Below are 57,671 nucleotides of genomic sequence, written 5' to 3' on the forward strand. Positions count from 1 at the left end.
ATTCGTGGCGCTCGCCGTGCTCGGCGTGGTCCTGCCAGGTCTTCTCGAGGAAGGCGCGGGCGGCGGCCACCTGGTGGGTGGACTCGGCCAGGCGCATCAGCGCCGGGGTGGCGGTGCCGACGCTGGCACCGGTGTAGGCGCGCACGCGGTTGCGCGTCTTCTCCTTGAAGGCTTCCAGCATGCGCTCGGCGATGCCCAGGCCGATGGAGGCGAAGCCGCTGGCGAAGTACGGGCGGTACGGGGTGTAGAAAATCTTGCTGTAGGGGTACAGGCCGAAGCCGGCGGAGCGGCCTTCCATCATGTCCTTGGCCGCCTGGATGCGGTGGTTGGGCACGAAGGCGTCCTTCACCACCAGGGTCTTGGTGCCGCTGCCCTTCATGCCGGCGGCGTACCAGTCGTCGCGGATCTCGTAGTCGCTGCGCGGCAGCACGGCGAAGCAGTAGACCTGCTCGCCCTCGGCGTTCTGCCGGCGGCAGCCGAGGATGGCCCATTCGGCGTGGTCGCTGCCGCTGCTCCAGCCCATCTCGCCGTTGAACAGGATGCCGCCCTCGACCTCCTGGATGCGCCCGAACGGCGCGATGCTGCTGGCGGTGGCCTCGGGGTTCTCGGCCCAGACCTCGTCCTGCAGTTGCCTGGAGAACATCGCCAGCTGGTGGCTGTGGGTGCACAGCAGGCTGAAGGCCCAGGCGGTGCTGGCGCAGGCGCCGGCCAGGGCGACCACGCAGTCGGCGAACTCGGGCAGGGAGATTTCCATGCCGCCGTAGCACTTGGGCTGGAAGGCGCGGTGCATGCCGATGCCCTTGAGCAGGGCGATGTTCTCGGCGTGCTGCTGGTCAACCTCACCGCCTCCAGCTACGCGGCGCTGCTGCCGGTGTTCGCCCGCGACGTCTTCGCCGGCGATGCGCGCACCCTCGGCTGGCTGTGGGGCGCGGCCGGCTTCGGTTCGCTGCTGTCGAGCCTGTTCCTGGCCCAGCACCAGGACCCGGCGCACTTGCCGCGGATCATCCTGCTCTCCGCCCTGGCCAGCGCCGGCGCGCTGCTGGCGTTCGCCCTCAGCCGCGATCTGCCGCTGTCGCTGGCGGCCATGGCGGTGCTGGGTTTCGGCGTCACGGTGAACAACGTCGGCACCAACATCGTCATCCAGAGCAGCGCGCCGGAAGCGCTGCGCGGCCGCGTGGTATCGATCTACACCGCCACCCGCTTCGGCTTCGACGCCATCGGCGGCCTGCTCGCCGGGCTGCTGGCGGCGCGCTACGGCGGGCCCTGGGCGATGGCCGCGGCCGGCGCCCTGCTGCTGGCCTACTGCGCCTGGCAGGGCCTGCGCCGCACCGCGCGGACGGAGCAACAGCCGGCCTAGCTCAGGCCGCTTCCGCCAAGAGTTGCGGAGCGTGCCGGCGGGCCAGGAGGAAGGCCAGCAGGCAGCCGATGCCGGCGCCGCCGACCACCAGGCACATCGGCCAGGGGCTGCCATCGGAAAGCGCGCCGACCAGCGCGCTGCACGCCGTGCCCAGGGCGAACTGCCCGGTCACCGCCAGCCCGGCGGCGGCCCCGGCCTCGCTCGGGAACAGCGCCAGCAGGCTGGCCACGCAGTTGGCGCCGAGCAGGCCGGTGACGCTGACGTAGAGCAGCACGCCCAGCACCAGCGCCGGCAACCCGCCCCAGCCGGTGAAGCCGCAGACCAGCAGAAACAGCCCCGCCAACGCGGCCACCACGGCGCCGCAGGCGAGCATCCGCTGCGGCCCGAGCCGCCCCACCAGGCGCGCATTGAGGCTGGTGGCCAGGATGATGCCGGCGATGTTCAGGCTGAACAGCCAGGCATAGGCCTGCGGGGGACACGCCGAAATGCTCGATGTAGACGAAGGGCGAGGCGGTGATGAAGGCGAACATGCCGCCGAACGAAAGGCCCATGCACAGCATGTAGCCCAGCGCCCTGGGCTGCAGGAGGATGCGCCCGTAGGCGCGGAACACCTGCGCCACCGACTGCCCGCGGCGTTCCACCGGCAGGCTCTCGGGAATCCGCCACAGCGCCGTGAGCAGGCACAGCGCGGCGAAGGCGAAGAGCACGGCGAACACCGCGCGCCAACCGGCGGCCTGGGCCAGCAGGCTGCCCAGCAGCGGCGCCACCAGGGTCGCGAGCATGGTCACCAGGTGCATCAGCAAAAGCACCCGCGCCAACTGCTGCAGAGGGAACAGGTCGCGCACTATGGCCCGCGCCAGCACCGAGGCCGCCGCCCCGCCGAGGGCCTGGAAGAAACGCCAGGCGATCAGCGCCGAAGCCGTGCCGGCGAACAGGCAGCCGAGGGTGGCCAGCAGATAAAGACAGATGCCGCCCAGCAGCAGGCGCCGACGGCCGAAACGGTCCGACAACGGCCCGTAGAACAGCATGCCCAGGCACAGGCCGGCGAGGAACAGGCTGATGGTCAGTTGCACCTCGCTGGCACCGGCGGACAGGTCGCTGGCGATCAGCGGCAGGCTGGGGAGGGAGGTGTCGATGGACAGGGGCGCGAAGGCGACCAGCGCGGCCAGGGGCAGGATCAGGCGCTGGGGTGGGCTGGCGTGGGCATGGGCGGGTCCGGGTGGGGGCGGAGCACAAAGTTAACCAAAAGACCGGAAGCCGCGGGTTTTCTGTCGGGAAAACAGCGTTGCGCCGGGGTGCTTTTCGTGGAGCGAGTTGCTCGTGAATAGAGTTTCCCGGCAGTTCCGTATTCCCGGTGAGGAAGGCATGGGGGATGGTCGGCGGAGTGAGGAAGAACAGCGGACCCTAGTAACGGTACAACTGCTCGTCTAGGTAGACACGCACCGAGCCGCTCTTCACATAGTGCACCTGGAAGAAGCGGTCGTGGCGGTGCACCGGCATGTTGCGGCTGAAGAAGTCAGCCAGCTTGCCCAGTTCCTCGTAGTGCACCTCGGCCTCGGTGTAGCGCAGGTCGTAGACCTGGCCGATATCGATGTTGGGGATGGGTGCGAGCGCCATAGTCTTTCTTACCGGCAGGAACGGTTATGAACCGCTTCGACCTCATAGGATGGGGGCGCGGAGTCAGGGCTTGATCTTCTTCAGCTCCTCGAGCAATCCCAGCAATTGCTGCAGCTTGTCGTCGCCGCACTGTTCGAGAATACGCCGGTAGTTGTTCTCCATATCGTCGCTCATGGCCACGAAGCACTGCTGGCCCTTCTCGCTCAGGCACACCAGCACGCGGCGCAGGTCATTCTCGGACTTCCAGCGGCGCACCAGGCCGTCGCGCTCCATACGAGCCAGCACACCAGTCATGCTCGGCTTGAGGATGCAGGCCTGCCGCGCCAGTTGGTAGGTCTCCATCTCACCCTGCTGGCGGAGGATGCGCACGATGCGCCACTGCTGCTCGGTCAGGTCGTGCTGGTTGAGCGAGGGGCGGAAGAAGGCCATGGCAGCCTCGCGGGCCTGCAGCAGAATGAGGGTCAGGGACGGGGGCGGAGTGGACATGTAGATGGGCTACTCGACTGAAAATAAGACAGTTTTTAACCAGCACAGCCCCTACCATAGGCAAACCGTGCGACGTCCCACAAAGCGCCCTGGCAGCGCCGGTAAAGACCATCGCAACGCTAGGCAAGCCCCCTATTTCGGGACACTTTTTATTAATACACCGAACTGCCTACCGGAACCGTGGGTCCCGATTGACTCTTGTAGCGTGTCACCAGGGCTCGCAAGGAGCGCATCAACAAGCTAGTGTCGACGCCCACGGCGACGAACTTCGCGCCCAGCTCCAGGTAGCGCCGCGCCAGCTTCTCGTCGGCGCTGAGGATGCCGGCGGCCTTGCCGGCGCGCTGGATGCGGGCGATGGCGTCCTCGATGGCGGCCTGCACCTCCGGGTGCCCGGGGTTGCCGCGCTGGCCCATGGCCGCGCTGAGGTCGGCCGGGCCGATGAACACGCCGTCGACGCCGTCCACCGCGGCGATGGCGTCGAGGTTGGCCAGGCCTTCGAGGTTCTCCACCTGCACCAGCAGGCACATCTGCGCGTCGGCCTCGTCGAGGTAGCCGGGGATGCTGTTCCAGCGCGAGGCGCGGGCCAGGGCGCTGCCCACACCGCGCACGCCGAACGGCGGGTAGCGCATGGCGCGGACCAGCTCACGGGCCTGCTCGGCGGAATCCACCATGGGCACCAGCAGTGTCTGCGCGCCTATGTCGAGCAGTTGCTTGATCAGCGCCGTGTCGCCGAGCACCGGGCGGATGATCGGCTGCGCCGGGTAGGGCGCCATCGCCTGCAGCTGGCCGAGCAGGCTGCGCAGGTCGTTGGGCGCGTGCTCGCCGTCGATCAGCAGCCAGTCGAAGCCGGCGTTGGCCGCCAGCTCGGCGCAGTAGGGATCGGCCAGGCCGAGCCAGAGGCCGATCTGGGCTTCGCCGGATTGCAGGCGTTGTTTGAACGTATTGAGGGGGATGTGCATGGAAGACTCCTCAGGAGTTGCTGCAAGCTCCAAGCCGTAAGCAAAGCTCTTTGCAGACTTACAGCAGGTCGTCAGACGAAGCGGCAGGAAATGCTGCCGAGCTGGTCGTAGTCGACGTGGAAGGTATCGCCGGGCGCTGCCGCCACCGGACGAGTGAAGGAGCCGCCGAGGATCACCTGGCCGGGTTCGAGGGTGACGTCGTAGGGCGCCAGCTTGTTGGCCAGCCAGGCCACGCCCTTGGCCGGGTGGTTGAGCACCGCGGCGGAGACCCCGGATTCCTCGATCACGCCGTTGCGGTAGAGGATCGCCGGCACGCGGCGCAGGTCGATCTCGGTCGGGCGCACGGCGCGGCCGCCCATGACCACGCCGGCGTTGGCGGCATTGTCGGAGATGGTGTCGAAGACCTTGCGCGTGACTTTCGTTTCCGGGTCCACCTGCTGGATGCGTGCGTCGATGATCTCCAGCGCCGGGATCACCCATTCGGTGGCCTCCAGCACGTCGAACAGGGTGACGTTCGGCCCGCGCAACGGCTTGCCGAGGATGAACGCCAGCTCCACCTCCACGCGCGGGACGATGAAGCGCTCGAAGGGGATGTCGCTGCCTTCGTCGAAGAACATGTCGTCCAGCAGGGCGCCGTAGTCCGGCTCGGTGATGTTCGACGAGACCTGCATGGCGCGCGAGGTCAGGCCGATCTTGTGGCCCTTGAGCACGCGACCGTCGGCGATCTTTTTCTGCACCCAGGTGCGCTGGATGGCGTAAGCGTCCTCAATGGCGATGTCCGGGTAGTCGAGGGAGAACTGCCGCACCTGCTGGCGCGAACGCTCGGCGGCGTCGAGGCGGGCGGCGGCTTGCTGGATCAGTTGCGGGTCGAGCATGGGAACCTCAGGAAGTCTTCGCGAACAGGGGATGCAGGCTGCTGTGCTTGGCGTCGTAGACCTGCCCGGGGCTTTCGTCGATCTGCAGGGTGACGCCGATCGGGCGGCGTTCCAGCAGGGCGTCGAGCTGGCCGCGCAGCACCGCCAGCAGGCTGTCGCCGACTAGCTTGTGCACCGCCGCGCTGCGCCCGGCGCCCATGCGCAGGTTGGCGTAGAGGAAGCCGTAGTCGCCCTGGCCGTCGGCTATCGCGGCGTGCGCAGCGGGGTAGGCCAGCACGCGGGTGCCGCCCTTGGGGAACACCGCCTTGCCGGCTTCGTCGCGCTGTTCGAGCATGCAGTCGGCCAGTGCGCGGCAGAGGCCGCGCATGTCGGTTTCCGCTTCCAGGTCGAGGCTGTAGAGCAGGACCAGATGGGGCATGGCGAGGCTCCTACAGACGGCTGGCGAGGCTGCGGTTGGCCGGGTCGGAGGCTTGCACGGCGGGAATCGCCGAACCGTCCTGCGGGGTGACCGGGAACACCGCGTTGATCTGCCCGGTGCCGGAGGAGCCGAAGTAGGGCGTGACCACTTCCGCCTGGCCGTCGTAGGCCGACCAGCCGAGCGCGCCGAGGAGCATCGCGGTGTCGTGCATGAAGCCCTCGCCGTGGCCCTTGGCGGCGTATTCCGGGAGCATGCCGCAGAAGGTCCGCCAGTCGCCGCGCTGCCACATCCGCACCACTTCGTGGTCGAGGGTCTCGAGGAACGGGCTCCAGACCTTGTCGGCGAAGTCCGGGGCCTGGCCGTTCTGGGCGAAGCGGTGGGTCAGCGAGCCGCTGGCGAGGAAGGCCACGGTGCCGTCGTAGTGTTCTTCCACCGCCTTGCGCATGGCCCAGCCCAGGCGCGCGCTGTCGTTGAGGTAGTGCACGGTGCACAGCGCCGAGACCGAGATCACCTTGAAGTGGCGGTCCTGGTTCATGTAGCGCATCGGCACCAGGGTGCCGTATTCCGGGCCGAGGGTGGTGGCGTCGTGGGCCAGCACTTCCACGCCCAGGTCGTTGCAGCCCTTGGCGAGGATGCGGCCGAGCTCGGGGTTGCCGGGGAACTCGTACTCCATGTTGGCGATGAAGTGCGGCAGCTCGTTGCTGGTGTACAGGCCCTGGAAGTGTGGTGCGCAGTTGATGTGGTAGCCGGCGTTGACCAGCCAGTGGGTGTCGAACACCACTATGGTGTCCACCCCCAGTTCGCGGCAGCGGCGGCCGATCTCCTCGTGGCCGTCGATGGCGGCCTGGCGGCAGCCGTGGCGCGGGCCGGGCAGTTCGGAGAGGTACAGCGAGGGAACGTGGGTGATCTTGGCAGCCAGAGCGAGTTTGCCCATGGTGGTTCTCCTGGTGCGGGGCGCCTGCGCTGGGGCGCCCGGATTCTTGTGATTGTGGCTGCACGCCGGCGATGCAGGCGGCCTCGCGGGCCGCTCTCATCGGGCCGCGCCTCACACCCCCCAGCGGGGAATGTGGTGGCTGCCCATGGAAATGCACACGTTCTTGATCTCGGCGAACACCTCGAAGCTGTACTCGCCGCCCTCGCGGCCGGTGCCCGAGCCCTTCACCCCGCCGAACGGCTGGCGCAGGTCGCGCACGTTCTGGCTGTTGATGAATACCATGCCGGCCTCGATGCCGCGCGCCAGGCGGTGGGCCTTGCCGATGTCCTGGGTCCAGATGTAGGAGGCCAGGCCGTATTCGGTGTCGTTGGCGAGCTTGAGGGCTTCGGCCTCGTCCTTGAACTTCAGCAGGCAGACCACCGGGCCGAAGATTTCCTCCTGGGCGATGCGCATGCGGTTGTCCACGTCGGCGAACACCGTGGGCTGGATGAACTGCCCGCGGCTCAGGTGCGCCGGCAGGTTGGCCGGGCGCTCCAGGCCGCCGGCGAGCAGCCGCGCGCCTTCCTCGATGCCGATGCGGATGTAGCCTGTGACCTTGTCGTAGTGGGCCTGGGTGATCATCGAGCCAACCTGGGTCTTCGGGTCCTGCGGGTCGCCGACGATCAGGCGCTTGGCGCGGGCGGCGAATTCCTCGACGAAGCGCTCGTACACGCTTTCCTGGATGAAGATGCGGCTGCCGGCGGTGCAGCGCTCGCCGTTCAGCGAGAAGATGGTGAACAGCGCGGCGTCCAGGGCGCGGTCGAGGTCGGCGTCGTCGAAGATCAGCACCGGCGACTTGCCGCCCAGCTCCATGGAGTACTTCTTCAGCCCGGCGGTCTGCATGATCTTCCTGCCGGTGGCGGTGCCGCCGGTGAAGGAGATGGCGCGCACGTCCGGGTGGCGCACCAGGGCGTCGCCGGCGGTGGCGCCGTAGCCCTGCACCACGTTGAGCACGCCCGGCGGGATGCCGGCTTCCAGGGCCAGGCGGCCCAGTTCGTTGGCGGTCAGCGGCGACAGTTCGCTCATCTTCAGCACCGCGGTGTTGCCCAGCGCCAGGCAGGGCGCGGTCTTCCAGGTGGCGGTCATGAACGGCACGTTCCACGGCGAGACCAGGCCGCACACCCCCACCGGCTGGTACAGGGTGTAGTTGAGCATCTGGTCGTCCACCGGGTAGCTGTGGCCGTCCATGCGCGTGCAGACCTCGGCGAAGAACTCGAAGTTGTGCGAGGCGCGCGGGATCAGCACGTTGCGCGTCTGGTGGATCGGCAGGCCGGTGTCGAGGGTTTCCAGCTCGGCGAGGTTGGGCACGTTCGCATCGATCAGCTCGCCCAGCTTGCGCATCAGCTTCGCGCGTTCCTTGGCCGGGGTGTTGGCCCATTTCGGGAAGGCTTCCTTGGCCGCGGCCACGGCCATGGCGATTTCCTCGGCGCCGCCGCTGGCGACCTCGGCGATCACTTCGGTGGTGGCCGGGTTGATGGTCTGGAAGACTTCTTTGCTCTCGACCTCGCGGCCGTTGATCCAGTGCTTGATCATGCTTGTATCTCTATCTCGATTAGGGACGGGCGCGGTTCGCGAAGAACTCGGCCTCGCTGACGATGCGGTTGACCAGGCGGCCGACGCCTTCCACTTCCACCACCACTTCATCGCCCGGCACCACGTCGGCCAGGCCTTCCGGCGTGCCGGTGGCGATCATGTCGCCCGGCTGCAGGGTCATGAAGCTGGAGAAGTATTCGATCAGGTAGGGGATGTCGAAGATCATGTCGGAGGTCGAGCCTTCCTGCTTCAGCTCGCCGTTGACCCAGGTGCGCAGCTTCAGCTTCGACGGATCGGCCACGTCGGCGGCGTCGACGATCCAGGGGCCGACCGGGGTGGTGGCGTCGCGGTTCTTCACCCGCAGGTTGGGGCGGTAGTAGTTTTCCAGGTAGTCGCGGATGGCGTAGTCGTTGCACACGGTGTAGCCGGCCAGGTAGGCGAGGGCGTCCTCGCGCCTGACGTTGCGCGCCGGCTTGCCGATCACCGCCACCAGCTCGCACTCGTAGTGCATGTAGGCGACGTTGTCCGGGCGCCAGGTGACCTGGTTGTGGCCGGTGTAGGTGCCCCTGGACTTGATGAACGCCAGTGGCTCGGTGGGCGCCTTGAAGGCCAGTTCGGCGGCGTGGTCGGCGTAGTTCAGGCCGAGGGCGAACATGCTCCCTTCGGCCGGCGGCAGCCACTGCACCTCGTGCTCGCCGAGCAGGCGGCCATCGGCCAGGCGCACGGCGTTGTCGGCTTCCACGGTCACTGCGTGGACTTCGCCCTGGTAGCGGATGCGTGCGTGTTTCATCTCAGGCTTCCTCCGCCACGACGTGATTGACCAGGCGGCCGAGACCTTCGATCTCCACCACCACCTCGTCGCCCGGCTGCACGTCGACGCGGCCTTCGGGGGTGCCGGTGATGAGCACGTCGCCGGCGTGCAGGGTCATGAACTCGCTGATCTCGGCGATCAGCCTGGGAATGCTGCGCACCAGGTTGGCGGTGCTGTTCTGCTGGCGCACTTCGCCGTTGACCAGCAGGCGCAGCAGCAGGGCGTGCGGGTCGGCGATCTCGTCGCGGCCGACCACTTCGCTGCCCAGCGGGCAGAAGCCGTCGCGGCACTTGGCCTTGACCGCCGGGCGGTAGTAGCTGTCTTCCGGCAGGCTGAATTCGTTGACGATGACGTAGCCGGCCACGTAGTCCATGGCCTCGTCCTCGCTGACGCGGCTGGCGTCGCGGCCGAGCACCACGCCCAGGGCCGGGCCCGGCTGCAGGCGCTCGACGCCAGCGGGGAACACCACTGCCTGGCCGTCGCCGTTGCGGGTGTTCGGCGTCTTGATGAACAGCACCGGCTTGACCGGCGGCTTCTGGTAGGGCGGCTGCTGGAATTCCTCCAGCCGGCTGTGCAACAGGCCCTGGTAGTTCAGCGCGACGCCGAACAGGGTGCCCGTTGCGGCTTCGCTGATAGCGCGACGCATGGCTTCGTTCTCCTGCTTCACCCGGGCCTGTGGAGCCCCGAGAATCGTTAATGTGTTTGCGCCATAGTAAATATGTTAACCATTACCAGGCCTCGCCCATCGAGGCCTGGTTTAGCTGCAGGTATTGGAGCAGACGGGGGCCAGGGTTTTCTCAACAACACCAAGGACTACTGCATGAGACTCAAAGATCCAGAACTAGCCGTGGGGACTTACTACCGGAGCAACAGACAAACATTGTCTTGTTGCTCAAGCGCTCAGACTCACTGAGAATCGAGTCGCGATGATCTGGCGTACCCTCAAGCACCTGGACCTCACATGCACCACAGATCCCTTCGCGGCAAGAGTTCATCACTTCCACGCCAGCCTGATCCAGAGCATCCAAAACAGTCTGTCCTTCGACAACGCTGATGGTCTTGCCGGAACGAGCGAGATGGACTTCGAAGCCGCCTCCGGTGCTTGCGTCCTGTAGTGGGACGAAGCTCTCGTAATGGACTCGCTCCGAAGGAACTGCCTTCGATGCCTCAAGATACGAGTTCAACATCCCGGAAGGACCACAGCAGTAGAAATGGGTCCCGCCGTCACCAGCGACCAGAAGGGTCATGATCGTACTGACAGTCTCGTCCACGGATTTAGCGAAATGTATGTGTACCTCGCCATACTTGAACGAACCCTCGAGATGATCGAGGAGAGCGGCGCTTTCACGTCCTCGTGCGAAGTAATGAAGCTCCCAATTGATAGCCAGATCTTCCAGCCGCTGAGCCATCGACCAGATAGGGGTGATACCGATCCCGCCTGCTAGCAGAATCGCCTTGCCACCACCTTCATAGAGCTCGAAACAATTCTTGGGTGCACTGACTTTAATCCGATCACCGCAGTGCAGCTTCTCGTGAATCAGCCTGGATCCACCTCGACTATTGGGATCCTTGGCGACGGCGATCACGTAGCGGTTCTTGTCGCTTTGCGAGTTCAGAAGCGAATAGCTTCTGAGAGGTACGCCTTCAATGATCAGGTCGATATGCGCGCCCGCAGAGAATGGCGGCAGTTCGATCCTACCATCAGGCACAGGCAGAAACTCATAGGACAATATGTCGTGAGCTTCGTGGACGACAGACTTAACGTAAACAGAGAAGGAATTCTGGGAACTCATGACAGCAATCACCACGCTGCTGGATCTGACAAAGCATGGCGCCAGAAATCCCTAGCGCCCGCTCGTATGGGTAAGCTTTATTCGAAGCTCTCACTGCGCTCCCGCTGCTTCTGATTCGTGAAGTCCTGAATGTTCGCACCAACGGGAATCATCTCTGCGAGTGCGCGCAGAGCACGGTAATCACTGAGCTCAGCCTGTACGCAATCTTCTCCGGCGTCAGACTGACGAATTCGCTCCATCAGCTCGCGGCGCAGTCGAACAATCGCTAGGTCGCCGCTGCCCAGAAACTCGCGCGTACGATCAACAATCGGGATGCTCTCTGCCACTGCATAGTCTTCGAAAATCACGCCAGGGATCCCAGTCCAGGTTTTCCCGGCACGCATGGCTTCACGGTCCTGCCCGTAATTCGGCAGCCCCTGACGCGAAGCAGCGAAGTTGTCATCCGACTCGTCGGTACCGAGCAAAGCGAAGTCAGGCAGGTTGCTATCAATGTCCTGGCGCGCATCCCAATAGATGTACCACTGAAGGCTACGAGTGTTGTTCACAGGAACCACGATGATGAGGAAACCTGCTTCGGCATCGGTCGTACCGATGAAGGCCGAACCAGGGGCCACATACTCAGTAACTCGCAGGTAATCCTTCCCACCACCAGTAGTTCGCAGCGAATAGGAACGAAGTCCATAGGGACGTTGCTCGAGCGTGTATTTGGGGGTGTCGTTCCCGGTGACGAGTTGCAGCCCCGCCTGCGGCAGACTCGCATCGGCAGTCGTATCATGGTGCAGAAGGCCGATGTGTGCCGAGTCCATCAGCGTCTCTAGATTCTGCAGCCAATTGGCCTCGTTGTAAGAAGCACGCGGACGGGCATGCTTACGAGTCAGATAGGTGAACGCGAAGTCAGAGAATTTCGGCGGTTCCCCTTCCCCCAAATAAACCCAAACGATCCCTCCCCCCTCACGAACCGGGAACCCCTGCCCCTTCACCTTCTGGCAGAAGCTTTGGTCCTTCTCGGTAGGCATACGGGTGCAACTACCCTCTGCGTCAAAACTCCAGCCGTGGAAAATGCAGGTCAAACGGTTGTTTTCGTTCCGACCAAGCGCGAGAGACACGCCACGGTGTGGACAAGCCTCGTAGAGAAAACCCACCTTCCCATCGTGGCCACGGAATGCGACGTACTTTTCGCCAAGCAACTCAACGCGCTGCGGATCGCCTCCAGCAGCCAGAGCCTCGCTGCGCAGCGCTGGAATCCAATGGCGCTTCCAGTACCGGTTAAGCGACGTTCCCGGGCTGACGTCAGTCAGGAGGCGGTTCTGTTCTGCGGTAAGCATAGGATTTTTCCTTGTTTTTGTAGGCAGCAAATGACTGGTCAGGCTTATTTTAACTTAACAGCTAAAATTCTTAGCTTTTAAGATAAACTCAAGCTAACCAGCAAGCAACAAGCTGTCAAGGAGTTTTGTTAACATGCAAACCATAAATGATAGAACCAATTTGCCTTAGCAGGGCTCGTATCGGACTGCCTTAAGGTATGATCGAGCGATCCAAATCCTGGGATTGACCATGAACGAGCTGTTCTCCCCTACAGCAAGCCCCGAAGCCATCGCTCAAGCATGGATGAGGGAGCGACCGGACCTGGACCACACCGGCCTCTCGGTCGCTTTGCGTATCAGGAGCCTGGCAATGCTCATCGATCAGAGCCTCACCGAGATTGCTTCGGGTCTGGGGCTCGATCACAAAGAGCTGATTTTGCTCTTCGCCCTCAGGCGCAGTGGCAAGCCTTACTGCATGAGGCCCACTGACGTATTTAGACTGCTTAAGGTGACTTCAGGCGCCGCAACCTATCGCGTCGACAAGATGGTTGAGAAAGGAGTTGTTGATCGAGTAGCCGATCATCTCGATCGTCGGAGTCAACTGATTCGGCTCACGAAGAAGGGGAAAACAGCGATCGACACTGCAGCATCTCAACTGGCGACCACCAGCGCCGCAGGTCTCGGTGAGCTATTGGGTGATGCTGCGCATCTTGAACAACTAAACGAGCTGCTTCGATCCTTGGAAGACGGCTGGCTCAAGCTGACTCCGCCGGAGCAGAACCCATTGGTGCATCAGAAAGTTTCGGCTGATAACTCCGAGGATTGAGAGCTTGTTTATCGTCAATACAAGCCACATACGCTAATCGTTGTTAGCCCATGTATGAATGAAAACCAGCCTCATTAATGCGCGGAACCAAAGAGCCCCCGTAGTGGTACAGTGGACCCTCTTATGCCTCCGATCGGCTCGCCTCAAACAACCAGGCAATGATTTTGGATTTAATCAATGGCTGGACCTAATCTAGCAAGGAGTCAGCGCCGAGAGATTCAAGACAAACCCTACCCCGCTAGTACGGACACTTTCGAGTAAGCTCACGCCGAGCTGAAGGAGTGTTCATGTCCAAACGCAAGAGATACAGCCCCGAGTCCACACGGGAAGCCATCGAGCTAGTTCGTCACTCAGGGGCGAACTGCCGACAGGTGGCCTTGGAGATTGGTGTTGACCAGAAAATACAATTCACACTAACTCCATCTGCAATTATCTTTGTATTTTTTTAACTTTCTCGCAAGGACCCGTAGCAAACTTGAAAGAAACTGTACGGACCTGAACAGCTAACCATCTTATTTTCCCTAAAAATACAAAACACCCGACGCAATGCATCAGGCGCTTTGTAAGGGTACTTAGCTCTGAGAAAGACGTAAAGCCACTTTATAACTAGAGACACTGAAAAGTCCTAGCGTACAAATAACGATATCCCTGAGCACAACTATTATGCCAACCACATTCCCTATCAGGCATAGGCGACAGTGGACTGGACACTCACCGTATACTTCTAGTGAACTTTTCACTTCAGTATCGTGGTGCGCGGCTCAGTTTGCAGCGTTCTTTTTCATGAGTCTAGCAACCTTATCGGCCGCCCCCATTATCACTTTGTTTCCCATCGCCCAAACCGCCAGATTCTGGGCTGCATTTGAACGCAGTGCGTTTGGATCTTCGCGCCCCATCTCGGGATTCTTGTGACAGGCAACAGGAACGTTGAGGACCAATCTACGCAGGCAGGAATTGCTATGGTCACACCATACTATCTCAGCATCTCTCCCCTCAATGACCTTCACCGCGTAATCCGGGTCAGCCAGCATTTGCCGTGCTAACATGCTGGCATCGGCATGACCGGCTGCGATGGCTTCCGCTGCCTGAATCGGATTGGGCGTACTCGAAAAGAATAACCGCACCTCACTGCCGAGTGCCTTCCGAAAAATCTGCGGTTCGCCGTGACTGAGCATATTTCCGGAAGTGCGGGGCGCGTTATCACGCATCGACTCATAGTTACCATCGCACAACGAAACAAAGTCGAGACCGGCCTTCGCGATATGTGCGGCCACCTCCGAAAAGCCTTCCGGTCCTTGGCCGCCTGGCATATGGTCATTGACACTCATGCGGATACCCACGGGATATTCAGCCCCCACCACTGCACGCACCGCAGCAACTAGATCGCGCAGTATACGAGCTCGGTTTTCAGCTGGGCCGCCGTATTCATCTGTCCGTCGATTCGCTAAAGGCGAGAGGAACGAGGAATAGAAATAGCACATGTGCGCTCCGATCTCGACACCATCAAAACCTGCTCTTTTGGCGCGAAGTGCCGCAGCCACAACGCTAGCCTGCAATTCCTGGATTTCTTCAGCTGTAGCTTCATTAGGTATCGGCGTAACAAAACCACCAGGAATATAGAAATAATCAGGTAAACCGCCAGAACCAACACTCACGGGCTTCGGACTAGCTGCCGAAATCGTATTACCATTACGAGGCACCCCCATACGACCAAAACTCGGAAAGAGCTGGGCAAAAACTGACGCACCTTGCTCGTGCACTGCTTCAGTAAGCCGCTTCAAATCCTCAACAAACTCCTCCTTGTCGAAGCGAAGAACTGGGACGAAGGGCGACTCGTTCCAAGCGCGCTCACTGCAAACAGATCCACCGACGATGACCAAACCCACTCCACCCTGAGCTCTGCGCTTCAAAAACGCGATACTCTGGTCACTAGGGCGCCCGTCATCTTTTGGCCTTAAAACAGCCATAGGCCCAAGGATTATACGGTTCTTGATCTCTAGTCCATTGATTCGGAGCGGGCTTGCCAACACTGCAGCGGCACTGCTTAGGTTCGACATTTTCGTGGCTACTCTCTCGGAAAAGGAATGATGCCGATTCGGCTCTTAAAGGCCGAGCCTTGTTGTGGGAAGCCGTAAGAAGAAAACCCGTGCCAGACGAGCTCAATTCGAATACAGATACTTAGGAAGAGCTCTCTAGAGCGCCTCGACTAGCTCCCGTTCTCCCCCAGGCGTCCTCGCCTGCGTCTAGGTAAGGAAAGGTCAATTGTCGGGAGGAATTATTTAAATATACGATACGTATCGTTTTGTCAAATATTAGGCTCAGATCTATATGAGGCCGCCAATATGGGGAGTCTCAGGGATGCGACCTCCTGCTATCGCGCATGCCGATTCTGTGCGGAGAAAATGAGAGCACTACGCCGAGTCAGCCGAGATTCACCTACCCGCTTAAATCGCGACTGACCAACTCGGCTACGCCATGAAGGTTATTAGGTCGGATCGCAGCAATCGCCGACTGGCCAGCCAACGTTTTGCGTGGTAGCAATAACATCCGATAAAGCCGCCACAAATCGACATCCCTTACATGCTGCAACACGGTACGCACCAACTCCTGCGTAAGCGGGTCGAGCTGCCAGTCGGGAATCCGCTGCCCGCGGTTGCCCATACTTAGGGTCAGCAGCTTGCCGGCCTTGATCTCGCGGTTGATCTGGTCGCGTGACTTGCCGGCCAGTTTGGCGAATTGAACGACCGGCAGGCTGCTGGGAGCTTCGTAGATTTCGAGCATTGCCAGCCGTTCGCGCTGGAAGTCCGAAACCGCTATCTCCACCGGCGTCACTGGAGCTGGACTCTCCGGCACTGGCGACAGGCGTTTGGGCAGCACAGCCGCCACCGACGACACCAGAACCGGAGAGTTGACAGGCTCCATCGAATGCCCAGTTGCTTCGGTGCCCTCGTCCATTACCGGCATGCCATCGATACGAATAATTAGGTGTGCATTCGCAGCGACTACCTTGCCCTGCTCCAACAGGTCGAGCCGATCAGCCCAGTCCTGCATCATCTTGCGCCGGGGCTCTACGTATTGGGCATGGTTGTAGTAGCACTCACCTTGTTGGGAAAGGCACCGGGGTAGTCGGCTAGCCTCGAGCTGGATGCTTACTGGAGCTCTGCCTGTCCGAGCTGCTCAATACGCAGCAACTGCCACCACCGGCAATTACCGCCGACTCAAGCGCTGGAAGCACGAAACAATCCTGGAGGCCATGCAGCAACGGCTGGATCGCCAACCGGAGATGATGAGTGTGCGTCGACAGACCGTGGAGCACTCGTTTGGCACGCTCAAACATTGGATGGGCGCGACGCACTTCCTGACCAAAACGCTGCCCCGAGTCAGCACGGAAATGAGCCTGCATGTGCTGGCCTACAACCTAAAGCGGCTGATGAGCATCTTCGGCGTCAGCGGTGCAATGGGGGCATTGCGTGCCTGAAACCGGTCATTTTCCAGCGCCTGTCCAGCACCAACTGCCGTAGATCGCTCCAGAAGGCTCTGGCAGCGGTTAACAGCCTGTGATTGATACGTCGCGCGCACCTTCGGGGCTCAATTCCAAATGCGGTTCTGATGTAAACCCTTCGCTGTTTTCACACAGCCTGGGCTCGAAGAGGACACGCACATGACGGCTACGAGAGCCGCTGCCTATCTGCCAGCCCAACCACCGCTTTTATCAGAGTGTTGTCATCAGTTGCTCCGCCGATGTTCCTTCGGCGGTTTTCACACCCTGTGCGCAGACAAAGAAGTCAAAGTTAAACGTATCAAGAAAGCACGCAAGCCCTTGTACTTTTGCGCTAAGAGGACGCGAATCACCGATTCGCTCGAACAGCATTTTCCCTGTTGCCAGGTTGAAGTCGGTATCGACCACCGCGATCGTATCGTGGTCAGGCTCACCACTGTTCTCGGCTTGATGAACCCGAATACCGATCAGTCGAAAGCGGCCGCTCGCTTGCCGTTTGAACTGATAAACCCCCTCAAAAGTCTCAGAAAGCTGACAAGTGGTAAGCAAAATAGAAACGGCCCGCCGAACGGCGGGCTGTTTCCGTACTTCAACTGTTACTGCCAATTAGCGGCGATGACCACATTCAACTGGTCACGCTGCGACTGGCTCAGACTCACCTCACCACCCGCCGGAGCCCCAAAAGCAGCCATCGCATTGACGAGGTTGTCCACCTGGTTGGCATAAAGCGTAGAGCTGCCTGCCTGAATGGCGTCCAGTTTCTGCGCCGAGTTGGCGTACCAGTCCTGTACCATAATGCTATCGGCCGAGCCGGTTACATCGATCACCAGGTTGTCGCCTTGACGAGACAGCCACAGGTTCTCCCTGGCAATCCCCTCGATACTCAGAACGTCGTTGTCCGCGGGCGTGTTGGACAGATTGTTGATTGTGTCCAGGCCATCTCCCGCAGCGAAACGGTAGGTATCGCTACCATCCCCACCAATGAGGTAGTCATTGCCCTTGTTGCCTCGCAAGGTGTCATTACCGGCACCGCCATCGATCAGGTCGTCATCCGAAGAACCGAGGATGTTCTGATCGCCAGCTTGACCGCTGAGAAGAGTCCCGAAGGCTCGTTCATCGGGCAGATGCTGGTAATTCGGCGATCCATTCGCATCCGGATTGGTCAGTCCGAATGCGCCAAAGATCTGCGCTGCCGTGATCTGTCCGCCAGAGGCGAAGGTGAGGATATCCACCACGTTGTCGCCGCCCAGGAACCAGTTCTTGATCGTGACCTTGTCGGTGCCACCACTGACGTTGAGCACCAAGTCATTGCCACTCTTCATCAGGCCGCTACCGACCTGGTTGAAGGTTATGCCCTCGAAGCGGAGGGTATCGTAGCCTCCTCCGGCGTTGTCGATGACATCTTGGCCTCCACCGGACGCGAACACATAGGTATCGTCACCTCGACCGCCTACCAGGGTGTCGTTTCCGGCGCCACCATTGAGGCTGTCGCTTCCGTTGCCGCCTTCAAGTCGATCATTGCCGGCATCGCCGAACAGCACATCATCGCCATTAAACCCTTGCAGCAGGTCTCGCTGGGTCGTGCCATTGATTGCCGCATCGTTCCCCGTACTGCCCTGAACGGTGTTGTCATACGCCGCTGTTGGGGTCGGCATCGTGATCCCGAAAGCGCCGAAGATCTGAGCTGCCGTCAACTGCCCACCAGTTTCGAAAGTGAAAGTCTCGACCAGGTTATCTCCCCCGAGGAAGAAGTCCTTCAGGGTTACCTGGTTGGCGGTACTGCCATTGACCTTGAGGATCAGGTCGTTACCCGACTTGGTGAGTCCCGATGCCACTTGGTTGAAGGTGATGCCATTGGAGAAGGTCAGGCTATCAGCGCTACCACCAATCTCCTCGATGGTGTCTTGTCCTGCCGTGAAGATGTAGGTGTCATTACCCACCCCACCGATGAGGCGGTCATTACCTGCCCCGCCATTGAGCGTGTCATTACCCGCTCCACCGATCAGGACATCGTTCCCAGTGGAGCCGGTGATCACATCGTTCCCACCCAGCCCAGCGGTCGGCGGCTGCCCGGTACCGCCACCGGTATCACCTGGATCGGTCGGATCCGTTGGGTCAGTCGGATCCGTCGGGTCCACTCCACCACTTCCATCAGGGAAGGCCGTGAGCATCCCGCCAATTTGGGCCGTCGTGTAGTAGCTCCCCCCATCGTCCGGTTGGATGTAATCGATTGAGTAGTCGCTGCCAAGGAAGTGATTGGTGACACGCAGTTGATGGTCCATATCCCCGTCCACGAGGATGACCAGATCGTCACCATCGCGGTGGAAGCTCAGGCGAGACCGGGCAACGCCATCCAGGATAAAGATGCCATCGAACCCACCACCGCTATTATCGATGACATCCATACCACCACCGGCGCGATAGTAGTACTTGTCGTCTCCTGCACCGCCCGCCAGTTGGTCATCGCCATCTTCACCGTCTAGAACATCGTTCCCCAGACCGCCGATCAGCACATCGTTGCCCGATCCCGAGTTCATGCCGTTACCGCCGGAGAGGTAATCATTGCCATCGCCCCCCTCCAGTTGGTCGTCACCGCTCATGCCGAAGAGCGTGTCGTTACCGGCCAGCCCACGCAGCAGATCGCGCCCGTCATATCCCACCAGTTGCTCTGCGGCGGAGCTTCCATCGATAACCGCCTCGTAATCCCCAGGCACGCCGTTCGCTGCGACCATATGGGCAATACGGGCCGCATTGAGCATGTAGCCGCCATCCGGTTGTACATAGCTGATCGCCTTGTCACCGCCCAGGAAGTGGTCGAGTACACGAACGGACTGCTGCGCATCACCATCGACGAGAATCACCAGATCGTTGCCGTCGCGTGTAAAACTCAGGCGATCCTGGGAAACTCCACCGGTGAAGAACACCCCGTCATTTCCACCACCGGTGTTATCGATAGTGTCGGCACCATCACCCAGCGCATAGACGTATTTGTCATCGCCCGTCCCCCCGCTCAGGAAGTCGGTCCCTACTCCGCCGTCCAACTGGTCGTTACCGGTGCCACCGTAGATCTCGTCGTCACCGGCCTCGCCTTCCAGGTAGTCGTTACCGGCCTCGCCATAAATGACGTCATCTCCGGCCCGCCCCCAGGCCTGGTCATCTCCAGCGCCCAGCCGGATGGTGTCATTCAGATCGCGATAGCCAAGTACGCTGTCCGCAGCATCGGTCGCATAGAACACCACCCGAGACTCGACATCGGCCTGGGTGAGTTCGCTGCCGTCAGCAAAGACAAGGGAATCGAGCTTGAAGTGGTCGGTGGGCTCCTTGAACCAGTTCTGGACAGTGATCGCGTCCGTGCCATTGGCATGGACAATGATCAGATCTAGCCCACGACGCTCGAAGCTCAGGTCAGAAGCGGCAATTCCCGGCCCGAAGCTTAAGGTGTCAAAGCTGGGAGCAATGTTGCTATAGGCTTCGTTCGAGCGCCGCTCGATCAACAGGTCCCTACCATCGCCCAGGTTGAACACATAGGTGTCATCACCGAAGGAGCCGTAGAGGGTGTCGTTGCCGGTGCCACCTTCGAGCGTGTTGCTGCCCTGGTTCCAAGGATTGCTGTAGGCGGTCAACACATCGTTGCCGGCCCCGCCGGACAGGTAATCAGACCCTTCCCCGGTCAACGAGTCATTGCCATCCCCACCGTACAGCTCTCCAGAACCGAGCAGGGTGTCGTTGCCGGCCCCACCATCCAGAAGGCCATTGCCTTCCAAATGATCATCGCCGTCCTCTCCATACAGCTGGTCGTCCCCTCCACCGCCATTGAGGGTGTCGTTATCCGCGCCCCCATGAAGAACGTCATTGCCCCAATCGCCGTTGAGAACATCCTCCCCGGCACCGCCCCACAGGGTGTCATCACCATTTCCACCGTTGAGCGTGTCATTGCCGTCTTCGCCATAGACCTGGTCATTTCCATCATCGGCATGAACGATGTCATCGCCCGCTCCGGCGTGAATGGTGTCTCCATCCACATGACCAAAGATCTCGTCGGCCTGGGCGGTACCAGCGAGAGCCATTTGCTTGATCTGGGCATAGTCCCAGGACGAGCCATCACTGAACTCGAATTGCTCGATCGCGGCGGGCCCCGGTAGTCCAGGCTCGCGAGAGAACTGGCCGCTTATGCGGATCTCATCGGAACTGCCATTTCGGCGTACCAATAAATCCAGACCATCGCGACGCAGCAGTAGGTCAGACGGCATGGCATCCGAAAAGACGAGGGTATCGGAGCCGGAGGTATCCTCGACGACATCGCTACCATGTCCAGAGACAAACAGATAACGGTCATCACCGGCGGCACCCTGGAGCTGATCGTTATCCTCTCCACCGACCAGCACGTCGTTTCCGTCGCCCGCCTGGAGCAAATCGTTTCCGGCTCCGCCCAGTAATTCATCGTCACCGCCCAGAGCAATGATCTGATCGTCACCGGCGCCACCCTCGATGCGGTTGGAGAGCGAGTTGCCTACCAGGATATCCGCCAGAGCAGAACCCTCCAGGGTCCGCGCATTGATCTGCTGGATATCCAGAGTCTCAATTGCGCCGGCAGCATCCTTGAGTGTCAGCCCCTGACGGGGGATGTCTCCACTGAAGAAGCTCTCGAAGACAAGCTGGTCTGCGTTGTTACCCAACAACTGCACCAACAGGTTGTCGCCATCACGACGCAGAAGGGCGTCCGATAGAGGGCCTTCCAGTTGCACGGTGGCTTCGCTCGGCAACCAACGAACCCGATCTACGCCGCCTCCAGACCGAAGGACATAGGTGTCCTGCTCTCCTCCCCAATACGTGTCGTTACCTTCGCCACCGTCAATTAGGTTGCTACCGGTACCTCCACTGAGGTAGTCCTCACCCGCACCGCCCAGCAAAACATCGTTTCCAGCATCTCCTTGAATCCAGTCATTGCCAGCACCGCCCGACAGGTAATCGTCACCTTCGTGCCCATACAGCGAGTCATTACCTTCCTCACCGTTCAGAATATCGTTGCCAGCATATCCATAGAGACGGTCGTCACCTGCAGAGCCAAGCTGAACCAATTGCTTGATTTGTTCGGTATCCCAATAGCTACCATCGGCAAAGGTGATCCGGTCCAGTTGATAGCCATCCTGAGCATCGCTTTCAAAGAAGTACTCTACGTTCAACCGATCGCCAGTATCGAGAATTGTCAAGATGAGTGTGTTCTCATTACGAGTAAGACGCACATCGGACATCGCGATACCAGCCTCCAACTGGACGACATCCAGAGAGCCTACCGAGCGATCGTAATTATTGATCCTGTCTTGCCCATAACCGCGACCGAACCGGTAGACATCGGATCCTTCCCCACCGGACAGGTAATCGTCTCCCGTACCACCATCCAGAGTGTCGTTCCCAGCGCCGCCCTCTAAACGGTCATTGCCCGACTCCCCGAACAACTGGTCATTGCCATCATTGCCATAAATGACGTCGTTGCCCTCGCCGGCAGATATCAGGTCATCGCCTGCATAGCCATATAGCGAGTCTGCATTCGCGGTTGCCGCCAATACCCGGGACTTGATCTGTGCGAGATCCCAAATCGTGCCATCTTCGAAATGAATCTGATCGATCTGCTGGTGGCCCGCCCCATCAGCGTAGAAAAATCCCTGCACGAGCAGGGAGTCGTCACTGCCATTGATGGTGACAAGCAGGTCATTGTTGCCGGTCCGAGTAAGCTTAACATCGGTCACCAGCACATCCTGGGCAAAGCGGATGACATCCACCCGCCCTACACTTGAATCGTAATTGGCTATACGATCATGACCGTCTCCGCGACCAAACAGATAGGTATCTGAACCAGAGCCCCCCTCCATGTAGTCATTGCCAGCACCACCGTGAAGAACATCGTTGCCGTCACCGCCAAGCAAGGTATCGTCGCCAAGCTCACCAGAAAGGACGTCATCTCCACCAACCCCATTCAGGTAGTCGTCGCCGATACCTCCGGATAGCTGATCTGCCGTGGCATAGCCGATGATGCGGTCACTAGCATCGGTGGAATTTACAACCATCTGTTTGATAGTCGCGACATCCCAAGTAGTACCATTAGCAAAGACCACCTGATCGACTTGATACCCACTGGCAGCGTCACCAACGAAGAAACTCCGTACTCGAATAGAGTCACTGCCGCCATTAAGAGTAATCAGGAGATCATCCCCTGAACGAGCAATACCTAGCTGTTCGGGAAGAGTGGAAGCATCAAGCAAGATTCGATCGACACGCCCACTTGAGGTGTCATAGTTATCAATCACATCATGACCGCTATTTGGCCCAAAGAAATAAGTATCTGAACCGGCGCCTCCAGTCAGATTATCATTTCCTTCGCCTCCATCGAGATAGTCATTACCATCGCCGCCCTCTAGACGATCATTGCCCCCCAAGCCTAATAATTGATCATCTCCACCTTTCCCATAGATCGACTCTGCGTCACTTCCACCTGATATAACATCATCAGTCTCGTATCCATAAATCTGTGTCAAGCCCTCGCCTGGCTGCAAGACGATTTTTTTAATATCCTCAAGCGACCAAATAGCGCCGTCAGAAAATAGTATGCTATTTATCTGATAGCCGCCCAAAGCATCATCCACAAAGAAATTACTAACCCTAAGCGAGTCATTTGAATTTGACACTCGTAACAACAGATCCTGACCACTCCGAGAAAGAGCGATATTTTCTTTTGAAAGCCCTGGAGAAAGAAGAATACTATCCACCCTCCCCACAGACTTATCATAATTATAAATTACATCACTACCATCACCAATACCAAAGACATAAGTATCCGAACCATCGCCACCAGTTAACTCATCATTCCCAGCCCCGCCATAAATTATGTCATTTCCTGAACCACCAAAGAGGCGGTCAGCCCCCTCACCGGCAACCAAGATGTCATCCCCTTCATCTCCAGATAGATAGTCGCCACCAGCCCCTCCGACAAGCACGTCGTTGCCTTGCCTCCCGGAGATAGTGTCATTCCCATTACCTCCATAAATAAAATCTAGACTGCTGTCGCCACTGATGACATCTGAAGTATCCGCACCAAAAACTGCCCTTCCGATATCTAATTGGTATTTGAAGGCTTCAAGCTCTGCCCCGGAAAACTCCGAGACCCACTGAGCCAGCATCTCCGACCAATCCGCCGTAGGCCCTTTTAAATTATGAATAAGCTCATATAAATCTACAGAAGCGGCCACTCTATTATTGTCATGCGCGCTAATAAGCGAATCAGTGACAGCCTGATAATCCACATGAACTCCCTCAAGAGAGAGCCTCACTTCAACTTTAGAGAGGTATTTTTCAAGCCTTGTCTGAACCAGAAGGGATTCATACACAGCCTCATGCAGGGCCTCATATGACGAATTAATGAAAGGCGCCTGACTAGAATTTATAGTTAAACTTGACTCGGTTACATAATACGTAGATGCCTGCCCAGCACCACTAGATGTAAACTTTAGCGTACCTAGATTTGCCGCACCAGCTGTTATTTTAACTTCTACGACACGAACCCCACTAGAGTTCGTCGTATATGTAGCAGAGAAATTAAAGAAATCTTGCCCATTAAATACTTCAAGAATTCTAATTCTTTCAAGCAGTTGCCTTTGAGCCAGCTGGCTTGAACTAGCGCTACCTGTCGCGCCAGGCTTTTCCCAAGAATATGAAAACTTGATATTGAATTCACTATTGCTTAACGATTCAATTCGCTTTTCAAAGGTTTCATAACCAGAACTATCAGACCAAGCCGAAATCACCGAATCAAGAATATCCACCTGCCCTTTTCTATTATCAATACCCATATAATCTTGAAGTAATGACTTTAGCTCGGGACTAAGCATTGATGCTTCTCTAAGGTCTCTAACTGCCCCCGTCCCAATCATGTCTGGCAAATTTTGTGATACGGAGTCCAACCTCACATGATCTACAAACTCTCTATTGAATGGATTTGCAGCAAGATCCAAGTTAGCAGTAGAACTTGTATTTCCATTCACACCGCCTTCGGTTCCATCACTACGAATAAATGTCCCGACGGCTGTTATTACACTCCCACCAGACTCTTGATTTACAAGAGTAGACTCCAGGCTAATTTTTGTTATACCCAAATCAGCTAGCCGCCTCAGCTCGCCAGATTGAGAAATTCCATCTTGATTAAGATCCCGCCAAACTAAAACCTGATCAAAAGCGATGTCCCCCTGATCAAAAACCCCATCAAGATTTGAATCCAAATCCTTTAAAGCATCGAATCCATTTAGTGCTTTGCTTCCATCTCTTTTTACCGTATCAACCCCAAACAGTTCACTACCATTGTCTATTAATCCATTGGAGTTCCTATCGTAAACCAAGAAACCATCATCACCTTTTATCCAGCCGGTACCGGTGCGAACACCATCACCATCAAAGTCAAAGGTCACACCCGCTGAGCTAGGCAATACTTCTATTCCATCTCCATCCAAGTCAAGAACCAAAGGATCATATCGTTGCACCACATTTAGTCCGCTATTCCATTGCTCATTTACCTTTTCATTGACCCTGTCAACATTCTTGTTATATTGCTCAAAAAAACCCGCCCAAGAGAGACACATGTTATTTAAGTCAATGTACGCATCCTCAAGCGCACCTTGATAGGCCTGATCTATATCTCGCCCTTGATTAGTATATTTACCAATAGCATCCTTTACCTTTCTATCTATGCTATCCGTAATATCTTTCCACTGCTGTTTAAGCTTCTCCTTTTGTTCAGGAGTACGCTCCAAGGTATCATGAGCGGTATTCAAAGTCTGATCAATCAGCTTCTTGATTAGAATTTGACTCGCTGCACCAACAGCCTTACCCGAGTTCTCCACGTCACCTGGAGGGATAGTAAATGGAGGATTATCTATCCACCACTGCTTCTCACTTTCTGTTAGTGGCTGATACCCGTTCTCTATTAATTCCTTGTCGATCTTCTCCCAAGTTAAATCAACCATTTTCGAACCATAAGCATCATCTCTTATAAGATCTAGCGTATCCGTTACTGTCTCCTCAATCGCTGAAGGCTCTTTTTCTTTTTGCTTCCCCATCTCGGTTGTTAGCATGTCACGCCATGCGTTGATAGATTTATTCTGCCAGTACTTAACCGAATTATCATAATTTATTGCATTCTCCAGCCTCTTACTAATGATTTCATCTCGGCTCATTGTACTCATGACAATCTCCTATTCAGAACTGTTGAAATAGCAGAAAAAACAAAAGCAACAAGTACCAAGGCAGAAGCCCACACTAGATTAATTCTACCGCCTATCGCTTTTACTTCTAGCGCACCCTGCTCAATAATCTTACGCTCATTCTCACTTAAAACTGCCCCATCTTTTCGGGACTCAAGTAGTATCGCGGTATACTCCTTATTATTTTGCATATAGGAATATATATACTGCTTCTCCACAACCTTTCTTGCATCAATGCTCGTCAATGCAGAAAACATAGCACCGGAAACCAAAGTAGCATTAACAATAAACCTCACAATTAAACCAACTTTCATATTTCTTTACTCCTAAAATTATCTCTCGACCATACTCTCGCCTGCATACGTCTCAACGTGGAGTCAAGAAATAATCCACGACTCTTCTTTTATCTGTCTTTATTTCGGCCCGCACCACCATCCCCGGAGACAACACAGCATTTCAGCCATCTACTTTCACATGATCTTCCTTTAGATGAACTATTACGCCATACACCAGACCTTTCTTTTCGTCCTCAATGGCAACGTTAGAGACACTCTTTACAACACCATGAATAACCCCATATTTCGTAAAATTGAAAGTTTCGACTTAGAGACATTCCGCCTCACATCCTTAATATCGAACTGAGTTTACAGACTCAATAAATGCACCTGCCTTAAACAACTCAACATCACCCATTTGCATAATTCGAGCCGATATAATTACGTACTCATGAAAAAGCTCCGGCTTCTCTCTAGCTAATGAGTCGCAACTCTCTGTTCGCAAATCATATATCACACCTCCCTTCATCCTTATTCTATTTATTACGGCCGCAGCCTCCTTTCGAGCAGCCTCCGGAGAATAGCCACTCAACTGCTTCTCTTTGTACCTAAGCAAACTTGACTCAAATTCAATGGGGCACACATGCATCTCTAGCAATCGTTTCCGAACACGTTCAAGTAATTTCAAGGCAGATTCCGCATGCCCACTATCTATAAGCAAGTTTGCTATTTCAATATTATTTTCATTACACACAGCCGCATCCACTTCACACTTATCCTTTCCAACATAATCAACAAAGGCCTCATCCTCAGAAGCTCCAGGCTGGATACTTAGAATATTAGTCAAATCACTTTCAGCCAGCCCCTTACCTTTCTTATTAAAATAACTAGCCCTCCACATGTCCTCCCGGATCCATTTAGAGTCATTCCGCCCAGAATCAGTAACAAGCCGTCCAAAATACAAAACAGCAATTGCAGACAGAGCGAGCACCAAAAAACTACCAATGACAAACCGCGAAGACTTTCTCACCAACATCACCTCACCAAGTAGACCGATACCAAACACTGCGCCTACAAACTATAATCGCTAAGACAAAAAACTTTTTACCAAGACAATTAGAAAATCATCAGATGACACCTACAACTGACGCCTGCCATAGCAATTCCTAGCGTTCATCAAGGCTTTCGTTAAGATGCTGCTGCAAAGGACTCAGGAAGTAGTCGATTATTTTCCTGTGATTTGTTTTGATCTCTACAGACACCAACATTCCAGGAGAGAGAGAAACCTTCCTTCCATCAATATCCATTTCACCTCTATCGACTTTTACTCTCGCACCATATAAAAGACCCTTGCGCTCATCCTCTATTGCATCATTAGATATACTTATCACCTCTCCACGAGCCGTTCCATACTTAGTAAAATTAAAAGTTTCTACTTTTATCTCTGCCTTTTGCCCAGGCGCGACAAAACCAATATCTTTATTTTCAAGCATCGCTTCGACTTCAACAGGTTGATCCGAAGGAACAATGACCATTAGCGGCTGGGCCTCAGTTACAACCCCTCCATCAGTGTGGATTGCCAATTGCTGGACGGTGCCATCCACTGGTGATGTAAGGCGCATAAGATGATCACGCTGCTCGGCCTTACGAAGCTCCTGCACTAAGCCTGTAACCTTCTGCGACGACTCATGTTGGAGATCCAACATGGCGCGCTGCGTTTGTGCCAGCACGCTTTGGCGACGACGCTCCGATTCCATTTTTGCTGCTAGTAGCTCAGACTCCTTAGACTGCTGTACACGATACTCTCGCTCCTGATCCAGACGCTCTTTCTCACGCTGTAACCAAGCGTGCTTGCCAAGAATCCCTCGATCCAGCAGCTTTTTATAATCTGCAGCCAACTGCCTCGTTATTGGAAGGCTTTCTTCAAGTGAAGCGATGGTGGCCTTTCCGGCTTGAATCTCAGCGCTACGTTGATCAATCTCCGCGTCGATTTGATCAAGTGAACTTTTCAGTTCGAGATACTGGCCCTGCAACCAGCGTTGTGCAGCGACTTGTTGATCGGTAGAAGCTTGAGGTATCAAGCCAGCCAGTGAGGTGGGCTCACGATTAGTCTGAATGGCATCAAGAAGTACAGAGGCACGGGCGACGTCGATCTGGGCAGCAAGCAGGTCACTCCTGATTCGCTCCACGTCTGCCCCCGTAATCTGGGAGTCCAGTTCAACTAGCAGATCTCCCGCTTTTACTTTCTGGCCGTCATAAACGTGGATAGCCTTGACCACGGCCACTTCGCTGGGTTGTATAACCTTGGACTTTCCACTCGGGACGATTTTCCCAGTGGCCGTAGCAACGACATCGATTTCGCCCACACAAGCCCATATCAGAGTCAATGCAGCAAATGCCAGAATTAACCACTGGATCACCCGAGGCGCGGGATGGACTGGGGCTTCCTGCAATGCTAAAGCCGCCGGTAAGAAGTGCACTTCGTGCGAGTGACGAATCGGAGAGTCCATATTCTTGCGATGCCGCCAGGCATGTCGCCATACCGAACGATAGCGACTGAGCAACTCCATTCTTGCGCCCATGACTTACCCCTGCTGCAAGCGATGCAGGCGCGAGTAGTGACCTGCCTGATGAGAGAGCAATTCGACGTGGCTGCCCTGCTCGACGATTTGCCCCCGGTCCATCACGACGATTCGGTTGGCATCACGCACCGCTGACAAGCGGTGGGCAATGATGATTACGGTTCTACCTTTGCAGATAGCCTGCATGTTCTGTTGGATGAGGCGTTCCGACTCATAGTCCAGAGCGCTGGTGGCCTCGTCGAAGATCAGAATGCGGGGATTACCAATCAAGGCCCGCGCTATGGCAATTCGTTGTCGCTGCCCACCCGAAAGCGAGGCGCCATGCTCGCCCACGACAGTGTCATAGCCCTCTGGCAGTTCCAGGATGAACTCATGGGCGCCCGCCAGTTTGGCTGCATTAATGACCAACTCAATGGGAGCACCTGGATCGGTAAGGGCGATGTTTTCCCGAATGCTTCGGTTGAACAACATGTTGTCTTGCAAGACAACGCCGATCTGTCGGCGAAGAGAGGAAACGTCGGCGAGCGCGAGATCCATGCCATCCACCAGCACACGCCCACGCTCGGGGGTATAGAGCCTCTGCAATAGGCGTGTCAGCGTGCTTTTTCCAGACCCTGAGCGTCCCACTACGCCAATAACTTCTCCAGCCTGTATCGCGAGACTGATACCCCGCAACACTTCCGAACCATCAGGCCGATATCTGAAATGCACCTGATCAAACTCAATATGGCCCTTGAGCGGCGGTAAAGCGCTTCGGGTAGCTTGGTTTGCTTCGGTCCTGGTATTGAGAATATCGCCCAGCCGCTGGACGGATACACCGGTCTGTTGGAAGTTCGTCCACAACTGGGCGAGACGCATGATGGGTTGAGCCACACGGCCGGCCAGCATATTGAACGCAATCAGCTGTCCGACGCTCAGCTGCCCGTCGATGACCAATCGGGCCCCCAGCCACAGCGTGGCCACCGTTACCAGCTTGCCAACAAAGCCAACACTTTCATTCGCAAGAGTCGAGAGCGTCTGTGTCTTGAAGCTGGCCGCCACATACCCGGCCAACTGGTTGTCCCACTTGCGGTTGATCTGCGGTTCGACGGCCATCGCCTTCAGCGTATCGATGCCGTTGACCGTCTCTACCAGAAAGGCTTGGTTTTCGGCGTTCCTGGTAAAGCTCTCGTTCAGCCGAGCGCGCAGTACAGGAGTAATCAGCAACGAAATGATGAAGTAGATTGGAAGCGAGAGAACCACGACCAGCGTGAGCCAGCCGCTGTAGAAGAACATGACAGCAATGAAAACGATCGAGAAAAAGACGTCGAGAATCAGCGTGATCGCATTGCCGGTCAGGAAACTGCGGATGTTCTCCAATTCCCTCACGCGAGCGACGGAATCCCCTACCCGGCGAGCCTGAAAGTAAGCTAAAGGGAGCGTGACCAGATGCCGGAAGAGCCGGGATCCCAACTCGACATCGATGCGGCTTGCGGTATGAGCGAATACATAACTGCGCAAACCAGAAAGCAACGACTCGAAGATCATGATGCCGAGCAGGCCGATGGCAATGACATCGAGTGTGGACAACCCTCGGTGAACCAACACCTTGTCCATCACCACTTGGAAGAATAACGGAGTCAGGAGGGCGAAGATTTGCAGGACAAACGAAACGAGCAGTACCTCGCCAAGCAGCTTGCGGTACTTGACGATTGCAGGGATGAAGCAGGTGAAATCGAAACGAGATAGCTCACCAGCGAGAGACGCTTCGGAACGAATCAGGATCAGCGTCCCCTCCCACCGAGACTCCAGCGCTTCACGCTCCAGGACTTCCGGGCGCTTGATGAGTGGGTCGTGGATCAGCGTTTTATCACCGTCCTGGCGAGCGATGATGAAGTAGCCACCGGAAAGGTCGGCCGCAATAGCTGGTAAGGGCGTATTCGAAAGACGTTCGGATGTACTGTGGATTTGTCTCGCCTTCAGCCCGAGCTTCTTCGCAGCGAGCAACAGTTCAGCACTGCCAAAGCTGCGCCCATCTTCAGCAAATTCATGTGCCAGTTGTTCGGGAGAAGCAGCGAGGTTGTGAAAGCGTGCCAGCATGACCAAGGAGGCCAAACCGGTATCCACAGGAGTTCCAGCCCCTAGAGAGCTTTCGTCTGACATGTTTTCGTCCCTGATACGTAGCAGTGCGATTAACAGCTACAGCCAACATCCTTATGGCCTTCTACATGCCTACGCATGCATCATTCAGATAACGCTCCGTCTGACGTTCTCTCAAGGAAAGCGCTGAAGGAGGCGTGATGTCGATCACAAATTGTCCCGGGACGGATGTAACAAAACATTTCTTTCCAGATACAAAATTGAGACACAGGAATATCAATACCAGGCCCGCTGGGTGCTGGATCGCCTAGGTGCTAGTAGCGTACTGCCGAGTGTGAGCATATGAGTCATGTAGATGGGATCGACTTTCTGTCTCTCAGGCTACCAAAAGGTCAGAGCTATTCTTGATCATCCCAAGGGGCCGCCTAGAAAACTAGGCAATATGCCGTAATGAAGCACATTACTAATGGGGTAGATGCCGTTGAGTACCAGCCGATCATCAGCCCTGCGCTTCGATACTCACCCAGTAATCGTTGCGCCGAACCACCCGGATCGGAAGGCTTCGTTCGAGCATCTCCAGCGTCAGGTCGCTATTGTCCAGCGGATACAGGCCGCTTACGCGCAATCCGGCAATGGCCGCGTCCAGGCGCAGTATCCCGCGGCGGTAGGGCCTGATCGCCTCGATCACCCAGGCCAGCGAACGATCGTGCGCCGCCAGCCAGCCATCCACCCAGGCGCTTTCCGAAGGCTGCATCGCCTCGTCCGCCAGCAGGCCGTGCTCGTTGAACAGCACGCTTCGCCGAACGTCGAGCGCATGCGTCCTGGCGTCGGGGAGAGTCAGCTGCGCGGGCGTGTCCAGCGTCACCAGGCGCATGCCTTGCGCTTCCTCGCGCAGCAGCAGGCGTCCTTGCGAGGCACGCACCTGGCCCACGCCGGTTTCGAGCGCAAAAGTCCCCCGGCGATCCGCCGCGATCTGCAGCAGGAGCTCTCCCTGGCGCATGCGCAGCCCTCGCCGCTCGGCGTCAAAGCGGGTGGCCACCGCGCTGCGGGCATTCAGGTCGAGCCGGCTGCCGTCCTCCAGGATCCAGAAGCGCCGTTCGGCAGTGCCGGTGTAGAGGTCGCCAGGCAGCGCCAGGCCCGCCCGCTCCAGGCGCAGTATGGCTCCGGCAGCCAGCGTGAGGCCGCCGAGCGCCAGGCTCACGCGCAGGAACTGGCGGCGCCCGGAGGGGGCCTGGATGGCGCGCAGCAGTTGGTCCCCGGACTGTGATCGCCACGGCGAGTCACGCAGCGGAGACAGCCCTTGGGAAAGCTTCAGGAAGACTGCCTCGTGCTGCGACGAGGCGCTTCGCCAATGCTCCAGCGCCTGGCGCTCCTCCTGTGAGATTTCCCCCGACTGCAGTCTGACCATCCATTGGATGGCCTCCTCCACCAGCGGATCGGCTATCGCTTTGCGACTCATCCGGCGAACTCCTGATAGCAGCAGCGCAAGGCGTCGGTCATCAGTTGGTGCACGCGCCCCAGCGACAGGTTCAGGCGCAGGCCGATCTGGGTGTAGGTCAGGCCATCGATCTGGCTGTACACGAACACCGCCTTGGCCTGGGTCGACAGGCCATCGAGCAGACGGTCGATGGCCAACAGGCTCTCCACCAGGATCCACTGCTCCTGCGGCGAAGGGTGGGTCTGCTCGGGCGTTTCGGCCAGCACCTGCAGATAGGCATTCTCCAGTTCGCGCCGGCGCCAGCCTTCGTACATCAGGCGTTGCGCGATGGTGGTGAGCAGCGCGCGTGGCTCGCGGATGGCGCTGGGATCAGTGTGCGACCAGACCCGCAGGAAGGTTTCCGAAGCAATGTCCTGGGCGCTGTGCGCGCAACCGGTACGGTAGGACAGCCGGGCGCAGAGCCAGGCGTAGTTCTGCTGGAACAACTGGCCGAACACTTTGTGCTTGAGGGCTTCATGGTCCATATGAATCGAGGCCTTTGGGGACTGCTCACGCCAACGGGTGGTGCGGTAGTGGGCCTGTCGGTGAAGGGAACGAGCGCCAAGCCGGCGCATCCGGGACCTGCGAGGAACCGGTTGGCTATCAATCTGCATGATCAGGGCTCCTCTCAGAAGGAATAAAAAATTTCTACCACCACACCGCGAGCTATAAGAAACAAAACACGCGGACATGCGCCAACGGGCTCCGGCAAGAGCCCGTCGGACGCTTGTCGACGCGGGTATCAGGCCGCCTGGCTCGCGGCGCGTGCCGGGGCCGCCTGGCGCTCCTGCGCACGCAGTGGGCGCACCAGCCAGGCGATCACCAGGCTCAGGACGAGCACGATCCCGGCCAGCACCCAAAGCACACCGTGGAAGGCCTGGTCGTACCCCGCCAGCAGCAGCGGCTGCAAGGCCTGGAGCAGTTCGGCGGAAGATTGCGCCGGACCGTCCAGGTTGCCCGCGGCGGTTGCGTCGAGCCATTGCCTGAGGCTGCCCGGGCCATCAAGAGCCGGAGCGATGCGCGGCCCCAGTTGCTGGCCGAGGAAAGTCGCCAGCAGCGAGCCGTAGAGCGCCACGGCGACAGCCTCGCTGCCAAGCCGGAAGGTGTTGAGCAGCCCCGCCGCCATGCCGGCCTGCGGTTCGGGCACGGTCTTCAGCGCCAGGCCGTCCACCAGGCCTGCCGACAGGCCCATGCCGATGCCCACCAGCAACAGCGGCACTGCCAGTTGCCAGAGCAGCGCCCCTGGCTGACTGAGCAACGCCAGGCCGACCAGCCCCGCCAGCAATGCCAGCAGGCTGGCCTTGAGGATGCCCACTGCCGAAACGCCTCGGCCGACCCATTTGCCGGCCAGGATCGGGCACACCAGCATGGGCGCGGTGAGCAGCAACATGGCCAGGCCCGCATGGGTCGGCGCCAGGCGCAACACTCCGGAGAGGTAGCTGGGCAGGTACGTCAGCAGGGTGACGAAGCCGAACGACGCGGCCACCGTCACCAACGCCAGCCCCACGAAGGGCGCATTGGCGAGCAGCGAGAGGTCGAGCATCGGCTGCGCATGGCGCCGCTCCTGCCAGGCGAACACGCCCAGCAATACCGCCGAGGCCAGTACCAACAGGCCGATGCCCTGGCTCTGCCAGCCCCATTGCGAGCCCTGCACGATGGCCGTCATCAGCGCCAACAGGGCGAGGATGAACAGTGCCGCGCCGGGCACGTCGAAGCGCTGCGCTCCTGGTCGTGCGACGTCACGAGGGATCAGCGCGCTGCCCAGCAACACCAGTACCAGCGTCACGGTGTGCGCGGCGAAGATCGCGCGCCAGCCGATGCTGTCCAGCAATAGTCCGGAAAGGGTCGGGCCTAGGCTGACACCCAGCCCGGCGACAGTGCCGAACAGCGCGAAGGCACGCAGTCGCGCCGGACCCTCGAAGTAGGTGGAAAGAATGGCGATACCGCAGGAGAAGATCGCCGCCGCGCCGACCCCGGCCAGCGCCCGCGCCAGGTCGAGAATCCAGGCTGCCGGCGCCAGCGCCGAGAGCAGCGAGGCCAGGACGTACAGGCCGACGCCGCTGACGAAGCAGCGGCGCCGGCCCAGGCGATCGGCGAGCGCCCCCCAGGTCAGGGTGAAGCAGGCGAAGGCCAGGTTGAAGGCATTGACCACCCATTGCAGGCTGGTCAGCGGAGCCCGCAGGTCGCTGCCGATGGCCGGAAGCGCCAATGCCGTACCCGAGATGGAACTGGGCACGACGAAGATCGCCAGCAGGATGATGCCCAGCAGGGCCTTGTCGATCAGTGCTTTGCTCATGTTCGTTTCCCGTTGCGGTCAGTGGGTGACGGTCCAGCGCACCGGCAGCCGCGCCGGTCGCCGCAGGATGATGCCGTGTACCCACGGCAACTCTTCGGCGGGTACCGCCAGGCGCAGGCGCGGCAGACGCTCGACCAGCACTTGCAGCACCGTGGTGATTTCCAGGCGGGCCAGGGCCGCGCCCATGCAGTTGTGCATGCCGTAGCCGAACTGCAGGTGACGCGGGCCCTGGCGATCCAGGCGGATCACCAGCGGGTCGGTGAAGGCGTCGGGGTCGCGGTTGGCAGCGAAGGCGTCGGCGTAGATGGCGCTGCCGGCCGGAATGAGCCCCCAGGGACCGTCGATGTCTTCGCTGGCCAGGCGCGGGAAGGTCGAGATGGTGCCCAGCGGAATCAGCCGCAGCAGCTCCTCCACGGCCGTCGGGATCAGCGCCGGATTGTCCACCAGGGTTTGCCACAGCCCCGGCGCGGCGAGCAGCGTATAGAGCGCCTTGGTCAGTACCGTGAGGATGTTCTGGTCGCCCCCCACCAGCACGCCGATGAGGATGCCGACCAGTTCCTTGTCGTTCAGCGGCGGCTCGCTGTCCTCGCGCCCGGCGACCAGGCGCTGGATCAGGCCGCCGGGCAGCGTCGGTCGCGCGCCGGTCACCAGCTCCGTGAGGTAGCCGTAGACCGCCCAGAACTGCCGCAGCAACTCCGGCACGTCTTCGTCCGAGGCGATCTGCATGGTGTGGCTGAGCGGCCGGTAATAGGCACGGTCAGCCAGGTCGATGCCCAACAGGTGGCAATCCACAGTCGCGGGCACCTCATCCAGCACCAGGCCGAACAGGTCGGCGCCCTCGCCTGCCTGCTGCAACAGCGCCAGGCGCTGCTGGGTGACCGCCACCACGCGCTCGCGCAGTTCGGCCACGCCGGCCGGGCTGAAGTCCTTGGCGATCACCTTGCGCAGCCGTCCGTGGAACGGCGCGTCGTTGTTCAGCAGCATTTCCGCTGGAGTGATGGTCGGCAGGAAGCTGGCGCCATCCTCGGCGTTGCACGGGCTGCGGATTGCCCGTGCGTCGGTGAGGATCTGCTGCACGTGCTCGTAGCGCGTCAGGTGATAGGCCAGGTGGCCGCTGGGCAGGACGATGCGGGCGATGCCCCCGCTCGGCTCGGCGGGCCGGTACTGCGGCGCCGCGTCGAGCCGGGGAATCTGCGTGACCAGCACCGGTGGGCGGGTATGCAGGGCGATGGTCATGATGCGAGGGCCTCCTCGGACGCGCGCAGGGCAACGCCGGTCAACGCCTCGAGAGCATCGAGCGCGCCGGGGTTGTCGATGAAATGCAGGGTCTGCCAGCCCTGCGCGGCTGCCGCGGCGATGTTCTCCGCGACATCGTCGATCAGCAGGCTTTGCGCCGGCAGGCGGCCGGAACGCTGCGTGGCGATCTCGAAGAAACGTGCGTCCGGCTTGCGGCAGCGCTCGCGCGAGGAGTCGACGATCAGGTCGACCACCGCATCGAGGTCGACCAGCTCACGCCAGTACGGCTCCCACTCGACCACGTTGTTGGTGAGGATGCCCACCTGGTAGCCGGCACTCTTGAGCCGTCGCGCCGCCTCGCGCATCGCCGGGTTGGGCCGCACGCCGCTGAACCATTGCTGGCCGAAGCGGGTGAGCCGGGCCCGCGACAGGTCCAGCTGCGGGTCGTTGCGCCGCAGCGCCTCGGCCAGGCGAATGCCCCACTGCTCTTCGCTGAGCAGGGCATTCTCGATCGGAGCAAGCATCGGCACGCCCAGGTCATCGGCGACGTCCTGCATCGCCTGCTGCAAGGCAGCCGGAGCGATACCGGTCTTGCGCTCATACTGGGCAAACAGTTCCGGAATCGGTGGCGACAGCACGCCACCGAAGTCGAACCAGACGATCTTCAGCGTGGCCATCTCAAGCCACCTCTTCGTGCAACGGCACGCCGCTGACTTCCAGCGGCAACGCCGAAGCGACCGGCACCAGCCAGACCTGCGCGCGAGCGATGACCTGCCCGGCCTGCACGACGTCCACCGGCAACGTCAGCGTCTGCCCATCGCCCAGCAGCTGCAGTTCGGCCTCCCGGACCCGGTAGCGGGTCTCAAGCCCGAACTCGCCAAAGCGGGTGAAGGCCACCTTGCATTGCGACAGCAGCAACGCGTCGGACTCGATGGAGCGATAGCGCCGCGCGGCGACCAGCGCGACCTGGCGGAAGCCTTCGAGCAGCAGCATGCCGGGGATGTGGTCCAGCGGATGGTCGAAGATCGCCGGGTTGTCGCGGTCGACGATCAGGCTCGCGGAGAAGCCCTCCTCGCTTTCCGCCAGGTCGCGGCCGAGCACCACGTTGTTCAGCCAGTGCCGCCCGACCCGGCGCGGCGCCAGTGGCTCGGGGCGCTGCACCCGCGGGTCGGTGTCCGCCGGCACGCTGGTCAGGCCGCGGGCACGCAGCTTGTCCCAGCTGGCCGAGGGCATCCAGCGGATGCTCATGCGCTCATGGCGAGCGGCCACCTGGCCGTCGATCAGCAACTGCATGTCCAGGGTCACGCCGGACAGCACGCTGTCACGCCAGTAGTGGTCCACCACCTGCACATCGATCAGCGCCGACGCCGGTCGACTGCCGACACGCAGTAAGTCACGGCGTACCAGGCGAGTATCGCTGTCGACATAGAGGAACTTGTCCTTGGGGCTGACGCCAAGGAAGGCGTGGGAAATATAGATCGATGCCTGGCGGAACACTTCGAGCAGCAACAGCATGTCGTAATGCTCACCACCGTGGGCATGCTCGCTGAAGTAACTGTGGGTGCGCGGAAGTTGCGCGGCGCATTGGAAGCTCACGTCGTCAAAACGTATGGCGCCGGTCAGGAATACTTCGCTGACGGCGGCGCGATGCACCAGGCTGCGCGGAACGGTGTTTTCGTAATGAGAAACATCGGACATGTCGGGATCTCCTTCATGGACGGTTGCAGGCACTTTCAAAAGTTGCACTTCAACATCGCGGCTTCTTGCCGTTCTCATCCCCTGAGCAACTCCCGAAGGGTATTTTCAGTTTTTCCTTAGAACTTTTTATTTTCAGCTTATGGCCTATGAAATCTCCCGAACGCCCTATCCAGACGACTCCGCAAAAAGTGCCCCGTGTAATAAGGAAGGCAAAATCCCGGCTTTACGAAAAGTTTGGTAGTGCAGCGAAAACGATCTAAATGCCTGCTGAAAATTCCCCACCGAAGTTGCTCAACCAGTGCAGAAACCGAAACACGGTACGGCGCGGCGCCGCACAGACCGCCCGGCCGAATCACTTGCACGCACTGGAGCACTTCGAATGCTGGACAAGGGGATCATCAGGGGGATCGGCGCCTGCACGCTGGCACTGGCCGGCGCACTGGCCACCGGCGCCGTATTGGCGCAGGAAGGCTCGCCGGCGGTACAGGAACGCATCACGCAGTTCGATCTGGAAGCCGGGCCACTGGCCGATACGCTGCTGAACATTTCGCGCCTGACCGGACAACCGATTTCCTTCGACCAGGCACTGGTCCAGGGTTATCGCAGCCCGGCCATCCACGGCGCGCTCAGCCGTGACCAGGCACTCGCGGCGGCACTGCGCGACAGTGGGCTGAGCTATTCGCGCATCGCCGGTGGCGCGGTGCTGATTCACCGCAGCGAGGCGCCGCAAGCGAGCACATCGACGGCGGCTGCGCCGCAACTGAAGACGGTCACCGTGATCGGCAGCCGGCGCAGCGACCTGGCGGCGCTCGATGCGCCGGCGCCGGTGGACATTCTCAGCGCCCAGCAGATCCAGGCGGTGGGCAGCAGCAACCTGGCGAAGGTGCTGGAAACCCTGGTGCCCTCGGTGAACTTCCCGCAGATCAACGGCACCGACGGAGTCTCCTCGCAGCGCCCGGCAACCCTCCGCGGCCTGGCCGCCGACCAGGTGCTGGTACTGGTCAACGGCAAGCGCCGGCACGCCTCGGCCTTCGTCAACACCAAGGCAACGCTCGGGCGCGGTTCCCAGGCGGTGGACCTGTCGACCATCCAGGTCAGCGCCATCGACCACATCGAGGTCCTGCGCGATGGCGCCTCGGCGCAGTATGGCTCGGACGCCATCGCCGGGGTCATCAACATAGTGCTGCGCCAGGACGACCATGGCGGCGACCTGCAGGGCAGCCTGGGCCAGTACACCAAGGGCGACGGCTTCACCCGCACCGTCAGCGGCCTCAAGGGATTCACCCTGCCCGCCGATGGCTTCCTCACCCTCAACGCCGAAGGCACCCGCCAGGAACGCACCTCGGTGGGCGGCAGCGACAGCCGCCAGTTCTACCCCGCCGGCGACCCGCGCGAGGCCAGCGCCGACCGCGACTGGCGCTATGGCTCGCCGGGCCTGGGCGACTTCAAGGTGGGCGCCAACACCGGCTTCTCCCTCAACGACCAGCTCGAAGCCTACGGCTTCGCCACCTACCAGGACCGCACCACGCATTCCCAGGCGCTGTTCCGCCGGCCGGTGGACCCGAACAACCTGCCCGAGGTCTACCCCAACGGTTTCCTGCCGTTGCTCGACGTGCGTTCGCGCGACGGCGCCGCGACCGCCGGGCTGAAGTTCGACGACGAACGCCTGGGCAGCTTCGACCTCAGCGCCACCTACGGGCAGAACCGCATCGAGTACCAGGTCGGCGACAGCCTCAACGCCAGCCTCGGCAGCACCAGCCCGCACGATTTCGACGCCGGCACCCTGGTCAACGAGCAGACCAGCCTGTCCCTCGACCACGTGAAGAACTTCAGCGTCGGCTATGCCGACAACCCGCTGGTGTTCTCCAGCGGCCTGGCCTGGCGCAAGGAGGACTACCAGGTGATCGCAGGCGACACCGCGTCCTGGATCCACGGCAGCGCCAACAGCAAGGCCGCCGGTTCGCAGGGCTTCCCGGGCATCCAGGACAGCGACGAGGGGCGCTACTCGCGCCACGTGTTCGGCGGCTACCTGGGCCTGGAGCAGCAACTCACCGAGCAGCTGCAACTGGGCGTGGCCGGGCGCAGCGAGCACTACGACGACTTCGGCACCACCACCACCGGCAAACTCTCGGCACGCTTCGACTTCACACCCCGGATCGGCCTGCGCGGCACCCTCAGCAGCGGCTACCGCGCACCGACCCTCGGGCAGATCGGCACCTCCGCCACCACCACCGACTTCCACCCGGGCGACCCCACCGCCTACCAGGTCGGCACCCTCAGCGTCGACCGCCCGGTGGCGCGCGCCCTCGGCGCCAGCGACCTGAAGCCGGAGAAGTCCACCAACCTGTCCCTCGGCCTGGTGCTGCGCCCGCTGGACAACGCCTCGCTGAGCATCGATGCCTACGACATCCGCATCAAGGACCGTATCGCCCTGTCCGAGACGCTCACCGGGCCGCAGGTCAGCAGTATCCTCAACGCCGCCGGCTACGGTTCCTACACCGGGGTCAGCTTCTTCACCAACGCCCTGGACACCAACACTCATGGCGTCGACCTCAACGGCAGCTACCGCCTCGACCTGGCGGACGCCTCGACCCTGACCTTCAACGGCGGCCTCAACTGGAGCAAGACCGAGGTCACCCACGTCAAGGCCAACCCCGGCGCGCTGGCCGGCACCGGCATCGTGCTGATCAACCGCGAAGCGCTCAGCTACGTCGAAAGCGCCAGTCCGCAGAGCAAGCTGATCCTCGGCCTGGACTACCGCAAGGGCGACTGGCAGGCCGCCGCCAGCGCCATCCGCTACGGCAAGTACAGCCTGGACTCCAACAACGGTCCGCAATACGACCAGACCTTCTCCGCACAGTGGGTCGCCAACGCCAGCCTGTCCTACCACCTGACCCAGGCCTTCAAGCTCACCGTCGGCGGCAACAACCTGTTCGACAGCTACCCGGACAAGCTGCTGCTCGCCAACCGCTCCGCCGGCGGCATCGTCGAATACCCGAACATCGCCCCGGCCGGTGCCGAAGGCGCCTTCTACTACGTGCAGGCCGACTACAGCTTCTGACCGCCCCCGGCGGGCGCCGCCACGGCGCCCGCTCCCAACCGGAGAATCCCCATGAGCCAGCCTTCCCCTTTCGACGCGGTGCACTTCGTCCAGCAATTCGAGCGCGAGGTCGCCGAAGCCCGCCAACTGCTGCTGGACAGCCAGTCGCTGCGCCCCGGCGCCGCGGGCAACATCAGCCTGCGCCTGCCCGGCGGGCAGCGCCTGGCCATCGCCGCCTTCAATGGCCCGCAGGTGGGCGCCGCCCTGCTGCTGGACTTCGACCTGGGCAACCCCCAGGGCACCCTCAGCGACAACCTGCGCGAAGTCGCTGCGCTGCACGTGGCCATCTACCGCGAGCGTCCCCGGGCCAACGCCATCATCCACACCCACTCGCCGTACCTCTCGGCCTTTGCCATCGCCCGCCGGCCGCTGCCGGCCCACAGCAACGCGCTGCTCTTCGCCATCGCAGAGGACCAGGCCATCCCGGTCGCCGACTGGGGCCCGCGCTACTCCGCCGAACCGGTAGTCGCGGCGCTGCGCGAGCAGCCCTGGACCCCGGCGGTGCTGCTGGCCAACCATGGCCCCTTCGCCTGGGCCGAAGGCGGCGTACTGGCAGCCACCCGGCTGCTGGTCAACCTGGAGGAAACCGCCTACCTGAGCTTCCTCGCCGAGCAACTCGGCGGTGCGCAACGCTTCCCGGCCGGCGCCGCGCAGCGGGTGCGCCAGGGCTGGAGCGCGGCATGAAGGCACTCCCCCGCCGCCTCGCCGGGTTCCCCGTGGCGCTGGCCCTGCTCGCGGCCGGCGCCACGGCGCACACCGAGCCGCTGCTGCAGCACGCCCTGGAGCGCGGCAGCCTGAACATCTGCACCGCCGACGAGTTCCCGCCGTTCAAGCGCTACGACAAGGACGGCCAGGCCAGCGGGCTGATCCAGGACCTGATCCTCGACCTGCACCAGCGCCTGGCGGCCCAGGTCGGCCAGCCGCTGAAGCTGCAGCTGGTCCAGGTCACGCCACTGAATCGCCTGCTGTTCCTCAACCAGGGCCGCTGCGAACTGCTGGTGACCTCGCTGCTCGACACCCCGGCGCGGCGCCGCGAGGTGGATTTCGTCAGCCCCGGCTACTACAGCTCCGCCGCCACTGTGTTCGCCCCGCGCAGTACGCGCATCGACAGCTGGGAAGCACTGCGCGGCAAGACCCTCTGCGCGCCCCTGACCAGCGTCTGGGTTCGCCCCTACGAAGCGCGCTACGGCATCGAGTTCGTCTCCTTCGGCGGCCTGCCGGAGATGCGCAAGGCGCTGCTCGATGGCCGCTGCCTGGGCGCCCTGGGCGACGACGTGCTGTACCGCTCGCTGGCGCAGGAGCCGGGCTGGCAGGACTTCGAGGTCAAGCTGCCGGGCCAGGACCCGGCGCCCTGGGGCATAGCCCTGCGCAAGGAGCAGCCGGCGCTGCGCGACGCCGTCGCCGCGATAGTCCGCGACTGGCACGCCTCCGGGCGCATCGTCGCCCTGGAGCAGCACTACCACCTGCCGCCCAACCCCTGGGTCGCCGAACAGCGCGCGCACTACGCCCAGCCCCAGCCGGCGAGCCAGCCATGATCGACAGCCTGCTTCACTGGTTCGGCCAGCAGGACCTGCTGGCCGCCTTCGCCGACCCGCTCGATCGCCAGCGCTACCTCGCCGGCTTCGGCTACACCCTGCTGCTGGCCGCCGGCAGCAGCCTGCTCGCGCTGCTGCTGGGGGTGGCCGGCGCGCTGCTCGCCGCAACGCCCTGGCGCGGTGCGCGACTGGCGGTGCGGGTGTATGTCGAGGCCATGCGCAACACCCCGCTGCTGGTGCAACTGTTCCTCCTCTACTTCGGCGTTGGCGCACTGCTGCCGCTCGACAGTGCCGGCGAGCACCTGCTCGGACGTACCGCCTGGGCGATCATCGCCATCGGCCTGCACTACGGCGCCTTCCAGGTCGAGGCTCTGCGCGCGGCGCTCGACAGCGTTCCCGTCGCCACCCTGGAAGCTGCCCGCGCCCTCGGCCTGCAAGGTCGCGAACTGCACCGCCGGATCATCCTGCCGCTGGCCCTGCGCCAAGCGCTGCCGGAGTTGGGCAACACCAGCGTACAGATCGTCAAGGCCACTGCCGTGGCCTATGCCATCGCCGTGCCGGAGCTGCTCTACGCGGCCAACCGCCTGTGGGCCGACAACGGCAACGTCGCGCAGATGATGCCGGTGCTGCTGCTCAGCTACCTGCTGCTGGTGCTCGCGGTGACCTGGTTGCAGCGCCGGCTGGAACGGCATTTCCGCATCCCCGGCGAGGTGCGCGCATGAGCGCCCTGAGCGTGGCCCGCCCCTGCCCTTCCCGGTACCTCGGCTGGCGTCCGGCAGCACTGGCCGTGGTCCTGGCCGCGCTGCTGTGGCTGGCCTGGCCCTATTTCGACGCGGCACGCCTGCTGCTGGCGTGGACGCCGTCGCTGCTCGGCGGCGCAGCCCTGAACCTGCTGATGGGGCTGGTGGCCATGGCCCTGGCCAGCGTCATCGGCAGCACCCTGGGCCTGCTCCAGCTCGGCCGTGGCTCCGGCGCGCGCCTGGCCGCGCTGCTGACCCGCAGCCTGCGCGCCCTGCCCTGGCTGGTGGTGATGTTCTACGTCGCCTACCTGCTGCCCTTCGAGGTGCGTCTGGGTGGCCGCTGGGTGCAGTTGCCCGACTGGCTGAAGGCCGCCGTCGGCCTGGCGCTGCCCGCCTCGGGCTACGTCTCGGAGTTCGTCCGCGGCGCCCTGCTGGCGATTCCTGCCAGCCAGTGGGAGGCCGCCGCAGCCCTGGCCCTGGGCCGCTTCCAGCGCCTGCGCTGGGTGATCCTGCCGCAGGCCCTGCGCGCCCTGCTGCCGCCGGCCATGAACCTGTTCTGCAGCCTGCTGATGTCCACCTCGCTGGCCAACCTGCTGGGCGTGGAAGAACTGATGACCCGCCTGCAGATGCACCTGAGCAGCGAGACCCGGCCGGACCTGCTGCTGCCGGCCTACCTCTACGCCTTCCTGGTGTTCTTCCTCTGCGTCTACCCCCTCTCCCGCTGGTCACGCCGGCTGGAACAGCGCTGGAGCCCGCCCCGATGAGCCACCCGCAAATCCGCGTGCGCGACCTGTACAAGGCCTACGCCGGGCAGCCCGTGCTGCAAGGCATGTCCCTGGACGTGCAACGCGGCGAAATCGCCTGCCTGATCGGCCCCTCGGGCTCGGGCAAGTCCACCCTGCTGCGCACCCTCAACGGCCTGACGCCGATCGACGCGGGCAGCATCGAGGTCTGCGGCCTGGCGGTGAACGCCGGCACCGACCCGCGCGCCCTGCGCCGGCACATCGGCATGGTGTTCCAGAGCTACAACCTGTTCCCCCACCTGAGCGTGCTGCAGAACATCACCCTGGCGCCGCTGCGGGTGCTCGGCGAGCAGCGCACCGAGGTCGAGGCGCGGGCCCGCGAGCTGCTGGCGAAGGTCAACCTCCACGGCAAGGAGAACGCCTATCCGGCGCAGCTCTCCGGCGGCCAGCAGCAACGCGTGGCCATTGCCCGCAGCCTGGCGATGCGCCCGGACGTGATGCTGTTCGACGAGGTGACCGCGGCGCTCGACCCGGAGACGGTCAAGGAAGTCCTGGCGACCATCCGCGCGGTGGCCGCCAGCGGCATGACCTGCCTGATCGTCACCCACGAAATGCGCTTCGCCCGCGAGATCGCCGACACCCTCTACTTCACCGACGGCGGGCGCATCGTCGAACAAGGCGCACCCGCCGAGCTGTTCGGCAACCCCCGTGATCCGCGCACCCAGCGCTTCCTCGACCGAGTCCTGTGACATGAACGATAAACGCCGCAACACCTGGCGGCCGGACACCCAGCTGACCCACCTGGGGCGCGACCCGGCCAGCCACCAAGGCACGGTGAACATCCCGGTGTACCGTGCCTCGACCTTCATCTGGGACTCCCCGGAAGTGCTCGAGGACTACCGCCACCACGGCCAGGAGCCGGACTACCGCGGGCACCTCTACGGGCGCAACGGCAACCCCACCACTGCCGCCTTCGAAGACGCCGTGGCCGAACTGGAGGGCGGCTTCCGCGGACTGGTCATGCCCTCGGGGCTGGCCGCCATCGTCGGCGCGGTACTGGCAGTGGCGCGCAGCGGCGAGCATGTCCTGGTGACCGCCAACTGCTACTGGCACGCGCGCCAGGTGTTCGACAGCCTGCTACCGCGCTACGGCATCGAGGTGAGCTACTTCGAGCCCATGGCGGGCGAAGCGATCGCCGAGCTGATCCGCCCGCAGACCCGCGCGCTCTACCTCGAAGCACCCGGCTCGAACACCTTCGAAGTGCAGGACGTGCCGGGCCTGGCGCGCCTCGCCCACGCCCACGGCCTGGCCGTGCTGCTCGACAACACCTGGGCCACGCCGTTGTTCTTCAAGACCTTCGAGCATGGCGTGGACATCTCCATCCACGCCGCCACCAAGTACCTGGTCGGCCATTCCGACGCCATGCTCGGGATGCTGGTGACCACCCGAGACTGGTTCGTGCCGGTGCGCAACCTGGTGCGCGAGATGGGCTATATCGCCAGCGCCGACGACGCCTACCTCGGCCTGCGCGGCCTGCGCACCCTCGGCGTGCGCCTGCGCCAGCACGAGCGCTCGGCCCTGGCCGTGGCGCACTGGCTGCAAGGGCGCCCGGAAGTCGAGCGGGTGCTGCACCCGGCGCTGCCCGAACACCCCGGCCACGCCTTCTGGAAGCGCGACTTCCGCGGCGCCTCCGGGCTTTTTGGCGTGGTCCTCAAGGCCCGGCCCCAGGCCGCGGTGGATGCCTTCCTGGCCCGTCTCACGCTGTTCGCCCAGGGCGCCAGCTGGGGTGGCTACGAAAGCCTGGTCCGCCAGCAGTCGCCACGCGAACCGGGACCGGCCGAACGCCTGCTGCGCCTGCACGTCGGCCTGGAGGCCGTGGAGGACCTGTTGGCCGACCTGGCCCAGGCCTTCGAGGCGCTAACCCCCTAGCCACCACGAAACCGACACAAACGACAACAGGCGGACAACCGGCCTGCCGTTCATAGCCCCCGATGAATCAGGAGTTGTCCATGACCACGCCCCACCCCACCGAAGCCCTGTACACCCTCTGCCCCCTGCCGATCGCCTCGAACATCGCGGTCGAACTGGGCTGGCTGGACGAAGAGTTCCAGCGCGTCGGCGCCCGGGCGCGCTACCTGCGCTCGCTGCCCGACAACCAGGGCTGGCTGCCGCATTTCCGCCACTCCCGCGACGACCTGATCCGCGACGGCGGCGCGGTGCCCGCGCTCTGGGCCCGCGCCGACCTCAGCGACACCCTGCTGGTGGCCAGCACCGCCAGCCAGCGGCCGGGGCAGATCCTGGTCCGCGCCGGCGCCGGCATCCGCCGGGTGGCACAGCTGGCCGGACGCAAGGTCGGCGTACCGCGCAGCGCCAACCGCGAGCGCATCGACGTGCTCAATGCGCTGGCCGAGCAGACCCTGCACTACAGCCTGGAACTGGCCGGACTCGACCGTGAGGAAGTACAGGTGGTGGAGTTCGAAGACCACGGCGACCCGCGCGAACTGCAGCCGGCGCAGCGCCCCGCCGCGCTCTGGGCACAACTGCGTGAACATCACCAGGCCGCTGCTGCGGTGCAGGCGCTGGCCGACGGCGCTATCGACGCCCTGGTGGTGCAGGCCTGGCAGGCTCCCGGCCTGCTCCAGGACGGTCGCTTCACCGTCATAGAGGACCTCGACCGCTACCCGGACTGGACGCTGAAGAACATCAATGGCCCCCATGCCACCGTGGTCAGCCGCCGTCTCGCCGAAGAACATCCCGAAGTGGTGGTGGCCTTCCTCCGCGCGGCGATCCGCGCCGGACGCTGGATCAACGCCAACCCGCAGGCGGCCGCCGAACTCCTGCCACGCTTCAGCGTCCTGCGTAGCGCAGCCCAGGCCCGGCAATGGCTGGCCGGCCTGGACCTGGTCCCGCAACTGGGTGCGCGCAACCTCGCCGCCCTGGAACTGAAGAAAGACTTCCTGCACCAGCGCGGCTACCTGCGCCACGACTTCCGCGTCAGCGACTGGGCCGACGGGCGCTTCCTCGCCCAGGCCCTGGACGAACTGGACGAGCACGCCACCACGCGCCACTGACACCCCAGGAAACCCACCGCCTCCGGCCAGCCCCGCTGGGCCGGACGGCTTCCCTCAGCCCAAGGAAAGACAAGGCCGATCGATGAAAGCTCTGGCACCACAACGGAAGTTCCCCACCCGCTACCCTCTGCTAGGCAGCCTGCTGCTCGGTGCGCTCACCTGCGCCACGGCCCAGGCAGAGGAAGACGACACCCGCCTGGAACAGGTCCAGGTGGTCGGCGCACGCGTCACCGAGGCGAGCCTGGCCACCGGTGTCGACCACATCAGCAATACCCAGTCCATCTCCCACCAGGCGCTGCTCTCGGCGCCGGCCGGCACCTCCGGGCTGAAGATGCTGGAGTCGCTGGCCGGGTTCAACGTGCAGGTCAACGATCCCCTCGGGCTCTACGAGTTCGGCAACTCGGTGTTCGTCCGCGCCTTCAATTTCCAGCAGATCGGTTTCTCCATCGACGGCGTGCCGCTGGGGCGCAGCGACCAGTTCGGCGGCAGCCCGATCTACCGCTACGTGGACAACGAGAATACCGAGCGGGTGACCGCCTCCACCGGCGCCGGCGACGTATCCCAGCCCGGCTACGCCTCGCTCGGTCCCTACGTCGACTATCAGACACTGATGCCCGCCAGCGAGGCCGGCATCAGCACCTCCTACAGCCTCGGCAGCGACGCCTTGCGACGCAGCTTCGTCAAGCTGGAGAGCGGCGAGCACGATGGCCTTTCGGCCTACCTCAGCCGCTCGAAGATCGATGGCGACCTCTGGCGCGGCCCCGGCACCATCGACCGCGAACACGTCGAGGCCAAGGTCCGCTACCGCTTCGGCGAAGGCCATGAGCTGAGCCTGCGCAGCATCTACAACGACTTCTACGACTACGACTCGCCCTACGTCACCCTGGCCCAGTACCAGGGTTCGGCGGCCGATCCGTTCGGCCGTTCCGGGCGCGATTTCCCGTACATCGACTACCTGCCGAAGCTGCCGCAGACAGCCCCCGGCGTTCCCTTCAGCAACACCGCCTACAACCAGTACTACAAGCAGGCGACCAACCAGCGCCGCGACAACCTGACCACCCTGCGCGGCAGCTTCGCCCTGACGCCGGACCTGCGCAGCGTCAGCAGCCTCTACTACGAGGGCAAGCGCGGCTACGGGGTATCTCCCGAGGCCTACGCCACCTCCACGACGCTGCACAACGCCGAGGCCGGCAGCGTGGCCGGCCTGTTCGATCCGCTTGGCGTGCAATACGGGCTGTCGAAGATCAGCGGGCACCGCTATGGCCTCAGCCAGGCCCTGCAATGGCAGCTCGGCGAGCATTTCCTCGAGGCCGGCGCCTGGATCGAGAAAGACGTGTTCAATCGCCTGCAGGCCCGCTACAACCTCACCGACGGCAGCCCGGCCGGCCAGCCACTGCTGGACCAGCCCGTACACCTGCAAGGCGACTTCACCTCCACCCGCGACTCGCTGCAACTCGACCTCAAGGACACCTGGTCGCTGCTCGACGACCGCCTGCGCCTGCAATACGGTTTCAAGCGCCTCGACCTGGATTACCGCATCGAGGGCCAGCGCAACGCCGGCGACTACATCGCCGGGCGCCAGCCGCGCCTGTCGACCTCCTGGAAGGATGACTTCCTGCCCCAGGCCGGCCTGGTCTACGACCTGGACGGCCGCTCGCAGCTGTTCGCCTCCTACTCCGAGAACATGGCCCTGCCGCGCGGCGCCGACGACGTCTACCGCGCCGCCAGCCCCAACGCTCCCGCGCCGGAGGCCGAACGGGCGAAGAACTACGAGGTCGGCTACCGCTTCAACCGGCCGACATTCAACGCCTCCCTGGCCTTCTACCGGACCGTCTTCGACAACCGCCTGCAGGCCTTCGCCGCGCCGGTGCCCGGCAGCAGCCAGGCGGAGACCTACTACCAGAACGTCGGCCGCGCCGTCGCCTACGGCAGCGAGCTCAGCGGCCAATGGAAGCCGCCGCTGCCCGGCGGCGGACTGGTGATCAACGGCAACCTGACCTACAACGTCGCCCACTTCAAGGACGATGCCGGCGGCCTGCAACTGAGCGGCAACACCCTGCCGGACAGCCCACGCTGGCTGGCGCAGGCCGGCGCCACCTATGAAATCACCCCCTGGGCGGTGGCCAACTTCACCGCGCGCTACATCGACTCGCGCTACAGCAACTTCACCAATACCGAGTCCATCGGCGGCTACACGCTGTACAGCGCCTACCTTGACCTGGGCGGACGGCAGTGGGGCGGCGGGCCGCTGAAGAGCGTCAAGCTGCGCTTCAACATCGACAACCTGTTCGACAAGAACTACCTCGGCTTCATCCTCACCAGCCCCGACGGCCCGGCGCTGTTCCGCCCCGGCCCGCCCCGCAGCTTCCAGACCACCCTCAGCGCGGAGTTCTGATATGCCTCCGCCGATCCTGTACCGGCTGCTCGCCGGCACTCTGATGGCCTGCTGCGCAGCAACGAGCACCCAGGCCGCGGAGGGGGTTTCCGCCACGGCCCTGGCCCTGCACCAGCGCCTGCTGGTGCTGGACAGCCACCTGGACACACCCATCCAGCTGTCCCGCCCCGGCTGGGACATCCTGCAACGCCACGACACGCTCACCGACGGCAGCCAGGTCGACCTGCCGCGCATGCAGCAAGGCGGCCTGGACGGCGGCTTCTGGGCCATCTATACGCCCCAGGGCCCGCGTACCGACGAAGGCCGCGCCCAAGCCAGCGCCTATGGCCTGGCCACGCTGACGCGCATCCGCGACCTGGTCGCCCGCCATTCGGCGCAGTTCGCGCTCGCCACGACGGCCGCGGACGCTCGCGCCATTGCCGCCCAGGGCAAGCGCGTGGTGTTCATCAGCATGGAGAATGCCGACCCGCTCAGCTCCGACCCCGGCCTGCTCTGCACCTACTACCGGCAGGGCCTGCGTATGCTCGGCCTGGTGCACTTCGCCAACAACGAACTGGCCGACTCGGCCACCGCCCTGCCCGAGTGGCACGGCCTCAGCGCCAAGGGCCGCGACCTGGCGCAGCGTGCTGCACGCCTGGGCTTGCTGCTGGACGTCTCGCACGCCTCGGACGCGGTCTTCGACCAGTTGCTGGCCAGCTCGTCGGCGCCGCTGATCGCATCGCACTCCAGCAGCCGAGCAGTCAACCGCCACCCGCGCAACCTCGACGATGCGCGCCTGCGCCGGCTGGCAGCCAAGGGCGGGGTGATCCAGGTGAACACCTACAGCGACTACCTCATCCCGCTGAAGGCGGAGCCCGAGCGCGAACGCGCGCGCCTGCAGTTCTACGCGCGCTACCGGAACATGGCCGCGCTGAGCCCCGAACAGGTCCAGCAGCTCTATGCCGACATCCGCGAGGTCGATCGCAAGTACCAGCACCCGCGCGCCGATTTCGAGGTGTTCATGCAGCACCTGCTGCACATCCTTCAGGTGGTCGGCCCGGAACATGTCGGCATAGGCGCGGATTGGGATGGCGGTGGCGGCGTGACAGGCCTGGAGGACGTCAGCCAGTTGCCGAAGATCACCCAGCGCCTGCTCGACGCTGGCTACAGTGAACAGGACCTGGCCAACATCTGGAGCGGCAACCTGCTCCGCGTACTCGACCAGGCACAGCGGGCGGCTGACCCGGCCGCAGTGGCGGCCTGTTTGGAAGGTAGATGAAGCGGGTACTGCGCGGTCGGTTGCAACCGGGCAGAAGCTGTCAGATACCGAGGGGCGCAGTGGTCGGGATTGCTGTTTATTTTTGCTGCCGCTAGCCTCACAAAAATTCAATAGCACGAATCAAGGGCATGCCGACATATAGCAGCGCTTGATGAAAGGTATTAGTACAGACCGAGAAAAGCGAGTATGAATGTACGCCCGGCGACCGATAATGACCAAGCTGCTCTTTTTGACGTGCATCGGGCTGCCTTCCAGGGCCACATCGAGAAAATATGGGGCTGGGATGAAAGTTGGCAGCTCTCAAATTTTGCAGCAGAGTTCGCACGTGCAGCCACTTCGGTTATTGAAACCAATGGCCAGATTATTGGATATGTCCAGATCCTGGACGAGGACGATCGAATCTACGTTCAGAACATCGCTCTTTCACGAGAGTCCCAAGGTAATGGTATCGGCACCCAAATTCTAAAGGAGCTCCAGTTGGCCGCCGCGACCCGAAAGGTGCCCTTGCAATTGAGCGTTTTCCGAACGAATCCATTGGCGCAGAAGCTCTATGAACGTCTGGGCTTTCGCCGAACGGGTGAAACCAGGACGCATATCAAGATGTCTTGGGTAGCGACCTGAGCAGACGCCTTGGGCAGCTAACGGCTGTTTGTTACCTGTCACGCCCAATAGCTCTGGCTCGGTAGCTGTCGCTGACAAATAACGGCCATCGGCGGTGAATTCAAGCGATGAAAGCGAAAGCTGGTGTCATTTCGACGCGATGGACGAGCATCATCTAGACATATGGCAATCTTGGTTTGGGCAGCAAGGCCTGAGCCATCTAATCTCCTGAGAAACATCATCGTTAAGGGATTGCGCGGAGGCGTAGCTATGGATGGCCAACCCGGATGGTCCTTCAAGGAGTTCTTGGCGGGTACCCAACCTTTATGGAGGTCGCTCTGGCTCTTCTACTTGCCATGCATGGCATTAGGAGTGGGGACTACAGCCCTGGTACTCGCTTTCTGGGGAGCCACTGAGCAGGGAATGCAGGCCCTGGTGTGGCTCGTCACTATGCCTGTATCCATTGGGCCGCCTGTTGTAGCGATTTCCTCGCTTTTGCCTCTCACACTAGCGTTGACTGCAGGGTCGATTGGGGTATGGAGATGCGCGCCAAATGCTAGTACCAAAACTACTTCGACCATTGCTCGCTACCTCATAGTGCTTATAGCGGCCTGGGCACTCCTAAAAATCACGCGGGCAGCATACGGATTGATGCACATTTGGTGAGACGATCATCAAGTCCTCCTTCATCATCGTCAGCCTCCACCCAATAGCGGACGTTTGCTAGGCGCTGCGTCCAGCGTCCTTCAGATATCCTGTCTCTCACCTGCAAAGCATCCATTTGAGAGCGAGTCGTGTGCCCACGATTGACCAAAGACGCCTGAAAGTATGGCAAGCCCTTTCCGAACTGTTCCTGGACACCGAAATCGATGGCAGGACTTTCGCCTACGTGGCGCAGGCCGTCACGGACAGCGGATACTCACTGGGAGACATTCAAACCATCCTCTGGGGAGAGGTTTTCCCAGTCCTTGAGGCGAACTTGCGAAGCATCACTGGCGAATGGGCGGGGTGGACGGATGATTGGCTACTGGAGCATCTCAATGTGTACGAAGGGCCCGTACCCCCAGCGAGAGTTGGCAGCGTTGCCGCAGAAATCAGCCGTTGCTGGAAAGAGGTAGCGTCCCGGCTCCCATCCACGCTTCATTCATCTCCCTGAACCCAAAATCTGTTTGGGCCGGAAGCGGACGCTGGCCAAGGTCAGACATCAACCCGACACAGACGTTGATACTCAAGGGTAAGCCCCAATACTGAGCGAGGCTCGGGCGCGTGACGTTATCCGCGAGTCTCTCCGGCTATGATGATGGTCCTTGCCCGATGGCGCGTAGCAACTCTAGATCGAAGCCTGTTTTCAGACCTGTGACCCAGGAGCCCTGGGCCGCGAACGGGCAAAGCAGTTGCCTGTCACCATGGCGCACAATATTGAATTTCTGCTCGTAAAGGACCTTGCCAGTCTGGCCGGAGAGCAAACGCAACACGGCCCCCTTCTCCAGTCGGCGCGCTTGCAGGATAGGGCTATCGACTCTGGGAGGCTGGTTCGCCCAATCGCTGCCCTGTTGCGGATGGGGTTCGAGGAAGGCGTTCCTGGCTTCCTCGCTGAGCGTGTAGTGCTGCATGCTGGGCAATGACAGATAGGGCTCCTCTGTAGTGAGCCGAGGGTCGATATCTAGCGTAACCACCGTCCCTGGCGCGAGCAGCGGGGTGCCCACTCGGGTCAAAGGCATACGGCAATATTCGGCCCGGGTGAAAACCATGGATGGCGACAGAAAAGAGTCACGTTCCTGATCATTGGCCCAGGCGTTCTGCCGCAGATGCAGCACGCTTCCTGCGAGCACGAACAGCCCGGCGAACGGCAGTAGGGTCTTCGCGCCGAAGGCCGTGATCAGGCCTGCGCGGTTGGCTGCTGCGATGCTCAGCAGGCCCAGCGAAATCAACCAGGCCAGGGCACCCCATCCCCAACTCAGAACAGGAAGGACCAGCATTGAGCCCTCGTCCCTGAAGACACCCTTGAACGCTGGGAGAGTACATGCCAAGGCAAGCATCGGAAGGATTGTCCAGCGTGGCGAGCGCCCTGAAATGAGCATCAGTGCTGCGGCGCAAAAGAACAGGTTCGCGTACGCCGCCCAGCCTCCTACCGCCCAGCCGAACAGGATTCCGAAGAACAGAATCTCAATGCCCCAGTATGGTCTGGCTTGTGAGGCGACCATGAATCCCGGCAAGGCCAGCGACAGGCACCACGCGGCGCAGGCGACCAGTGTCAGGGAATAGGCAAAGTTCGGTGAGGCATGCACTGCGCTGGGCTTGGTCAAAGCGGTAGATCCTTCTATCCGTGATAGCTATTGGTCGTAGAATCTACTGCCCGAAGAGAAGGAGGACAACAGGCCAGGATGTTGCTCTGCGGAGCCGAATAAAGCTCAGCCCAAGGCGTCTTCGCCTGCTAGAACAGGTGCTAGGGTTTTGTATTTTCAAACAGGAGGAAACAGAGCCAGGTCAATGACTGCTTCTGGCCGAAGCTCTGTAAAAAAGTTCGCTCAAATTCGAAGTTCACGTTGCTACGTAAAATTTCTGGAGATCTTCCAGGTGACCTGGCTGGAATTCGCGAGGAAGCGCGAAATTTGCTCACTTTTTTGAGTAGCCCCATTCTCGAAAACGTTTTTACACGGTCAGGGCCGATAGCGAACCATGGTTCGTTTTTCAAAGATGAACCTTGGCCATGATCGTCTACAAGGCAGCTATCGGCCAGAAGCGGACTGTTGCCCAGTAAATAAATCTGTCCCCTTTTCCAATCTGATTAACACCTAAGCCAGTTGTGCCCGAGCAACACAACTGGCCACGTGTACTTACGCTAAGTCATTGTGACGGTGGATCCAGTGGGCAGGGATGAGTCCGTCGTCCTTGCTCTGCCACGCCGCTACGGGCACGGTGTCAGCGACCTGTCCCCAGATGTCCGGGCCAGCATGTTCAAGGACAATGATCTGAATGAAATGGCCTGCACGCTTGAGGCCTTCAGCCAAGACTTCGAAGATTCGGCGCGTGGCAACGACATCCGCTGGCCGGGCTTGATTCACCGCTTCGAAACCCGCATCCAGTGCGTTGATGCCACCGGTATTGCTTGGGAAATAGACCTGGCTCGGCTGGTCGATCACGATGAAGCTGAAAGGCGGGAGCCTGCGATTCTCTTCCTTCGACAAGTATTCATGGATCCCGAGGAACGTCGCGATGTGATAACCCATCCAGTTCGCACCACTGCCGATTTCCCAGAGGTAATCCCGCTGGCCGTGAGAATCGAAACGAAGCGTGAGCTCTTTTCTGTCCAGATAAATCTCAGCGCCAGGCGTTCCGTTCAAGCCGAACTGATCCGCATAGCCCTCGAACATCGGGGCCAACTGGGCATCCACCTTGCGCTCTTGCTCAGCCATGTCGGTCAACGACATCTGGAAGTTGTAATGCCGAATCAGGCCTTCCAGCTCGGTCATGCGCTTCTTCAGACCTTCATCCGCTTCAGAGCCATCCAGTTGCTTGATCAGTCTGCTGATCTCACCCGCCACATAGTAGATCTGGCCAATGGCATTTCGGGTACGCTCATCCTCTTGGATCAAGCGCGCCTGCTCCCGCATCAAACGCGACAGCTCACGCTCCTCTTTGGCGCGCTGCCGTTTCAGCGTTGCCAGTTGCTTGTCGACGACGGGGTTGTCCTTGAGCGCGTCCGAAATCCGGGTAACCTTGTTGACTTTCTCTTCCAGGTTCTCGATCACCATAGGCAAGGCGTTGGTGAATGAGCCGCAGGCCACACAGTGCCCACCATCAGAGACGCTCTGCTTGAGCCAGTCGAGCCCAATGACATGGGACTTCTCAGTATCAATCGCTGCGACGAATTGCTTGCTGTTACGCGCCAGGTGGTCAAAGCCATCGATCTGGGCATCAAGTTCGTCAACGATACGTTGTTGCTTCCCAACTTCCTCGATGACCACCTTCAGCTTTTCTGAGATATGCAGTCGTTGAGGTTCCAGGAGTGTCTGCTCAAGCCGCCCTTCATGGGTAGCGATGACGACCTTTTTAAGCAGTTCGACTTTCTGAGCGCCCTGGGGGCTTGTGCGTTCAAGCAAGCCCAGCTGAATGCAGCGATCAAACAGTTGGTCGACGTCAGCGTAGTGGCTCGCCTTGGCCGCATCGTGGACTGCTAGCTGCTTACGCAGCCGATCCTGCTCGCGCTGCGCTTCATCCCGACGCCGTTCATTCATGATGTAGTTTGCATCCACCATACCGAGCGCGTAGGGCATGGCTCGCGTCAGGCGCTCCTTGTGAGCAAACGAGTCGGTTTTGAAGAACAGGGTGTTGGGGTTTGCCACGATGTGCTGAGGCAGGAAGTTGAACGCCGCCATGTCGCGGTAGGAGCTGCGGCGATCGAAGCTGGACGGCTCCTCCTCATCGGAGTGGGGGAGGTCACTGACCCGAACCATGCCATCAAAGGCGGCTTTGTACTGCCCCAAGGAGTGGGTACGGTAAACGGAGTTCGGGATCTGTTCATCGTCGACCTCCAGCATGCAAAGCTCGTTGGAGCCTTGGGAGTTTCCTGGAGTGCGTCGCGCTACGATGTAGGTGGTATCGAGAAGGCGGATTTTCATCCCGAACCACTCGACTGTGTCGCGGATTATACCGATTGGAATCTGGCACTTGGTCGCGCCCAGCACATAGTCAATGATGTGGACAATTGACGACTTGCCGGTGCCGCTCAGCCCATAAATGATGTTGATCTTCCCGTCTTGAAAGGGAATGACTCGTGGCTCCAAGCCAGGGCAGCGAGGCCAGAGGATGACTGCGTCAATCGTGAATTTCATTGGGAATCCCAAACAAGAGCTTGTACAGGTTTTCTGTCGTGTCGGTGGCAAACCACTTCGCCAGTTTCTCAGTGGTCTGCAGCATGGCCGCGGGGATGGTGCTCTTGATGCCTCGTGGCCAAGGATCGACCAGGACTTGGAAGCTGGTCTCACCTCCCTTGGGGCCGATCTTTCCAACCAAACGCGAAGAGACGGCGAGATTGAGCCCTTGTAGGGTGGTAGCCGCATGAGCGGACACCCTTCGCTGCAGATCAATTTTCAACACCGGGGTATCCCTGAGCACTGCACCCAAGGTGGAGCGGCTGGTGCGCTTGCTCAACGCGTCGCGTGAGCGCTGATTCCACACCAGCGGCAGCACCAACATCAGTTTCGGTAGATCCGGAGTTTGCCCGAGCCCTGCCTCTTGGTATTCGCCTATGAAGTGCGTCAGGAGAAAGCAGGCCAATGACGAGTTGTGGATCAATTGATGATCCAGATACACCTCACTCATGACTCATCCTCCGAGGTCGGTGCGTCACGGTGCCAATGGATGGGCGAGTGTGTTCCATCGGCGTTGGCCATCCTGTGATAGGTGCCGCTGAACAGGTACTGAGCCGTGGAGTTCACCCGTCCAACCTTCATGGGAAAGGTTTCTGGAAACAAGGTTTTTGTCATCACAGATCTGTAATCAGCAGTGTCGTAGTCATCTAGCGACGTCATATTGTCCAACTGGTGGCGGTCGTTGATCGCCTCCCAGCGATCACTGAGCACACGCTCAGCTACATCAAAGTCCTTGGCCAGAACTGCACCTGATTCCAGAAGGCGGATGCGCTCAGAGTAGGCGGCACAGTAGAAGCCAAATTGCTTCATCAGCAGGTCTTTCGGCATGTTGATTTTGTTGAGTTGTTCCACGAACAGCATGTCCGCAGGGTCGATTTTCTCAGCCCACTCTGCGAACTCGGTTTTCTCGAAGGGCAACGGTTCCCAAGGGCCATTCATGAACGCTTCAACGAGCGTTTGGCGCTTGTTGTAGTAAGGCTGAGCGGTCGTCCAGAAAGGCTTTCGGGCTACCCAGGTCTCTTGGCAACGGTCGAACAGGAAACCGACCAGACCATGGTAGATGTCCTCAGCATTCGCCACCGCGTCTTCCGGCAGGTGGAGAGAAGCGATCACACGCTGCTTCATCTGGGCATTGAGCTGGCCGTCCTCAATGGACATGTGCTCGATCAGAAATGCCAAGTCGGCGTCCGAGTAGGCGATGACATCCCGAGCGATCTCGCCAGGCTTGCCTGTCATGCCACCGGCATGCGTTCGAAGCGCAATGACCGCGTCTGCCACATCTTGCTTTGAAAAGGCATCAGAAAGCCGCATAGCCAGCGTGCCTTTCTTAAGCACGCGGTTCGTGACGAGGAGAAACTGCAATTCCTCATACTCTTTTCGAGCAGCCGCTAACCCGCTCAACCAGATGCGGAGTGTCTTCCACAGGTTTTTACTGCTGTCTTGCAGTGGGTTTTTGCGAGGTTGGACAGAGAGCTTCGCTTGCTCTGACACACGCCGAGAACCTGTCTCTGTCTGGCTGACCTCTTCAACATCATCAGCCGTTTCAATGCCGAACCTGGTCTGCGCGTTGGGTGCCGTGAAGATGCGGTACAGCGCGCGTTCGTACTGGTAGCCATACCCCGCTGCGCTGGAGCTAGCATCTGGATCCTTCATCCTTCTATCTCTCAGTCCATATCCGTTTAACGGCGGGGCCGAGCCCCCATTCCTCTTTCCATGGAGCAACGGGTACAGGAATGTACCGGCGAAGATGTCATTTGGCCATAATTTTGAGGGTGCTAAATCGCCCTTTGTTTGGTAGATACCTCAAGTGGCTGCAAAGGGTCGGTAGCGGCCCTTGGTCGAAGGCAGCAATCGGCCACAAGCAGACGCAGATTCGGATAAGCCCCCCGCTCTCCCTCACCTTCATAGTCCGTTCTGTCCGGCTCGTCAGAAGACAGCCTTTCCCGAAATACAGTGCTGTACTTCCCCACCCACCCAGATCGTCCCGTTGACGCCTTCGATCTGTAACCGACC

General features: G+C 60.7%; 44 protein-coding genes and 3 pseudogenes (1 of these 47 running past the window's edge). 15 read left to right on the forward strand and 32 right to left on the reverse strand.

All coding sequences use genetic code 11. From position 1 onward, the window contains the following. A partial coding sequence (locus QSJ95_RS12240; protein ID WP_285642637.1) for an acyl-CoA dehydrogenase family protein occupies positions 1-790 on the reverse strand: 790 nt, incomplete at its 3' end. Between QSJ95_RS12240 and QSJ95_RS12245 the strand changes: the two genes are divergently transcribed. After that, the gene (locus QSJ95_RS12245) at positions 785-1,357 is read left to right on the forward strand and encodes an MFS transporter (RefSeq protein ID WP_285642639.1); all 573 of its coding nucleotides are present in this window, start codon (positions 785-787) and stop codon (positions 1,355-1,357) included. The genes QSJ95_RS12240 and QSJ95_RS12245 overlap by 6 nt on opposite strands. A 1-nt stretch (position 1,358) precedes the next feature. Here QSJ95_RS12245 and QSJ95_RS12250 read toward each other — a convergent pair. The 12 genes and pseudogenes from QSJ95_RS12250 to QSJ95_RS12305 all read right to left on the reverse strand — a co-directional run bounded on the left by QSJ95_RS12250 (position 1,359) and on the right by QSJ95_RS12305 (position 12,147). Further along, positions 1,359-2,538, reverse strand: a pseudogene (locus QSJ95_RS12250) (Bcr/CflA family multidrug efflux MFS transporter). 226 nt (positions 2,539-2,764) lie between these two features. Next, positions 2,765-2,974: pseudogene (locus QSJ95_RS12255) on the reverse strand (AraC family ligand binding domain-containing protein); the annotation flags it as partial. A gap of 63 nt (positions 2,975-3,037) precedes the next feature. Next, positions 3,038-3,460, reverse strand: coding sequence for a homoprotocatechuate degradation operon regulator HpaR (hpaR, locus tag QSJ95_RS12260; RefSeq protein WP_285642640.1), 423 nt, complete (start codon positions 3,458-3,460; stop codon positions 3,038-3,040). 152 nt (positions 3,461-3,612) lie between these two features. Beyond that, positions 3,613-4,419, reverse strand: coding sequence for a 4-hydroxy-2-oxoheptanedioate aldolase (gene hpaI / locus QSJ95_RS12265; RefSeq protein WP_285642642.1), 807 nt, complete (start codon positions 4,417-4,419; stop codon positions 3,613-3,615). 71 nt (positions 4,420-4,490) lie between these two features. Further along, positions 4,491-5,294, reverse strand: coding sequence for a 2-oxo-hept-4-ene-1,7-dioate hydratase (hpaH, locus tag QSJ95_RS12270; protein ID WP_285642644.1), 804 nt, complete (start codon positions 5,292-5,294; stop codon positions 4,491-4,493). Between the two features lie 7 nt (positions 5,295-5,301). Then, entirely contained in the window at positions 5,302-5,712 is a 411-nt protein-coding gene (locus QSJ95_RS12275; protein ID WP_285642645.1) for a 5-carboxymethyl-2-hydroxymuconate isomerase, read from the reverse strand. Between the two features lie 10 nt (positions 5,713-5,722). Next, on the reverse strand, positions 5,723-6,646 hold the full coding sequence (gene hpaD / locus QSJ95_RS12280; protein WP_285642647.1) for a 3,4-dihydroxyphenylacetate 2,3-dioxygenase: 924 nt from the start codon (positions 6,644-6,646) through the stop codon (positions 5,723-5,725). 111 nt (positions 6,647-6,757) lie between these two features. Beyond that, the gene (gene hpaE / locus QSJ95_RS12285; protein ID WP_285642648.1) at positions 6,758-8,218 is read right to left on the reverse strand and encodes a 5-carboxymethyl-2-hydroxymuconate semialdehyde dehydrogenase; all 1,461 of its coding nucleotides are present in this window, start codon (positions 8,216-8,218) and stop codon (positions 6,758-6,760) included. Positions 8,219-8,237: 19 nt separating this feature from the next. Then, positions 8,238-9,008, reverse strand: coding sequence for a fumarylacetoacetate hydrolase family protein (locus tag QSJ95_RS12290; RefSeq protein WP_285642650.1), 771 nt, complete (start codon positions 9,006-9,008; stop codon positions 8,238-8,240). Position 9,009: 1 nt separating this feature from the next. Further along, positions 9,010-9,675 (reverse strand): fumarylacetoacetate hydrolase family protein, encoded by a 666-nt coding sequence (locus QSJ95_RS12295; RefSeq protein ID WP_285642652.1) that lies wholly within the window; start codon positions 9,673-9,675, stop codon positions 9,010-9,012. Positions 9,676-9,856: 181 nt separating this feature from the next. Next, positions 9,857-10,822, reverse strand: coding sequence for a PDR/VanB family oxidoreductase (locus QSJ95_RS12300; RefSeq protein WP_285642654.1), 966 nt, complete (start codon positions 10,820-10,822; stop codon positions 9,857-9,859). A 77-nt stretch (positions 10,823-10,899) separates the two neighbouring features. Next, positions 10,900-12,147, reverse strand: coding sequence for a Rieske 2Fe-2S domain-containing protein (locus QSJ95_RS12305; protein WP_285642655.1), 1,248 nt, complete (start codon positions 12,145-12,147; stop codon positions 10,900-10,902). Between the two features lie 229 nt (positions 12,148-12,376). Between QSJ95_RS12305 and QSJ95_RS12310 the strand changes: the two genes are divergently transcribed. Further along, entirely contained in the window at positions 12,377-12,952 is a 576-nt protein-coding gene (locus tag QSJ95_RS12310; RefSeq protein ID WP_285642657.1) for a MarR family winged helix-turn-helix transcriptional regulator, read from the forward strand. Positions 12,953-13,713: 761 nt separating this feature from the next. Here the strand turns inward: QSJ95_RS12310 and QSJ95_RS12315 are convergent. Further along, the gene (locus tag QSJ95_RS12315; RefSeq protein WP_285642658.1) at positions 13,714-15,009 is read right to left on the reverse strand and encodes an oxidoreductase; all 1,296 of its coding nucleotides are present in this window, start codon (positions 15,007-15,009) and stop codon (positions 13,714-13,716) included. Between the two features lie 379 nt (positions 15,010-15,388). Further along, positions 15,389-16,006: a hypothetical protein gene (locus QSJ95_RS12320; protein ID WP_285642660.1), complete on the reverse strand. Its 618-nt coding sequence runs from the start codon at positions 16,004-16,006 to the stop codon at positions 15,389-15,391. Positions 16,007-16,087: 81 nt separating this feature from the next. On the opposite strand from QSJ95_RS12320, the pseudogene QSJ95_RS12325 reads away from it, so the two are divergent. After that, positions 16,088-16,430: pseudogene (locus tag QSJ95_RS12325) on the forward strand (transposase); the annotation flags it as partial. Between the two features lie 234 nt (positions 16,431-16,664). Here the strand turns inward: QSJ95_RS12325 and QSJ95_RS12330 are convergent. From QSJ95_RS12330 to QSJ95_RS12385, 12 genes are all read right to left on the reverse strand, one after another. After that, positions 16,665-17,057: a hypothetical protein gene (locus tag QSJ95_RS12330; RefSeq protein ID WP_285642662.1), complete on the reverse strand. Its 393-nt coding sequence runs from the start codon at positions 17,055-17,057 to the stop codon at positions 16,665-16,667. After that, the gene (locus tag QSJ95_RS12335) at positions 17,048-25,681 is read right to left on the reverse strand and encodes a calcium-binding protein (RefSeq protein WP_285642663.1); all 8,634 of its coding nucleotides are present in this window, start codon (positions 25,679-25,681) and stop codon (positions 17,048-17,050) included. Before QSJ95_RS12335 ends, QSJ95_RS12330 begins: the two co-directional genes overlap by 10 nt. Beyond that, the gene (locus QSJ95_RS12340) at positions 25,678-26,013 is read right to left on the reverse strand and encodes a hypothetical protein (protein ID WP_285642665.1); all 336 of its coding nucleotides are present in this window, start codon (positions 26,011-26,013) and stop codon (positions 25,678-25,680) included. Before QSJ95_RS12340 ends, QSJ95_RS12335 begins: the two co-directional genes overlap by 4 nt. A gap of 313 nt (positions 26,014-26,326) precedes the next feature. Then, the gene (locus tag QSJ95_RS12345; protein WP_285642667.1) at positions 26,327-27,004 is read right to left on the reverse strand and encodes a hypothetical protein; all 678 of its coding nucleotides are present in this window, start codon (positions 27,002-27,004) and stop codon (positions 26,327-26,329) included. A 136-nt stretch (positions 27,005-27,140) separates the two neighbouring features. Then, entirely contained in the window at positions 27,141-28,556 is a 1,416-nt protein-coding gene (locus QSJ95_RS12350; RefSeq protein ID WP_285642669.1) for an HlyD family type I secretion periplasmic adaptor subunit, read from the reverse strand. 3 nt (positions 28,557-28,559) lie between these two features. Further along, positions 28,560-30,698, reverse strand: a complete 2,139-nt coding sequence (locus tag QSJ95_RS12355; RefSeq protein WP_285642671.1) for a type I secretion system permease/ATPase — start codon at positions 30,696-30,698, stop codon at positions 28,560-28,562. A 436-nt stretch (positions 30,699-31,134) separates the two neighbouring features. Then, positions 31,135-32,094 carry a FecR family protein gene (locus tag QSJ95_RS12360; RefSeq protein ID WP_285642673.1) on the reverse strand — a complete coding sequence of 320 codons (960 nt, stop codon included), beginning with the start codon at positions 32,092-32,094 and terminating at the stop codon, positions 31,135-31,137. Then, positions 32,091-32,597: a sigma-70 family RNA polymerase sigma factor gene (locus QSJ95_RS12365; protein ID WP_285642675.1), complete on the reverse strand. Its 507-nt coding sequence runs from the start codon at positions 32,595-32,597 to the stop codon at positions 32,091-32,093. The genes QSJ95_RS12360 and QSJ95_RS12365 overlap by 4 nt, the downstream gene beginning before the upstream one ends. Positions 32,598-32,854: 257 nt before the next feature. Then, positions 32,855-34,408, reverse strand: coding sequence for an MFS transporter (locus QSJ95_RS12370; protein WP_285642677.1), 1,554 nt, complete (start codon positions 34,406-34,408; stop codon positions 32,855-32,857). An 18-nt stretch (positions 34,409-34,426) separates the two neighbouring features. Then, on the reverse strand, positions 34,427-35,644 hold the full coding sequence (locus tag QSJ95_RS12375; RefSeq protein WP_069865911.1) for a cytochrome P450: 1,218 nt from the start codon (positions 35,642-35,644) through the stop codon (positions 34,427-34,429). Continuing rightward, positions 35,641-36,321, reverse strand: a complete 681-nt coding sequence (locus tag QSJ95_RS12380; protein WP_064583484.1) for an HAD family hydrolase — start codon at positions 36,319-36,321, stop codon at positions 35,641-35,643. The genes QSJ95_RS12375 and QSJ95_RS12380 overlap by 4 nt, the downstream gene beginning before the upstream one ends. A gap of 1 nt (position 36,322) precedes the next feature. Then, positions 36,323-37,342: a ScbA/BarX family gamma-butyrolactone biosynthesis protein gene (locus QSJ95_RS12385; RefSeq protein WP_285642684.1), complete on the reverse strand. Its 1,020-nt coding sequence runs from the start codon at positions 37,340-37,342 to the stop codon at positions 36,323-36,325. Positions 37,343-37,721: 379 nt separating this feature from the next. Between QSJ95_RS12385 and QSJ95_RS12390 the strand changes: the two genes are divergently transcribed. The 12 genes from QSJ95_RS12390 to QSJ95_RS32995 all read left to right on the forward strand — a co-directional run bounded on the left by QSJ95_RS12390 (position 37,722) and on the right by QSJ95_RS32995 (position 51,940). Then, entirely contained in the window at positions 37,722-40,403 is a 2,682-nt protein-coding gene (locus tag QSJ95_RS12390; protein ID WP_285642686.1) for a TonB-dependent receptor, read from the forward strand. A gap of 51 nt (positions 40,404-40,454) precedes the next feature. After that, complete coding sequence (locus QSJ95_RS12395; protein ID WP_064583486.1) at positions 40,455-41,126, forward strand: class II aldolase/adducin family protein; 672 nt, start codon at positions 40,455-40,457, stop codon at positions 41,124-41,126. After that, the gene (locus QSJ95_RS12400) at positions 41,123-41,977 is read left to right on the forward strand and encodes a transporter substrate-binding domain-containing protein (protein ID WP_285642690.1); all 855 of its coding nucleotides are present in this window, start codon (positions 41,123-41,125) and stop codon (positions 41,975-41,977) included. The genes QSJ95_RS12395 and QSJ95_RS12400 overlap by 4 nt, the downstream gene beginning before the upstream one ends. Then, on the forward strand, positions 41,974-42,699 hold the full coding sequence (locus QSJ95_RS12405; RefSeq protein WP_285642691.1) for an amino acid ABC transporter permease: 726 nt from the start codon (positions 41,974-41,976) through the stop codon (positions 42,697-42,699). Before QSJ95_RS12400 ends, QSJ95_RS12405 begins: the two co-directional genes overlap by 4 nt. Further along, complete coding sequence (locus tag QSJ95_RS12410) at positions 42,696-43,481, forward strand: amino acid ABC transporter permease (protein WP_285642692.1); 786 nt, start codon at positions 42,696-42,698, stop codon at positions 43,479-43,481. Before QSJ95_RS12405 ends, QSJ95_RS12410 begins: the two co-directional genes overlap by 4 nt. After that, complete coding sequence (locus QSJ95_RS12415; protein ID WP_285642694.1) at positions 43,478-44,209, forward strand: amino acid ABC transporter ATP-binding protein; 732 nt, start codon at positions 43,478-43,480, stop codon at positions 44,207-44,209. The genes QSJ95_RS12410 and QSJ95_RS12415 overlap by 4 nt, the downstream gene beginning before the upstream one ends. A 1-nt stretch (position 44,210) precedes the next feature. Further along, the gene (gene metC / locus QSJ95_RS12420; RefSeq protein ID WP_285642696.1) at positions 44,211-45,389 is read left to right on the forward strand and encodes a cystathionine beta-lyase; all 1,179 of its coding nucleotides are present in this window, start codon (positions 44,211-44,213) and stop codon (positions 45,387-45,389) included. Positions 45,390-45,469: 80 nt separating this feature from the next. After that, the gene (locus tag QSJ95_RS12425; RefSeq protein WP_285642698.1) at positions 45,470-46,531 is read left to right on the forward strand and encodes an ABC transporter substrate-binding protein; all 1,062 of its coding nucleotides are present in this window, start codon (positions 45,470-45,472) and stop codon (positions 46,529-46,531) included. Between the two features lie 82 nt (positions 46,532-46,613). Next, entirely contained in the window at positions 46,614-48,926 is a 2,313-nt protein-coding gene (locus QSJ95_RS12430; protein ID WP_285642701.1) for a TonB-dependent receptor, read from the forward strand. A 1-nt stretch (position 48,927) separates the two neighbouring features. Further along, positions 48,928-50,184 carry a dipeptidase gene (locus tag QSJ95_RS12435; protein ID WP_285642703.1) on the forward strand — a complete coding sequence of 419 codons (1,257 nt, stop codon included), beginning with the start codon at positions 48,928-48,930 and terminating at the stop codon, positions 50,182-50,184. Positions 50,185-50,370: 186 nt separating this feature from the next. Next, positions 50,371-50,805 carry a GNAT family N-acetyltransferase gene (locus QSJ95_RS12440; RefSeq protein WP_285642705.1) on the forward strand — a complete coding sequence of 145 codons (435 nt, stop codon included), beginning with the start codon at positions 50,371-50,373 and terminating at the stop codon, positions 50,803-50,805. A gap of 775 nt (positions 50,806-51,580) precedes the next feature. After that, on the forward strand, positions 51,581-51,940 hold the full coding sequence (locus QSJ95_RS32995; protein ID WP_488428303.1) for a DUF7079 family protein: 360 nt from the start codon (positions 51,581-51,583) through the stop codon (positions 51,938-51,940). A gap of 136 nt (positions 51,941-52,076) precedes the next feature. On the opposite strand, the gene QSJ95_RS12445 is transcribed toward QSJ95_RS32995, so the two are convergent. The 5 genes from QSJ95_RS12445 to QSJ95_RS12465 form a co-directional block, all read right to left on the reverse strand. After that, positions 52,077-53,090 (reverse strand): hypothetical protein, encoded by a 1,014-nt coding sequence (locus QSJ95_RS12445; RefSeq protein ID WP_285642706.1) that lies wholly within the window; start codon positions 53,088-53,090, stop codon positions 52,077-52,079. Positions 53,091-53,621: 531 nt separating this feature from the next. After that, entirely contained in the window at positions 53,622-55,619 is a 1,998-nt protein-coding gene (locus tag QSJ95_RS12450; RefSeq protein ID WP_285642708.1) for a DUF3732 domain-containing protein, read from the reverse strand. After that, positions 55,603-56,109, reverse strand: a complete 507-nt coding sequence (locus tag QSJ95_RS12455; protein ID WP_058070131.1) for a three component ABC system middle component — start codon at positions 56,107-56,109, stop codon at positions 55,603-55,605. The genes QSJ95_RS12450 and QSJ95_RS12455 overlap by 17 nt, the downstream gene beginning before the upstream one ends. Continuing rightward, on the reverse strand, positions 56,106-57,311 hold the full coding sequence (locus QSJ95_RS12460) for an ABC-three component system protein (RefSeq protein ID WP_285642713.1): 1,206 nt from the start codon (positions 57,309-57,311) through the stop codon (positions 56,106-56,108). Before QSJ95_RS12460 ends, QSJ95_RS12455 begins: the two co-directional genes overlap by 4 nt. Before the next feature lie 273 nt (positions 57,312-57,584). Beyond that, positions 57,585-57,671: the final stretch of a PhzF family phenazine biosynthesis protein gene (locus tag QSJ95_RS12465; protein ID WP_285642715.1), read on the reverse strand. Its footprint extends 750 nt past the window's final position; 87 of the gene's 837 nt are visible here — the last part of the coding sequence; the start codon falls outside the window, past its right edge; it ends in the stop codon at positions 57,585-57,587.

This window comes from Pseudomonas sp. NBRC 100443, from assembly GCF_030268185.1.
Lineage (GTDB): Bacteria > Pseudomonadota > Gammaproteobacteria > Pseudomonadales > Pseudomonadaceae > Pseudomonas > Pseudomonas citronellolis.

What these genes read in the sequence shown, in the direction of transcription:
- hpaR (WP_285642640.1), bottom strand. Translation starts at nt 3,460, where the DNA reads ATGTCCACTCCGCCCCCGTCCCTGACCCTCATTCTGCTGCAGGCCCGC.
- hpaI (WP_285642642.1), bottom strand. Translation starts at nt 4,419, where the DNA reads ATGCACATCCCCCTCAATACGTTCAAACAACGCCTGCAATCCGGCGAA.
- hpaH (WP_285642644.1), bottom strand. Translation starts at nt 5,294, where the DNA reads ATGCTCGACCCGCAACTGATCCAGCAAGCCGCCGCCCGCCTCGACGCC.
- QSJ95_RS12275 (WP_285642645.1), bottom strand. Translation starts at nt 5,712, where the DNA reads ATGCCCCATCTGGTCCTGCTCTACAGCCTCGACCTGGAAGCGGAAACC.
- hpaD (WP_285642647.1), bottom strand. Translation starts at nt 6,646, where the DNA reads ATGGGCAAACTCGCTCTGGCTGCCAAGATCACCCACGTTCCCTCGCTG.
- hpaE (WP_285642648.1), bottom strand. Translation starts at nt 8,218, where the DNA reads ATGATCAAGCACTGGATCAACGGCCGCGAGGTCGAGAGCAAAGAAGTC.
- QSJ95_RS12290 (WP_285642650.1), bottom strand. Translation starts at nt 9,008, where the DNA reads ATGAAACACGCACGCATCCGCTACCAGGGCGAAGTCCACGCAGTGACC.
- QSJ95_RS12295 (WP_285642652.1), bottom strand. Translation starts at nt 9,675, where the DNA reads ATGCGTCGCGCTATCAGCGAAGCCGCAACGGGCACCCTGTTCGGCGTC.
- QSJ95_RS12300 (WP_285642654.1), bottom strand. Translation starts at nt 10,822, where the DNA reads ATGAGTTCCCAGAATTCCTTCTCTGTTTACGTTAAGTCTGTCGTCCAC.
- QSJ95_RS12305 (WP_285642655.1), bottom strand. Translation starts at nt 12,147, where the DNA reads ATGCTTACCGCAGAACAGAACCGCCTCCTGACTGACGTCAGCCCGGGA.
- QSJ95_RS12310 (WP_285642657.1), top strand. Translation starts at nt 12,377, where the DNA reads ATGAACGAGCTGTTCTCCCCTACAGCAAGCCCCGAAGCCATCGCTCAA.
- QSJ95_RS12315 (WP_285642658.1), bottom strand. Translation starts at nt 15,009, where the DNA reads ATGTCGAACCTAAGCAGTGCCGCTGCAGTGTTGGCAAGCCCGCTCCGA.
- QSJ95_RS12320 (WP_285642660.1), bottom strand. Translation starts at nt 16,006, where the DNA reads ATGATGCAGGACTGGGCTGATCGGCTCGACCTGTTGGAGCAGGGCAAG.
- QSJ95_RS12335 (WP_285642663.1), bottom strand. Translation starts at nt 25,681, where the DNA reads ATGAGTACAATGAGCCGAGATGAAATCATTAGTAAGAGGCTGGAGAAT.
- QSJ95_RS12340 (WP_285642665.1), bottom strand. Translation starts at nt 26,013, where the DNA reads ATGAAAGTTGGTTTAATTGTGAGGTTTATTGTTAATGCTACTTTGGTT.
- QSJ95_RS12350 (WP_285642669.1), bottom strand. Translation starts at nt 28,556, where the DNA reads ATGGGCGCAAGAATGGAGTTGCTCAGTCGCTATCGTTCGGTATGGCGA.
- QSJ95_RS12355 (WP_285642671.1), bottom strand. Translation starts at nt 30,698, where the DNA reads ATGTCAGACGAAAGCTCTCTAGGGGCTGGAACTCCTGTGGATACCGGT.
- QSJ95_RS12360 (WP_285642673.1), bottom strand. Translation starts at nt 32,094, where the DNA reads ATGAGTCGCAAAGCGATAGCCGATCCGCTGGTGGAGGAGGCCATCCAA.
- QSJ95_RS12365 (WP_285642675.1), bottom strand. Translation starts at nt 32,597, where the DNA reads ATGGACCATGAAGCCCTCAAGCACAAAGTGTTCGGCCAGTTGTTCCAG.
- QSJ95_RS12370 (WP_285642677.1), bottom strand. Translation starts at nt 34,408, where the DNA reads ATGAGCAAAGCACTGATCGACAAGGCCCTGCTGGGCATCATCCTGCTG.
- QSJ95_RS12375 (WP_069865911.1), bottom strand. Translation starts at nt 35,644, where the DNA reads ATGACCATCGCCCTGCATACCCGCCCACCGGTGCTGGTCACGCAGATT.
- QSJ95_RS12380 (WP_064583484.1), bottom strand. Translation starts at nt 36,321, where the DNA reads ATGGCCACGCTGAAGATCGTCTGGTTCGACTTCGGTGGCGTGCTGTCG.
- QSJ95_RS12385 (WP_285642684.1), bottom strand. Translation starts at nt 37,342, where the DNA reads ATGTCCGATGTTTCTCATTACGAAAACACCGTTCCGCGCAGCCTGGTG.
- QSJ95_RS12390 (WP_285642686.1), top strand. Translation starts at nt 37,722, where the DNA reads ATGCTGGACAAGGGGATCATCAGGGGGATCGGCGCCTGCACGCTGGCA.
- QSJ95_RS12395 (WP_064583486.1), top strand. Translation starts at nt 40,455, where the DNA reads ATGAGCCAGCCTTCCCCTTTCGACGCGGTGCACTTCGTCCAGCAATTC.
- QSJ95_RS12400 (WP_285642690.1), top strand. Translation starts at nt 41,123, where the DNA reads ATGAAGGCACTCCCCCGCCGCCTCGCCGGGTTCCCCGTGGCGCTGGCC.
- QSJ95_RS12405 (WP_285642691.1), top strand. Translation starts at nt 41,974, where the DNA reads ATGATCGACAGCCTGCTTCACTGGTTCGGCCAGCAGGACCTGCTGGCC.
- QSJ95_RS12410 (WP_285642692.1), top strand. Translation starts at nt 42,696, where the DNA reads ATGAGCGCCCTGAGCGTGGCCCGCCCCTGCCCTTCCCGGTACCTCGGC.
- QSJ95_RS12415 (WP_285642694.1), top strand. Translation starts at nt 43,478, where the DNA reads ATGAGCCACCCGCAAATCCGCGTGCGCGACCTGTACAAGGCCTACGCC.
- metC (WP_285642696.1), top strand. Translation starts at nt 44,211, where the DNA reads ATGAACGATAAACGCCGCAACACCTGGCGGCCGGACACCCAGCTGACC.
- QSJ95_RS12425 (WP_285642698.1), top strand. Translation starts at nt 45,470, where the DNA reads ATGACCACGCCCCACCCCACCGAAGCCCTGTACACCCTCTGCCCCCTG.
- QSJ95_RS12430 (WP_285642701.1), top strand. Translation starts at nt 46,614, where the DNA reads ATGAAAGCTCTGGCACCACAACGGAAGTTCCCCACCCGCTACCCTCTG.
- QSJ95_RS12435 (WP_285642703.1), top strand. Translation starts at nt 48,928, where the DNA reads ATGCCTCCGCCGATCCTGTACCGGCTGCTCGCCGGCACTCTGATGGCC.
- QSJ95_RS12440 (WP_285642705.1), top strand. Translation starts at nt 50,371, where the DNA reads ATGAATGTACGCCCGGCGACCGATAATGACCAAGCTGCTCTTTTTGAC.
- QSJ95_RS12450 (WP_285642708.1), bottom strand. Translation starts at nt 55,619, where the DNA reads ATGAAATTCACGATTGACGCAGTCATCCTCTGGCCTCGCTGCCCTGGC.
- QSJ95_RS12455 (WP_058070131.1), bottom strand. Translation starts at nt 56,109, where the DNA reads ATGAGTGAGGTGTATCTGGATCATCAATTGATCCACAACTCGTCATTG.
- QSJ95_RS12460 (WP_285642713.1), bottom strand. Translation starts at nt 57,311, where the DNA reads ATGAAGGATCCAGATGCTAGCTCCAGCGCAGCGGGGTATGGCTACCAG.